Origin of the sequence: Natronococcus sp. A-GB7, from assembly GCF_029688865.1 — an archaeon.
GTDB lineage: Archaea > Halobacteriota > Halobacteria > Halobacteriales > Natrialbaceae > Natronococcus.
In genome coordinates, this window is sequence record NZ_JARUKV010000023.1 from 1 (window position 1) to 57,671 (window position 57,671).

At 55.9% G+C, this 57,671-nt stretch carries 46 protein-coding genes and 1 pseudogene; 19 read left to right on the forward strand and 28 right to left on the reverse strand.

Going from position 1 to position 57,671, the window contains the following annotated elements; translation table 11 throughout:
- Positions 1-40: 40 nt before the first annotated feature.
- The 5 genes from QA609_RS18240 to QA609_RS18260 all read right to left on the reverse strand — a co-directional run bounded on the left by QA609_RS18240 (position 41) and on the right by QA609_RS18260 (position 5,432).
- A complete protein-coding gene (locus QA609_RS18240) occupies positions 41-1,234 on the reverse strand; it encodes a PotD/PotF family extracellular solute-binding protein (protein WP_278304050.1) in 1,194 nt (397 codons plus the stop codon).
- Positions 1,235-1,357: 123 nt separating this feature from the next.
- Positions 1,358-2,185, reverse strand: coding sequence for an ABC transporter permease (locus QA609_RS18245; protein ID WP_278304051.1), 828 nt, complete (start codon positions 2,183-2,185; stop codon positions 1,358-1,360).
- Positions 2,185-3,105: an ABC transporter permease gene (locus tag QA609_RS18250; protein WP_278304052.1), complete on the reverse strand. Its 921-nt coding sequence runs from the start codon at positions 3,103-3,105 to the stop codon at positions 2,185-2,187. Before QA609_RS18250 ends, QA609_RS18245 begins: the two co-directional genes overlap by 1 nt.
- Position 3,106: 1 nt before the next feature.
- Complete coding sequence (locus tag QA609_RS18255; RefSeq protein WP_278304053.1) at positions 3,107-4,201, reverse strand: ABC transporter ATP-binding protein; 1,095 nt, start codon at positions 4,199-4,201, stop codon at positions 3,107-3,109.
- Positions 4,202-4,241: 40 nt separating this feature from the next.
- On the reverse strand, positions 4,242-5,432 hold the full coding sequence (locus QA609_RS18260) for an extracellular solute-binding protein (RefSeq protein ID WP_278304120.1): 1,191 nt from the start codon (positions 5,430-5,432) through the stop codon (positions 4,242-4,244).
- 223 nt (positions 5,433-5,655) lie between these two features.
- On the opposite strand from QA609_RS18260, the gene QA609_RS18265 reads away from it, so the two are divergent.
- On the forward strand, positions 5,656-6,444 hold the full coding sequence (locus QA609_RS18265) for an IclR family transcriptional regulator (protein ID WP_278304054.1): 789 nt from the start codon (positions 5,656-5,658) through the stop codon (positions 6,442-6,444).
- A gap of 387 nt (positions 6,445-6,831) precedes the next feature.
- Here QA609_RS18265 and QA609_RS18270 read toward each other — a convergent pair whose 3' ends face one another.
- The 4 genes from QA609_RS18270 to QA609_RS18285 all read right to left on the reverse strand — a co-directional run bounded on the left by QA609_RS18270 (position 6,832) and on the right by QA609_RS18285 (position 12,589).
- Positions 6,832-8,112, reverse strand: a complete 1,281-nt coding sequence (locus tag QA609_RS18270) for an amidohydrolase family protein (protein ID WP_278304055.1) — start codon at positions 8,110-8,112, stop codon at positions 6,832-6,834.
- Positions 8,113-8,433: 321 nt separating this feature from the next.
- Positions 8,434-9,747, reverse strand: a complete 1,314-nt coding sequence (locus QA609_RS18275; protein ID WP_278304056.1) for an ArgE/DapE family deacylase — start codon at positions 9,745-9,747, stop codon at positions 8,434-8,436.
- A gap of 118 nt (positions 9,748-9,865) precedes the next feature.
- A complete protein-coding gene (locus QA609_RS18280; RefSeq protein WP_278304057.1) occupies positions 9,866-11,128 on the reverse strand; it encodes a Zn-dependent hydrolase in 1,263 nt (420 codons plus the stop codon).
- Between the two features lie 54 nt (positions 11,129-11,182).
- Positions 11,183-12,589, reverse strand: coding sequence for an amidohydrolase family protein (locus QA609_RS18285; RefSeq protein WP_278304058.1), 1,407 nt, complete (start codon positions 12,587-12,589; stop codon positions 11,183-11,185).
- A 258-nt stretch (positions 12,590-12,847) separates the two neighbouring features.
- Here QA609_RS18285 and QA609_RS18290 point away from each other — a divergent pair, with 258 nt between their 5' ends.
- Complete coding sequence (locus tag QA609_RS18290) at positions 12,848-14,044, forward strand: PotD/PotF family extracellular solute-binding protein (protein ID WP_278304059.1); 1,197 nt, start codon at positions 12,848-12,850, stop codon at positions 14,042-14,044.
- A 97-nt stretch (positions 14,045-14,141) separates the two neighbouring features.
- Here the strand turns inward: QA609_RS18290 and QA609_RS18295 are convergent, their stop codons facing one another.
- Positions 14,142-15,440 (reverse strand): ArgE/DapE family deacylase, encoded by a 1,299-nt coding sequence (locus QA609_RS18295; protein ID WP_278304061.1) that lies wholly within the window; start codon positions 15,438-15,440, stop codon positions 14,142-14,144.
- Between the two features lie 175 nt (positions 15,441-15,615).
- Between QA609_RS18295 and QA609_RS18300 the strand changes: the two genes are divergently transcribed.
- Entirely contained in the window at positions 15,616-16,905 is a 1,290-nt protein-coding gene (locus QA609_RS18300; protein ID WP_278304121.1) for an ArgE/DapE family deacylase, read from the forward strand.
- A 183-nt stretch (positions 16,906-17,088) separates the two neighbouring features.
- Here the strand turns inward: QA609_RS18300 and QA609_RS18305 are convergent, their stop codons facing one another.
- Positions 17,089-18,252: a PLP-dependent aminotransferase family protein gene (locus QA609_RS18305; RefSeq protein ID WP_278304062.1), complete on the reverse strand. Its 1,164-nt coding sequence runs from the start codon at positions 18,250-18,252 to the stop codon at positions 17,089-17,091.
- Positions 18,253-18,516: 264 nt separating this feature from the next.
- On the opposite strand from QA609_RS18305, the gene QA609_RS18310 reads away from it, so the two are divergent.
- Positions 18,517-20,202, forward strand: a complete 1,686-nt coding sequence (locus tag QA609_RS18310; RefSeq protein ID WP_278304122.1) for a thiamine pyrophosphate-binding protein — start codon at positions 18,517-18,519, stop codon at positions 20,200-20,202.
- A 714-nt stretch (positions 20,203-20,916) separates the two neighbouring features.
- The gene (locus QA609_RS18315; RefSeq protein WP_278304063.1) at positions 20,917-22,239 is read left to right on the forward strand and encodes an aminotransferase class III-fold pyridoxal phosphate-dependent enzyme; all 1,323 of its coding nucleotides are present in this window, start codon (positions 20,917-20,919) and stop codon (positions 22,237-22,239) included.
- 222 nt (positions 22,240-22,461) lie between these two features.
- Here QA609_RS18315 and QA609_RS18320 read toward each other — a convergent pair whose 3' ends face one another.
- The 5 genes from QA609_RS18320 to QA609_RS18340 form a co-directional block, all read right to left on the reverse strand.
- Complete coding sequence (locus tag QA609_RS18320; RefSeq protein WP_278304064.1) at positions 22,462-22,839, reverse strand: M20/M25/M40 family metallo-hydrolase; 378 nt, start codon at positions 22,837-22,839, stop codon at positions 22,462-22,464.
- A gap of 419 nt (positions 22,840-23,258) precedes the next feature.
- Positions 23,259-24,668, reverse strand: a complete 1,410-nt coding sequence (locus tag QA609_RS18325) for an APC family permease (protein WP_278304124.1) — start codon at positions 24,666-24,668, stop codon at positions 23,259-23,261.
- Between the two features lie 569 nt (positions 24,669-25,237).
- A complete protein-coding gene (locus QA609_RS18330; protein ID WP_278304065.1) occupies positions 25,238-25,930 on the reverse strand; it encodes a carbon-nitrogen hydrolase family protein in 693 nt (230 codons plus the stop codon).
- A gap of 307 nt (positions 25,931-26,237) precedes the next feature.
- Positions 26,238-27,464, reverse strand: coding sequence for a CaiB/BaiF CoA-transferase family protein (locus tag QA609_RS18335; protein WP_278304066.1), 1,227 nt, complete (start codon positions 27,462-27,464; stop codon positions 26,238-26,240).
- Between the two features lie 2 nt (positions 27,465-27,466).
- Complete coding sequence (locus QA609_RS18340; protein WP_278304067.1) at positions 27,467-28,630, reverse strand: acyl-CoA dehydrogenase family protein; 1,164 nt, start codon at positions 28,628-28,630, stop codon at positions 27,467-27,469.
- A 173-nt stretch (positions 28,631-28,803) separates the two neighbouring features.
- On the opposite strand from QA609_RS18340, the gene QA609_RS18345 reads away from it, so the two are divergent.
- The 3 genes from QA609_RS18345 to QA609_RS18355 all read left to right on the forward strand — a co-directional run bounded on the left by QA609_RS18345 (position 28,804) and on the right by QA609_RS18355 (position 34,282).
- Complete coding sequence (locus tag QA609_RS18345; RefSeq protein WP_278304068.1) at positions 28,804-30,828, forward strand: hydantoinase/oxoprolinase family protein; 2,025 nt, start codon at positions 28,804-28,806, stop codon at positions 30,826-30,828.
- Positions 30,829-30,830: 2 nt separating this feature from the next.
- Complete coding sequence (locus QA609_RS18350; protein ID WP_278304069.1) at positions 30,831-32,801, forward strand: hydantoinase B/oxoprolinase family protein; 1,971 nt, start codon at positions 30,831-30,833, stop codon at positions 32,799-32,801.
- A gap of 122 nt (positions 32,802-32,923) precedes the next feature.
- Positions 32,924-34,282: an aspartate aminotransferase family protein gene (locus tag QA609_RS18355; protein ID WP_278304070.1), complete on the forward strand. Its 1,359-nt coding sequence runs from the start codon at positions 32,924-32,926 to the stop codon at positions 34,280-34,282.
- 43 nt (positions 34,283-34,325) lie between these two features.
- Here the strand turns inward: QA609_RS18355 and QA609_RS18360 are convergent, their stop codons facing one another.
- Entirely contained in the window at positions 34,326-34,823 is a 498-nt protein-coding gene (locus QA609_RS18360) for an Lrp/AsnC family transcriptional regulator (protein WP_278304071.1), read from the reverse strand.
- Between the two features lie 577 nt (positions 34,824-35,400).
- Between QA609_RS18360 and QA609_RS18365 the strand changes: the two genes are divergently transcribed.
- Positions 35,401-35,508 carry a hypothetical protein gene (locus tag QA609_RS18365; RefSeq protein WP_278304072.1) on the forward strand — a complete coding sequence of 36 codons (108 nt, stop codon included), beginning with the start codon at positions 35,401-35,403 and terminating at the stop codon, positions 35,506-35,508.
- A gap of 579 nt (positions 35,509-36,087) precedes the next feature.
- Entirely contained in the window at positions 36,088-37,110 is a 1,023-nt protein-coding gene (locus tag QA609_RS18370) for an agmatinase family protein (protein ID WP_278304073.1), read from the forward strand.
- Positions 37,111-37,128: 18 nt separating this feature from the next.
- On the opposite strand, the gene QA609_RS18375 is transcribed toward QA609_RS18370, so the two are convergent.
- Positions 37,129-38,502, reverse strand: a complete 1,374-nt coding sequence (locus tag QA609_RS18375; protein WP_278304074.1) for a sodium:solute symporter — start codon at positions 38,500-38,502, stop codon at positions 37,129-37,131.
- A 105-nt stretch (positions 38,503-38,607) separates the two neighbouring features.
- On the opposite strand from QA609_RS18375, the gene QA609_RS18380 reads away from it, so the two are divergent.
- The 4 genes from QA609_RS18380 to QA609_RS18395 all read left to right on the forward strand — a co-directional run bounded on the left by QA609_RS18380 (position 38,608) and on the right by QA609_RS18395 (position 42,000).
- A complete protein-coding gene (locus QA609_RS18380; protein ID WP_278304075.1) occupies positions 38,608-39,837 on the forward strand; it encodes a Zn-dependent hydrolase in 1,230 nt (409 codons plus the stop codon).
- Between the two features lie 211 nt (positions 39,838-40,048).
- A complete protein-coding gene (locus QA609_RS18385) occupies positions 40,049-40,516 on the forward strand; it encodes a hypothetical protein (protein WP_278304076.1) in 468 nt (155 codons plus the stop codon).
- A gap of 500 nt (positions 40,517-41,016) precedes the next feature.
- Positions 41,017-41,556 carry a hypothetical protein gene (locus QA609_RS18390; RefSeq protein WP_278304077.1) on the forward strand — a complete coding sequence of 180 codons (540 nt, stop codon included), beginning with the start codon at positions 41,017-41,019 and terminating at the stop codon, positions 41,554-41,556.
- A gap of 3 nt (positions 41,557-41,559) precedes the next feature.
- Complete coding sequence (locus QA609_RS18395) at positions 41,560-42,000, forward strand: hypothetical protein (protein ID WP_278304078.1); 441 nt, start codon at positions 41,560-41,562, stop codon at positions 41,998-42,000.
- Between the two features lie 139 nt (positions 42,001-42,139).
- Here QA609_RS18395 and QA609_RS18400 read toward each other — a convergent pair whose 3' ends face one another.
- On the reverse strand, positions 42,140-42,778 hold the full coding sequence (locus QA609_RS18400; RefSeq protein WP_278304079.1) for a hypothetical protein: 639 nt from the start codon (positions 42,776-42,778) through the stop codon (positions 42,140-42,142).
- Positions 42,779-42,893: 115 nt separating this feature from the next.
- On the opposite strand from QA609_RS18400, the gene QA609_RS18405 reads away from it, so the two are divergent.
- Complete coding sequence (locus QA609_RS18405) at positions 42,894-43,733, forward strand: hypothetical protein (protein WP_278304080.1); 840 nt, start codon at positions 42,894-42,896, stop codon at positions 43,731-43,733.
- A gap of 190 nt (positions 43,734-43,923) precedes the next feature.
- Here the strand turns inward: QA609_RS18405 and QA609_RS18410 are convergent, their stop codons facing one another.
- The 4 genes from QA609_RS18410 to QA609_RS18425 form a co-directional block, all read right to left on the reverse strand.
- A complete protein-coding gene (locus tag QA609_RS18410; RefSeq protein WP_278304081.1) occupies positions 43,924-45,042 on the reverse strand; it encodes a plastocyanin/azurin family copper-binding protein in 1,119 nt (372 codons plus the stop codon).
- 7 nt (positions 45,043-45,049) lie between these two features.
- Complete coding sequence (locus QA609_RS18415; RefSeq protein ID WP_278304082.1) at positions 45,050-46,753, reverse strand: PQQ-binding-like beta-propeller repeat protein; 1,704 nt, start codon at positions 46,751-46,753, stop codon at positions 45,050-45,052.
- A 6-nt stretch (positions 46,754-46,759) separates the two neighbouring features.
- Positions 46,760-47,662 (reverse strand): hypothetical protein, encoded by a 903-nt coding sequence (locus QA609_RS18420; RefSeq protein ID WP_278304083.1) that lies wholly within the window; start codon positions 47,660-47,662, stop codon positions 46,760-46,762.
- Positions 47,663-47,914: 252 nt separating this feature from the next.
- A complete protein-coding gene (locus QA609_RS18425) occupies positions 47,915-48,073 on the reverse strand; it encodes a hypothetical protein (RefSeq protein ID WP_278304084.1) in 159 nt (52 codons plus the stop codon).
- 108 nt (positions 48,074-48,181) lie between these two features.
- Here QA609_RS18425 and QA609_RS18430 point away from each other — a divergent pair, with 108 nt between their 5' ends.
- Positions 48,182-49,114: an AsnC family transcriptional regulator gene (locus QA609_RS18430; RefSeq protein WP_278304085.1), complete on the forward strand. Its 933-nt coding sequence runs from the start codon at positions 48,182-48,184 to the stop codon at positions 49,112-49,114.
- Positions 49,115-49,161: 47 nt separating this feature from the next.
- Here QA609_RS18430 and QA609_RS18435 read toward each other — a convergent pair whose 3' ends face one another.
- Positions 49,162-49,644 carry a hypothetical protein gene (locus tag QA609_RS18435; RefSeq protein ID WP_278304086.1) on the reverse strand — a complete coding sequence of 161 codons (483 nt, stop codon included), beginning with the start codon at positions 49,642-49,644 and terminating at the stop codon, positions 49,162-49,164.
- Complete coding sequence (locus tag QA609_RS18440; RefSeq protein WP_278304087.1) at positions 49,641-50,300, reverse strand: nucleotidyltransferase domain-containing protein; 660 nt, start codon at positions 50,298-50,300, stop codon at positions 49,641-49,643. Before QA609_RS18440 ends, QA609_RS18435 begins: the two co-directional genes overlap by 4 nt.
- A gap of 124 nt (positions 50,301-50,424) precedes the next feature.
- Between QA609_RS18440 and QA609_RS18445 the strand changes: the two genes are divergently transcribed.
- Positions 50,425-51,231 (forward strand): helix-turn-helix domain-containing protein, encoded by an 807-nt coding sequence (locus QA609_RS18445; RefSeq protein ID WP_278304088.1) that lies wholly within the window; start codon positions 50,425-50,427, stop codon positions 51,229-51,231.
- Positions 51,232-51,339: 108 nt separating this feature from the next.
- Here QA609_RS18445 and QA609_RS18450 read toward each other — a convergent pair whose 3' ends face one another.
- Entirely contained in the window at positions 51,340-51,846 is a 507-nt protein-coding gene (locus QA609_RS18450; protein ID WP_278304089.1) for a DNA-binding protein, read from the reverse strand.
- A complete protein-coding gene (locus QA609_RS18455) occupies positions 51,839-52,414 on the reverse strand; it encodes a nucleotidyltransferase domain-containing protein (RefSeq protein WP_278304090.1) in 576 nt (191 codons plus the stop codon). The genes QA609_RS18450 and QA609_RS18455 overlap by 8 nt, the downstream gene beginning before the upstream one ends.
- 85 nt (positions 52,415-52,499) lie before the next feature.
- On the opposite strand from QA609_RS18455, the gene QA609_RS24685 reads away from it, so the two are divergent.
- Positions 52,500-53,687, forward strand: coding sequence for a hypothetical protein (locus QA609_RS24685; RefSeq protein WP_343233810.1), 1,188 nt, complete (start codon positions 52,500-52,502; stop codon positions 53,685-53,687).
- A gap of 224 nt (positions 53,688-53,911) precedes the next feature.
- Here QA609_RS24685 and QA609_RS18465 read toward each other — a convergent pair.
- Positions 53,912-53,977 (reverse strand): annotated as a pseudogene (locus QA609_RS18465) (DUF5795 family protein); the annotation flags it as partial.
- 652 nt (positions 53,978-54,629) lie between these two features.
- Here QA609_RS18465 and QA609_RS18470 point away from each other — a divergent pair.
- Positions 54,630-57,575, forward strand: a complete 2,946-nt coding sequence (locus QA609_RS18470; protein WP_278304091.1) for a GAF domain-containing protein — start codon at positions 54,630-54,632, stop codon at positions 57,573-57,575.
- Positions 57,576-57,671: the final 96 nt, after the last annotated feature.

The following is a 57,671-nucleotide window of genomic DNA, read 5'->3' on the forward strand; positions in this document are numbered from 1 at the left end:
CATTCATTTATAGCAGACACAGGTATAATATAATACAGCGTTATCCTGCCGTGATATCTGTCCAGATCTCGTCATATCGCTCGATGACGTCGTCTGAACGCGGCCAGCTATGGTACGACCGGTCGAGTTCGTCTTCGGTGATGACGAGGTCGTCGATGAAATCCTCAGCATCGCCTTCTTTCTCCCACTCGTCGTCCCACTTTTCACGAATGGTGTCTCCAAACTCGCCGTCAGTAAACGCCTCATTCTCCATTGGCGGACGATACACGGTTGTTTCGACAAGTTTCTCCATTCCTTCGTCTGAAAACAGAAAGTCCGTGTACATCGTGCTTGTAACCGGATGCGGTCCGCCCGTCGGAATTGCGACTTCGTTTGGACTTACAAGCGTTCCTTCCTCCGGAATGAACCAGTCAACGTCCGCGCCGTGATTGTACATCGCTCTGAATGCCCGACCGTCCGTATGGGTTCCGAGAGCAGCATCGCCACTCATGAGCAACTGCATCTGTGTCTCGTGTTCGTCGGCGTAGTTGAAGACGAGGTCGCGCTGCTGTTCGAGCACTTCTCTAATTTCCTCGAAGTCGTCGGGGTCGTTCGGATCTTGTCCGGTGTAGAGCGCACCGACTTCACAGAGGAAGCCACTGAGGTGCGCCATCATCGAAATTTCGTCGGCGAACTCTTCATCCCAGAGGATGTCAATCGACTCCGGCGGATCTTCGATTTCGTTGGTGTTGTACAGGACAACCGGACCGAGTACAATGGCATGAGGAATGCCATATACACCTCCCACTCCATCGTCGCTCCAGAACAGATCCCGGTGCAGATCAATATACTGGTCAGCTACATCCACGTTCGGCAACTCGTCAACTGGAATCGGTTCAAGGGCATCTTCTTCGTTCGCCCGATGAATCCACTCGGTGTTCAGCCCGACGTGATCAATCCCGTGATTGTCCGGGTTCGATTGGACGTTCGTGAACCAGTCTGACGGTGTTGCGTATACCTCCGTTTCGTAACTGCTGATATCGTACTCTTCAGCGAAAGCTTCTGCTCCCCATTCGTTCCATTCCCCATACCAGTTCCAGGCGTGGAGTCCGTCTTCGTACTCCTCCGGAGGCCAGTCATCGAAATCGATTTCGACTGGTCTTGTGTACTCTTCCTCCTCCCCGCCCAGACATCCAGCCAAGCTTGCTAAACCGGCCGCTCCAGCACCTTTCAGTATGTTCCGTCGACTTGTCATTGTATAACTAACCACACGTTTGTCGCTTTCCCCCTTAAATTTTTGGGCGTAAAAAGGATTTCACGAGTGAGCCGATAGCAAACTAAGTAACCTCAGCCCCATCCATGAAAACCGATAACAATATTAGCGAATTGTGATCCGTTCAACGTCGGTAATTATCACTGCCAGTGCAACCATCAGCACTGCAACCGCTAAGAACACGATACTGATGACATTGATTTCAGGGGTCATCGTGTGTTCGATACGGCCCCAAAGGTACACTGGGAGTGTCTCCATGCCAGTGCCACGGACGAAATACGTGTAGACAAACTCATTGAACGAGATCGTAAATGCGAGTAGTCCCCCAGCGACGACACCCGGGAGAATATTGGGCAACGTCACCCGTCGAAACGTCGTAATTGAGTTTGCCCCGAGGTCCTTTGATGCTTCTTCTAGCGTCGTATCGAATGAGAGAAACGATGGAAGGATAATGAGCGCTGCAAACGGGAGAATACGAACAATATGTGCAATAACAACCTCCCAGTACGAACCGGACCCGCCGAGCATACCAAATAGCAGCGTCAATGCAATACCGACAACGATCAGTGGCACAATTAGTGGAAGCGCAATGAGAACGGTTATAACTCCCTTTCCCGGGAAGTCGTACTTGGCGAACGCATACGAGTACATTATCGCAAGAGCGACAGCGATCGGTGTCGCAACGGCACTCACTTGGAGCGAAGTGAAGATTGCGGATCTCGCTTGACTGTTCTCCACGAATATATGATAGAACTCTAGCGTGAGATTTTCGGGTGGGAAGGTAAGAACGCTATCGGAAAATGACATTAATGCGACGACGATAATCGGGAGCCACAGAAACAGGAAAAGAGGGATCAGCACGAGTAATCCAACCTGCTTCCCATGGTCCTCAAGGAACCGTTCGAGTGGACGGATAATGGTGTTGACGTTCATTAGTTTTCACCTCCGGTATCAGGACGTTTCAGAATCTTGTCTTCGACGCCGGCGAGCACGGCCAAGAGCAACGACGCGACCACGGCGAGCGTGAGGAATACGCCGAGTGCCGCTCCGAAGTTCCAGTTGAAAGCTTGGTTGAACTGATTATCGATCACCATGCCAATCATTACTGACCCCGTTCCACCCAATAGTGCTGGCGTAACGAACGCACCAAAGGCCGGGACGGCAACGAGAATCAGGCCAGCGTAGATTCCGTTCTTCGTCATTGGCAATGTGACAGTGAAGAACGTCTTCAGCGGGCCAGCACCGAGGTCCTTCGCCGCTTCGATGAGGTCTTCGTCCATCGTCTTTATCGACGCGTAAAACGGTAGGACGGCTAACGGAAGCCAGACATATATTAGCCCGACGAGGACCGCCTCATGTGAGAACATGAACCGTTGGGACCCCTCGACAACACCGCCGGTGTTTAGTAGCCAGTTGAGAACTCCATCCGCTTGCAGGATGTTGATCCAAGCGTACATCCGCACAATGTAGTTAGTCCAAAACGGCAGAATGACGAGCAACAGAAGTAGCGTCGTCTTTCTGGAGAACCGGACCATACTGTACGCGAGCGTGTAGCCAAGCGTCACGGTGAAGATGGTCGTTGCAACGGTGATTAGGAATGTATCCCCGATAATCCCTAAGTAGAGCGGATCAAAGATCCGGCTGAAGTTTTCCATCGTGTAGTCGGCCGGAGGCAGTCCGGTGAGAAACGCATACCAGACCATGATGAGTACTGGGACGATGAAGAACGCCACCAGGAGTCCAGCTGTCGGCCCTGCCAGCAACAGCACTTGCAGCCGCGGTCGATCACGAATGTAATCGAGAACTGACTGTGAGTACTCATTGAATTTGGACGTCTCCGTTTTCGTCGCCATTTTATGCTACCTCCTTGCTAGGGAACACAAGACAGTCATCCGTCTTCCACTGCACGTAGACGTCTTCACCGATCTCGAATTCAGTCCTCGTATCCTGTTGTTCGATTACCAAGAACTCCTCATCTTCCGTGTCGACTATGTACGCGATGTTGTCCCCACGGTACATCCGATTTATCACCGTTCCACCGATCTCGAATGCTGTTCCATCTCCATTCGAGGACGTTTGTTGGAGGGTAACGTTCTGCGGTCGGACGCCGATGTCGACCGCCTCAGCGTTGAGGGCTGGGGTTGTGGTTTCCATTACCGGTACCCGGACTAAAGTTCCGTTCGTTTGTACTTCAACTGTATCATCGTTCGCTTCGACGACCTTAGAGTACACCGAATTCAGGTCCCCAATAAATTGTGCGACGAACTGCGACTCTGGATCACGGTAGATCTCTTCTGGCGTGCCGATTTGCTCGATCTTCCCCTCGTTCAAGACAACCATACGGTCGGAAACAGACATCGCTACTTCCTGGTCATGAGTCACGTACAGAAACGTAATCCCGGTTTCCTCCTGTATCTGCTGAAGTTCGAACTGCATCCGCTGGCGGAGTTTACGGTCGAGAGAGGCGAGCGGCTCGTCAAACAGTACGACACTCGGTTCGTTAACCAGCGCTCTCGCCAGTGCAACACGTTGTTGTTCGCCGCCGCTCAGCTGATCGATGTCTCGATTGCCGTAGCCTGCGAGGTCGACTATTTCAAGCATCTCCGTGGCACGGCGTTGTTGTTCGTCTTTCGAAACCCCCTTTTGTTGGAGTCCGTACTTGATGTTCTCGGCGACGGTGAGGTGTGGGAACAACGCCAGATCCTGAAACACCATGTTAACTTCCCGCTCGAACGGCGCCATTCCGACCACCTCCTTGCCGAGAATTTCGATCGACCCACTTGTCGGTGATTCGAATCCGGCGATCATTCGCAGAATTGTCGACTTCCCGGACCCGCTCGGCCCTAGTACGGAAACGAACTCCCCCTCTTCGATGTCGAAATTTGCACCCTCAACGGCAGTAACGTTACCAAACTCCTTCCTCAAGTCTTGAATTGATACGATTGACATGGTATTTCTCCTTGCTATTTGCTGTCGTAGGTCTTAATGTTTATCCAGCGGTAACCGCGGTCCAGATTTCGTCGTAGCGTTCGATGACATCGCTCGATCGGGGCCAGTTATGGAACAGGTTGTCCAGTGTCTCTTCAGAGAGAACCAGATCGTTAATGAAGTCCTCCGCCTCGCCGTACTTCTCCCACTCGTCATCCCACTTCTCACGGATGATATCGCCGAGTTCACCATCAGTAAACTCTTCGTTGTCCACTGGCGGGCGATACAGAGATGTCTCGATCATTCGTTCCATCCCCTCGTCGCTGAAGAGGAAATTCAGGTACATAGTGCTCGTAACTGGGTTCGGGGCGTTCTTAGGAATAATAATCGTGTCAGTCCCCCACGTTGCACCTTCTTCAGGAATAAACCAGTCGACATCGCCACCCTGGTTGTACATCGCCCTGAACGCTCGTCCGTCCATATGTGTGCCGACTGTCGCATCACCGCTCATCAAGAGTTGCATCTGCGTCTGATGATCATCGGCGTAGGTGAAGACGAGGTCGCGCTGCTGTTCGAGCACTTCTCTGATTTCCTCGAAGTCGTCGGGATCGTTCGGATCCTGTCCCGTGTATAAGGCGCCCGCCTCACACAGGATCGCAGGCTGATGAGCGATCATCGATATCTCGTTAGCGAACTCTTCATCCCAGAGGATGTCGATCGATTCGGGTGGGTCTTGAAGTTCTTGCGTGTTGTACATCACGATCGGACTGATCACGACCGAGTGGGGAACACCGTAGAGACCGCCTACCCCCTCGTCGCTCCAGAACTGCTCTTGATGGGCATCAAGATATTGATCGGGAATCTCCACGTTGGGCATCATCTCGATCGGGATCGGCTCCAGCAAATCCTCTTCGACGGCCCGATACTGCCACTCTGTGAAGGCACCTATCTGATCGATACCATGGTTTTCCGGATTTGACTGAAGATTGGTGAACCAGTCACCTGGTGCTGCATACGTTTCGGTCGAGAAACTATCGAGATCGTGTTCTTCGGCGAACGTTTCGGTCCCCCACTCATTCCATTCAGCATACCAATTCCAGGTATTGAGCTCGTCGGTGTACGATTCCGGCGGCCAATCCTCAATTTCAACCGGCCGGACGTACTCACTGTTGCTGTCTCCTCCGAGACAGCCTGCGAGACTACCTATCCCGATCGCTCCGGCGGATTTAAGGACATTACGCCTGTTTATCATGGTGACATTCATCGGAACCATCTTCGACTACTCACTTAAAATTTTCCTGGACGAGTGTGCGCTCATACCATTTTCTCTCCCGAACATTTGATCTGAAACAGAACCTCATTCATTGGTCGGTCAGCCCCGGGATGCCACTTTTTTATTGTTTGTTCTCTCGGTCGACTATGGCTTTCGACTATCCGAAACAATAATGAGGTCCGGAATAGATATGAGATACGTAATGACGACTCACACTCGGGCGAAAAACCCAGTAAAAGGGGTTGAGAGGGCGTTCCACATACTCGAAACAGTAGAGGAGCACCATAACCTACGGTTGACAGACATCGCAGCCGAAGTCGGTTTGGCACGAAGCACCACCCACCGCTACCTGAAGACGCTCGAATCGATGGGCTACTTAGTCCGAGATGATAACCAATACACGCTCTCCCACCAGTTTCTTCGATTTGCAACACACGTACGTACACGTGACCCGAGATACAGCTTGATTGATGAGAAAGTACAACAGCTCGCACAGGAAACGGGTGAACTCGTCCAGTTCATAATTGAAGAACACGGACAGACAATCTACGTTCTTCAGAGCATTGGTGAGAACGGCGTCCAGATCAATACGAAACTGGGAAAGTCTGACCCAGTTCACACTACCGCCGCCGGGAAAGCAATTCTCTCGACGTGGTCAACGGCGGAGGTTGACAATCTTATTGACGAGTACGGACTTCCGGAACTGACGCCCCAATCAATTACCAGCCGAGATGAACTCTTTGAGGAGATAGACCGAATTCAAACCCGGGGATACAGCGTCAACAATCAGGAGAACGTTGACGGGTTGAAGGCCGTCTCCGTCCCCATTATGGACTCCAGGGACAGAGCACTCGGATCACTGAGCGTGTCTGGACCGACACACCGAATGAAAGGTGACTGGTTCACGGACGAGCTTCCTGATTTACTCCTCGGTATAAGTAATGAACTTGAGCTAAACTTCAGGTATTTACAACAGTCCAGTCCCAAATAAAGGAATTAATATTGTATGAGAGCTAAAACCCTCCGTTTTTAATTCACTTATCGATACACTACTTTTCACTGGTGAAAATTTATAAACATAAGCATCGCTTTACTGAAGTACTGATGTAAATATTCACTAGTTGCCGACCTGTATTCACCTCTCAGTAGTAATCTATTCTCATACATTTTTCCGTATATTCGAAATCCACTAACCGCTCAGGATATACGGATACCCGGCAGAATGAATCTCATAAGATAATCAGAGTTTCCTACCGAGGAAATTAGACCGCAATTCACCTAGAACACCGCTGCAGGCACGTCTATATCTTTCTTTGTTATCACCGAGTCCAGAACGCGGTATGGATCACAAGGGAGGTGGTCCCTTGATATGCTGGCGTCACTCGGTTACTTTGTGCTCTGGCAGGAGTTCGCCGTCCCGAGCGACGACTGTACCATCCTTGATGACGTATCGGCGAGTCGCTTGCGAAATGATGGCCCACTGGGGCGACGGCTCGTCAAATACCACGAGATTAGCGGGGTTCCCTTCTTTGAGGCCGTACTGTTTTTCGATATCGAGTGCCGTCGCTCCCTGTTCGGTAATCATACTCCAGAGCCAGCCGAGTCCCTCGTTTGTGTCGAACCACCGGTAGTCGTCGACGAACGTCCGATCGCCGTGGAGTTTGGTCGACTCGACAAGTGCACCCTCCAGCGAGTCGGCGTTACCGTGCGGGAAGACGAAATCCCGGTCGTTGTCAGTCCCGTGAGCGAGGGTAACACCGCTTTCCAGGAGTTCGCGGACTGGCATTGACGGCCTGGTACTCTGATAGCAGGAGACGACGCTCGTCTCTCGTGCATTGAACTCGTCGATCAATCCGTCTATCTGCCACTCCGGGAGGTGGGAGAGACAGAAGCAGTGACTCGCGGTCACCCTGCCGTCGTACCCGTTCTTCTCGGTGTACTCAAGGAGGCGTTCGAGGGTATAGCCGCCGAGCGTTCCGCCGTCTTGGATGTGCACGTCCAGTCCGACATCGTGCTCACTCGCGATGTCGAACCACGCTTCGATGGTTCCTTCGATGTTCTTGTTGCTTCCCGCCGGATCGCTCCCGCCGACGAGTACCGGCTCATTGATCGATCCGCTGTGCTTCCCGAGTTCGATCGCGTCGCTGAGGATCCGTTTTCCTGCCTCGTCAGGAACGTGTCTCGCCGCGGGGACGAGTTGGATGTCCGCGAGGTGACTCGCCTCGTCTCGTGCCGCAGTTACTGCCTCCATATTCTGTAGCCCGAACGTCTCGTGATTCACGGTGACGTGACTACGAATATAGGTGGTTCCCGCGGCGACTGCCATTTCGATGTTCTGTAACGCACGTTGCGTTATCTCTTCGACGGATGCGTCGGCGAAGTACTCCTCTTCGCGAGCCATGATCTCGGCGAAGTCGAACGATGATTCGTTCCCTTTCGGCCGCCGTTCGCCACACGCGGCGAACGACTTGTCGATGTGCATGTGGCTGTCGACGAATCCTGGTCCGACGAGGTTCTCTTCGGCATCGATTTCGGTGTCAGCACCCGCATCGATCTCCTTTTCGAGCGTAGCGATCGTTCCGTCTGCGATCCCGATGGCGAGTGTCCGGTCGTGTTCGTTACTGTACGCGTTGCGGATGATAATGTCGTATTCTGCCATCGTTTCTCCTCTAACGCTGTTGAGTGCGTTACGTCGTTACGTGGTTGAAATACTGTATAAGTGTTTGGGGAGAGAACACTGTTCACGGAATCGACGCGTAGTGAACGAGTTCATCAGCGTGGTGTCTCCACCGCTAGACACCACAAACCGTTGGGAGCGCTGTATACGAAGACGGTTCGCGAACCGAGTTTTCAGGAAAACACGGCCAATCGTTCTCGGCCGAAGAGGAAGGGTGGTCGGCGCCGATCCGATCAGCGGCCCGCTCGCGGAGTTCGCGTCGCTTGCGTGCACGTAAGCGTCCGAACCGGACCGGTGCGACAGTCAGTCTTCGCGAACACCACACCAGTCCATCGCCGTCAGCGCGAGGATCTGAGCCGTTTCGACGAGGGAGTCGATTTCGGCGAATTCGTCCGCAGCGTGGGCGTTCTCCCCGCGCGGCCCGACGCTCGGACACGGGATGTCGTAATACCGATTGTAGAACCGCTCGTCGTTCCCGGCGAGTCCGCCGCGGTAGTCGACGTCGCCGTCGGTCGTTTGCCTGGTTTTCTCGCAGACGAGTTCGAAGAAGTCGCTCTCGAAATCGACCTCATGTGGGTTCGTGTTCCAGCCGAACCACTCGATTTCGGGCGGGTTCTCCGCGAGCCACTCGTCTTCGTCGACGACCTCGGAGATTGCCGCTTCGACCTCCTCTCTGATGTCCTCGCGTGTCTGCTCTGCGCTCGGCGGCCAGCCGATCCGGTACTCCATCACCGCTTCCCCTGGGACGGTCGACGTCCACGATCCTGGGACTTCGATGTTTGTCAGGCTGAGGTTCGTCGTACTGCCTTCAGCGTCCGGATACTGGTTGATGGCGGGGCCGTAGTCCTCAATACGCTCGTTTCGCTCCTCGTACAGGTCCATCAGTCGCTGGTAGATCTTGAACGCCTTTCCGACGGCGTCGACGCCGCGGAATTGGAAAGCCGTGTGCGCTGCCGCCCCTGGGACCCGCACCCGGAAGTATCGAACACCGGCGCTCGCGACACCGAGCGTCGGGACGCCGGACGGCTCGGTGATGACCGCCGCATCGGGCTGGTAGCCGCGTTCGAGCGCGGAGAGTACGCCGCCGACGCCGCCGGCTTCCTCCTCGATCGTCGTCTGGAGCGTCAGATCGCCATCGAGCTCGACGCCTAGTTCTGTGAGGGCCTGGTAAGCCATTGCCATCGCGGCGACGCCGCCTTTCATATCGTACGTGCCGCGGCCGTAGATCCGCCCGTCCTCGACGGTTCCCTTCCACGGCTCGTACGACCAGTCGGAAAGTGGCTCGGGCGAGACGACGTCCACGTGCCCACTGAATGTCAGCGACGGTCCGTCACTGTTGCTGAAGTCGGTTGCTGCGATGTTCTCCCGCCCCTCGTACCCGTACTCGGTGTACGTGTTCGTCTCGAAGAACGCCGGATGCTCTCGCAACGTCTCGATATCCGGTTCCCAGGCGTCGATTTCGAGCCCTAGTTCTTCGAATTTCTCGCGCATCACCCGCTGCGCCGGTTGCTCCTCGCCGGGAAGCGATTGAGCAGCCACTAACTCCGAGAGAAAGTCGACCAGTTCGCTGCGATTCGACTCGATGTGTTCACATACTTCTGCTTGTGTAATTGACATCAGTCCCCGAAAACGAGGAACATCTATTTATATATTTCACAATAGGTGATATTTGCTGACCATTCACATAGGCAGGGCCATCACCGTTGCACTCCGGTCTGCAACGCGGCGATGTCGCTCACTCGATCGGCACCGCACCGGCGAGGTCGGCCAGCGCGCCAGTGAGAATTTGTGTCGCCCGGGTACACTCTTCCCACGCGGTCCACTCCTGCGGTGAGTGTGAGATTCCGTCCTTCGACGGGGCGAACAGCATTCCAACGTCGGTCACTGATGCGAGCTGCATGGTATCGTGACCGCCGCCGGACGGCAGCCGTCGCGTCTCGATACCGTTCCGGTTGCTCGCATCGGCGAGCGCTCGTTGACACCGCTTGCTCATCGGCACCGGCTCCACGGTCCGATACCGATCTAGTGCCGTATCGACACCTCGCTCCCGTTCCAGACGCGCCAAACTTTGATCGGTGAGTGCGACGATTTCATCCATCACATCCAAATCGACGTCGCGGATATCGACACTGAGCGTTACGCTCCCTGGAACGACATTGCGCGCGTTTGGGGTGACCGTTACCTCGCCGACCGTCGCGACCGCGAACTCGCTCTTTGTTGCGACGAGTTCAGTCGCGATCCGTTCAATGTCACGGATGAACTCACTCGCAGCGACGAGACAGTCGGTTCGACCGTCCATTCGGGTACTACCGGCGTGGTCGGCTTCGCCGCTGATTTCGACGCGGCAGTTCGTGATACCAGTGACCGATGTCACGATTCCGGAAGAGACGCCGGTGTCTTCAAGCATCGTCGATTGTTCGATGTGGAGTTCGAGCCACGAATCCCACTCGCCGGCATCGATTCGCTGTTCGCCACGAAAGCCGATGTCCTCGAGATACTCGGAAAGCGTCGTCCCGGTATCGTCCTCAAGGGTGAGCGCTTCCGACGCAGAGAGTTCCCCGGCCGCAACCGACGATCCGAGCAAGCCACGGTTGAACCGCTGTCCCTCCTCTTCGGTGAATGAGACGACTTCGATCGGCCTTTCGAGCGTGAGGTCGCTCTCTTGGAGCGTCCGAACCGCTTCGACGGCGGCGTAGACTCCCAGCGGCCCGTCGAATAGCCCGCCCTGCGGAACCGAATCGAGGTGGCTCCCGGCGGCGACCGGGTTCGCGTCCTCCGGACAACCGTCGGGTTCCCAGCGACCAGCGATGTTCCCAACCGGATCGACACGAACGTCGAGGTCCAGCGATCGCAGTTGCCCGACGAGATACTCACGGGCCTGTCCGTCGGCCATTGAACCGGTCAGCACCGTGCGTCCGTTCCCGCCCCTCCTCTCCGTGCTCCCGAGCGTTCCGTTGGTCAGGATATTCTCTCGGAGCCTGTCTTTGTCAACTTTCACACACGCTTTTCTCTCCCGATTTGTTATAATACTTCACATGGTCCCACCGGAAAGCTATCTCGTGGCGGTTTGCGTCGTCCGCTTCTCCCATTGCGGTCGGTCGCGATCGACGAACGAACCGGTGCCGGCACTGCCAACGAGTTCACCGTCGTCGACGATCACCCGTCCGCGAACGAGAGTGGTCGTCACCGTTCCGGTCACCTCACGTCCCTCGTAAATCGAGAACGTCGCGTTTGACGCGTTTCTGCTCGACGTGACCGTCTGGGACTCGTTCGGATCGAACAAGACGATGTCCGCGTCGGTACCGGGTTCGAGGGTTCCCTTCTGTGGCAGTCCGAAGGTTTCGGCCGGGTTGGTACACATCACACTAACCAGAAACGGATAGGAGTAGCCGCGTTCGACCACGGCCTCCTGATGGAAGAGGGGGAGGCTCCACTGGACACTGTTCGCACCGTAGGGGCTGTTCCACCAGTTCTCTACCTCTTTGAACGCTCGGTGGTAGACTACGTGGTCGGTGGACACCACGCTCAGGGTGCCTTTCTCGAGGTAATCGAACATCGCTTCCCGATCGTCGTCAGTGCGTATCGGTGGCGCGACTATAGGGAGCGTTCCCTGTTCCTCATACACCGAGTCGTCGAGCACCGTATAGTGGGTACACGTCTCTGCCCGAATACGGCTTCCGTCGCGGCGGAACCGTTCGATTTCTTCGGCGGCTTTCCGACACGAGGTGTGAACGCCGTAGTATTTGACACCAGTTTCGTCGGCTAGTCGGAGTGCAGCGGCCGCACCCATGGCCTCGGCGTAATCCGGTCGCGAGTCGGGGTAGTGAATGGCGTCACCTTTTCCCGCTTCCCGGAGGCGGTCGAGTTGCGCGGTACAGACCGCCGGCTCTTCCGTATGGACGATCGCCACGGCGTTTCGGTCAGCGATGTGGCGGAAGGCACGATCGAGGAACCCCGCGTTCACCCCGACGTCATAAGTCGACATGAACAGCTTGAACGACGTGACGCCAGCGTCGACCGCGGTATCGATCTGCGCTAGCGTCTCAGGATCATCGCGATGAAGGACACCGTGAAGCCCGTAATCGACGTACGCTTGGTCCGCTTTCGCCTTCTTGTGTTCGATGCCATCGTAGAGGTTGCTGTTTTCGTTCGCGATACTTCGGTCAGTCCCTTGCCAAGCGAAGTCGAGGACCGTCGTCACCCCGCCAAGCGCAGCAGCGGCGGTTTCGCTCTCGTAGGTGCCCGCGCGATTTCCCGGCACCTCGTCAATGTGAACATGTGGATCAACTACCCCGGGAATGATCAGTTGGCCCGTCGCATCTATCCGGCGGCGTGCGTCCGGAAGTACCTCTTCGTTCCCGATAGAGACGATGATCCCGTTATCGATCGCAATACTAGTTTGGCGGACGGTAGTGGCCGTCACGAGATGTCCGCCAGCGATCACAGTCTCAACGACCATGAGCCCAAATAATGCGTAACTGTTATTTAGTTGTTTAGTCATCTCGTGAAATCAGATCAACCCGTGAAAAGATTGTGTTCAGCTCAACCGATTGTGTCCACACCGGTCCGGGCGATGAAACGCCGGTTGCAGTCCGGTCTCGGCTGGTGACTATCGGCGTAGGTACTCTCAGCAGGCTTCTCTTCCTGTCGAAATTCATATTAATACTGACCGAATATTTAAATAAGGTGCCGTGATGAGTTGTGGTGTGATAACACGATGGTTAACCGACGCGACGTCATCAAAGGTGCGAGTGCAGCTAGCATAGCGGGTCTGGCCGGTTGTCTCGGTGGAGACGATGGCGGGACGGACGTCAGACCGGTTGAGATCGATTTCGATAACTGGCCGCCCGACGAGTACGGAGACGGCCTCAACGCGTGGAACTGGTACGTCGAGTGGAATGAGTGGGGAGCCGAGGATTTCGCCGAGGAGTACGATCTCAGCAACTACAGCACGGAGGCGTACTCGACGCCGACAGATTGGTTCAGCACCCTTCAGGCGAATCAAGAGAATCACGGCATCGATCACATCGGGGCCTTCACGGAGTGGGTTCACCGCGCTCGGGAAGAGGATATGATCGAACCGATTCCGATCGACGAGATGCCGAACGTCGATGTGGCTGATCAGTATCTCGACCCACATCGGGAAATGTTCTGGAGTGATGACGGCGTTGGAGGCGTCTACGGTCTGCCACACTCGGTTGTGATCAGTCCGATCGTGATGTACAACACCGATGAAGTCGAGGACCCGCCCGAGTCGCTTGACATCCTCTGGGACGAGGAGTACGCGGATCAGATTTCGATGATGGCACACCACGGCGGGATACTCTGCACTGCCGGCGCCCTGTACACGGGGCAGGATCCGAACGATCCGGACGACTTCGACGAGATACAAGAAGTGCTCGAACAGCAGCGCGACCTCGTCTTCAACTACGCCGACGAACACGAGACGCAGATGCAACTCGTAATGAGCGGTGACGCGGCGATCGGCACCCACACCGACGGACGAGCGTTCAGGGCGATGTACAACCATGGCGGCGACGTCGACTGGTTTATCCCTGAAGAAGGCGCGACCTGGGGAACGGACGTGATCCTGTTGCCGCGGAACGCCCCGAACCCGGTCACGGCGACGATGTACATCGACCACCTCTTCACTGACCTCGGCTGGGAGAAGTTCGTCGAAACGACCGTGTATCGCCCGCCGTTCGAAAACGACGAGTTCACCGACGGCGCGCTCGGAGACACCATCCGCGAAAAGTGGGACGACGAGTGGGAGAAGCATGGCGACGCTGAGGATTTCATCGACGACCTCGTCATCACCGACGAGGAGTTCGACCGGATGTATCACAACTGGCCCCGCTCTGACGACGTCATTGATCGGTACGACGAGATCTGGACTGAAGTTACCGCTGGATAGGACGTGTGTCGCTCTTTTCACCGGCAAATCGATCTCCGACAGCGCGAGTGCCGTTCAGCGAGGTATACACGGAGACGGAGGCCTGGTCGACCGTAACTCACTCCGTGGTGCCACACCAATCGATCGCCGTCAGCGCGAGCGTCTGTGCGGTCTCGACCAGCGAGTCGACCTCGACGAACTCGTCCGCGCCGTGGATGTTCTCTCCGCGGGGCCCGACGCTCGGACACGGGATGTTGTAGTAGTTGACGTAGAACCGTTCGTCCAATCCCGCCAATCCGCCGACCCACGTTCCTTCCTCGCCGATGACGGATTCTGCGTTGTCGCTGGCGAGTTGTGTAATCTCCGCGTCGCGGTCAACTTCGTGAGCCTCCGCGCTCCAGCCGAACCACTCGATTTCGGGCGGGTTCTCTGAGAGCCACTCGTCTTCCTCGACGACCCCCTGAATCGTCTCTTCGATCTCCGCACGCACTTCTTCGCGTGATTCACCGGGCGGCCATCCAAGCCGACACTCCATCGTCGCTTCGGAGGGAACCGTCGACGGCCAATCACCGGAATCAAAGATTCCGACGTTCAGGTTGGTCACGCTCCCTTCCGCCTCCGGTCGCTCGTTGACCGCAGGCTGGAAGGAGATGCGCTGTTTGCGCTCGGCCTCGAGTTCTCTGAGCGCTTCAAAGATCCGTGTCGCCTTCCAAGCCGCGTTGACTCCGTTGAACGCGTGTGCAGCGTGGGCCGCTCTGCCCGGGACGATCACTCTGAAGTAGAGCACGCCCGCACTGGCGACGCCGATGTCCGGAACGCCGTATGGCTCCGTGATGATCGCCGCATCGGGTTGATAGCCGCGCTCGAGTGCGGAGAGCGCACCACCGGTCCCACCGGCTTCCTCATCGATCGTCGACTCGAGGATCAGATCACCGGCGAGTTCGATCCCGAGTTCGTCGAGTACCTTTGCCGCGTGAATCCCGGCGGCGAGACCGCCCTTCATGTCACAGGACCCGCGGCCGTAGATGCGATTGTCTTCGACCGTCGCCACCCACGGATCATAGGTCCACTTGTCCTCGTCGACGGAGACGACGTCGATGTGACCCATGAACCCGAGCGAGCGTCCGTCCCCCGATCCTTCGATGGTGGCGGCGACATTCGGCCGACCTTCGTAGCCATACTCCTCGTAGATTTTTGTATCAAAGTAGCCGGGGTGGTCTTCCAGTTTCGAGACGTCCGGTTCCCAGACGTCCGTCTCGAGTCCGATCCTTTCCAGTTCGTCGATGATGACTTCCTGCCCGGCCGCTTCGTTCCCCTCGTGGGTCGGCTGTTCGACGAGCGATTCGACGAGCGCTATTAGTTCGTCACGCGTCTCTTCGACCCGGTCTATAACCTCACGGCGCTGTGCTTCGGACATAACGTTGATATCTGTTGACATCGACCTAAAGGTATCGGTGAAGAGGGATCAAAGCGCCACGGGCGCGATCGCTGACTGGTCTTCGGTCTATCTCGCGGATATCCGTTGCGTCTCAGTCAACTCCTGTCTCCCATGTAGGATAAAATATAAACCAGATACCGTGATTGATGGGAGCATGAAGTCTGAGGTGTGTGACCATATCGAACAAAAACGGGGTCGGATGCTGGACCTGCTCGAAGAACTTGTCGCGGCGCAATCCGTTTCGGGGCAGGAACAACCCGGCCAACAGCTCGTTTACGACCGTCTTCAGGAACACGATCTAGAGATCGACACCTGGGAACCGACGGTGGACAATCTCAAAGACCATTCCGGCTTCTTCGAGACGGTTACGTACGAAGAGTTCGGCTACGATGGCCGCCCGAACGTCGTTGGTAAACGGACAGGTACTGGAGATGGGCCGAGCCTCGTGTTCAGCGGCCATATTGACGTCGTAACCCCCGAACCGGTGTCTGACTGGACATACGATCCGTGGGATCCGACGATCGAAGACGGCAAGATGTACGGTCGCGGGACGATGGACATGAAAGGTGGCATCGCCGCGTTCATCCACGCGTACGAGGTCCTCGAAGAACTGGACATCGAGCTTCAGGGCGACCTGTTGCTCCAGACGACGATCGAGGAGGAAGCTGGCGGCGTCGGCGGCGTACTCTCCGCGCTCGAACGCGGCTACCAGCCCGATGCGGCGATTATACCGGAGCCGTTCGGCGTCCCGAACATCGGCATCGCGGGCGCAGGGGTATCGTATTTTCGGGTGACGGTCCCCGGAAAGGCCGCCCACACCGCCCGTAAGTATCGCGGAGTGAACGCGATTGGGAACGCGATGGACGTCTATCACGCGCTTGAAGAACTCGATCAGAAACGACGCGAACGGATCTCGTACGAACCCGCCGTCGAGCAGGATCCGAAGGCCGAAGGAAGCGAGACTAACCTGAGTGTCAGCGTCGCGGAGGCAGGCGACTGGGTATCGAAAGTGCCCGGTGAGGCGGTGTTGACCGGCCGCATCGGCTGGCCGCCGGGCGAGCGGAGCGAAGAGGTTCGCCAGGAAGTGATCGACGCCATCATGGGTGTTGCCGAGGATAATCCCTGGCTGGCCGAGCACGAACCGGAGATCGAGTGGTTCGGCTGGGACGCCGATCCGCACGAAGTCGATACCGATCAGCAGATCGTCCAACTCGCGACGGAGCACGCCGAACAGGTTACCGGCGGCGAAACCTCGTACGTCGGTGGACTCGGCGGTGTCGACGAACGATTCTACGAGCTTTACTATGACATTCCGGCAATTTCCGTCGGTCCGCGTGGTCAGGGCGGCCATGGTGCAGACGAGTTCGTCGAGGTCGACTCGCTGGTCGAGACCGCACAGACGCTCGCGCTGACGGCGATGGAGTGGTGCGGAACTGAGTCGTAGCGAAGGGATTCGGCGGTCTCCGTACCCGGAGCTGTACCCCTGTCGGCTCATGGTTACACGGAAAACAGAAAAATTCCACGACTTCGGTCATGCGGAGAACGTCAATTCGAGGTATGAGGACACAAGATGAGGCAGCTCGCGCCGAGAACGAGTCTGATTTCTGCGCTTATCGAACCGATCGTCTCATAGCCGTTCTCGAACCGTTCGACCGAGTGCCGCTATCCCGCGTTCGAGCTCGTCGAGCGGGACGTAGCTGAACGAGAGCCGCAAACTGTTGCTCCCCTCGTCCGTGGGGAAAAACATCGACCCAGGTAGATAGGTGACGCCGTTTTCAGCTGCGTCGTGCAGCATCTCCTCGGTGTCGATGTGTATCGGGAGCGTGACCCAGACGAAGAATCCGCCCTCGGGTTCGGTCCACTCGGCGGCCGGCGGCATGTGCGTTTCCAAGGCGTGGAGTATTCGATCGCGTCGCTCCTCGTACACGTCTCGTAACTCCTCGATGTGCTCGTCTAGCTTTCCCGTCGTACAGTAGTGAGCGACGAGACTCCGCGTGAACGTGTTCGTTCCGCCGGCGTTGAGTTTGCGAAGCGCTTCGACGATTTCGTTGTTCGCGATGATCCAACCGGTTCGGACGCCCGGAGCGATCGTCTTAGAGAAGGTACCGATGCGGACGACTCGTCCCGTGTCATCGAGGGCTTTGAGCGTCGGCAGTTCGTGCTCAGTGTATCGAAGATCACCGTACGCATCGTCTTCGATGAGTACGAAATCATATTCATCGGCCAATTCAAGCAGTCGGTTTCGGCGGTCCAATGAGAGCGTGACTCCGGTCGGGTTCTGGAAGTTCGGAATCGTGTACAGTAGTTTCGGGATCTCGCGACCTTCTCGTTCGCGCGTACGCAACTCCTCAGCGACGGCATCAACGTCGAGTCCGTCGGTATCGACGTCGAAGCTGTCGATCTCTACGCCGTGGTTTCTGAAGACGCTGATCGCTCCCATGAACGTCGGCCCCTCTACGATCAGTGAATCGCTTGGTTCGAGGAACGCCCGACAAACGACGTCGATGGCGCGAGTTCCCCCGTTGGTCAGCAATATGTTCGATGGATCGCAGTCGATGTCGCTGCTTTGGGCGCGTTCGACGAGAAAATCCGTGAGCTGCTCGGTGTAGCTGCCGCCGCCGTACTGAAGAACGTGCTCGCCTTCGTCTGCGAGCACGGCCTCAGTGACTGTAACGAGATCGTCCGACGGAAGCGAGGACGGGTAGGGGAATCCATACCCCAGCGACACTGCGTCAGAGGCTGATACCAGCCGCCAGTCACCGTACCCCGTGCTTCCGATCTGGTCTTGCACCGTCGCCGTAAAAAGGTGGTCGAACGCACCCGATCTGTCGGACTCTTTCATACACTTGCTCTGCGTACTTTCTATCGTGTCACTCATAATCAAGATACTCATTCGTTGACTATTTCTGATGAATACCGGACTCGTCCCGTGCGTCTCACTCGAAGACAGGAAGGAACTCCCGAAGATCGCGAGCAGTCACTTCCCGACCACCGGCCTGTCCGGACGTACGGACCGACCCAAACTTATTTAGCCACTTGTTTGGTGCTAACAGATATGACAACCGCCCGAACAGGGGCCGAGTACGTCGCCGAGGCGTTGGAACAGTATGGAGTGAAACACTTCTTCGGTAATCCTGGAACAACTGAACTCCCGGTCGTCCAGGCGCTGAGCGAGAGTTCAATCGAGTACGTCCTCGGTCTTCACGAAGACGTCGCCGTCGGAATGGCTTCAGGCTACGCCAGAACGCGGCGCTTTCACTCCCACCACGACGACCAGGTCAACCCGATAGGGATCGCCAACCTGCACGTTGCTCCAGGTCTCGCACACGGGATCGGCAACGTTATCGGCGCCTATTTCGCCGGGTCGCCGTTGCTCGTGACGGCCGGCAATCACAGCACCGACTTCCAGCATGAAGAGCCGATTCTCTCCGGCGATCTCGAGGCGATGGTACACCAGTACACGAAGTGGAGCGCCGAAGTCAAATCCGTCGATGCTCTTCCGACGATGTTACGCCGCGCGATCCGCTACGCACTCACCCCGCCGACCGGTCCTGTCTTCCTCGGCCTTCCACTGGACGTGATGCTGGACGAGACGGACCGTGAGGTCGAACGCCTCGGGCCGATTCCGAGTGCCGGACGCGGCGACGCCGAATCCATCGCGGCCGCCGCCTCCGAGATAGCCGATGCAACAGAGCCAGTGATCATCACCGGCGACGAAATCGCCCGATCCGGACCGGAGGCCGTCGATGCAGCCGTCTCGTTCGCTGAGGCGAGCGGTGCCCGAGTTCACGGTGAGTTCCTTCCCGGAGAAGTCAACTTCCCAATGGGACACCCTCAGTGGGGTCATCACGTCCCCGGGACGGAAAATCAGTTCGCCGAACTCGTTGATACCGACACGGTCGTTCTCGTCGGCTGTTCGTCGCTGACAACGTCGATCCGCCATGAGGAACCGCTCTTCGCGCCGGAGACAACGATTATTCAGATCGGACCGAATCCGCGCGAACTCGGCAAAAACCGCCCGGCCGATATCTCCGTGCTGGGTGATCCCGGCGCCGTCATGAGCGAACTGGCCGTAGAACTCGAATCGCGCATCTCGGCGGACGAACGGCAGACGCGAATCGAGACCGCTCGCGAGGCGATCAAGGCGTTCAGCGAACAGCAACGACCTGCTGGCACGAACGATGATGATCCTCGTGCGTCGAAAGATGAACTCGGACAGGCAATGTTCGAATCCGCGTCGGACGCCTTCCTCGTCAACGAAGGCGTTACGAGCGGACGAGCAGTTCGGTGGCACGTTCCATACGGCCCCGAAGGAAAGATCGCGAACAAAAGCGGTGGGCTTGGATACGGACTCCCGGCGGCGGTCGGCGCGGCGATTGCTGAACGCGAACGACCCGAGTCGCGGGATGTAGTCGCGTTCATCGGCGATGGATCGTATTTCTACTATCCACAGTCGATTTACTCCGCCGTTCGGTACGATGTCGATCTCACCGTCGTCGTCGCGGATAATCGGAACTACCGCATTCTTAAGGACAATACTCTTCGGGTACTCGGTGGCAGCGAGGACGAGCACGATTTCGTTGGGATGGATTTCGAACCGGCCCTGAATATCTCCAAAAACGCAGAGAGCTACGGTGCAAACGGCCGGATAGTCAAATCTGCGAGTGAAATCACCTCAGCAATCACCGATGGCCGGCAACAAGACGGCACGACGGTATTAGACGTACTGGTTCACGATTAGTTTATAATTGTTCCGTCACACCTTTGTTCTTCACCGTTTACTCCAAGGATGGCTCAACGTCGTTAGCAACGACAAACGAACCCACCAGCTCGAGGACCAAGTAAATAACAACTCTACTCCGTACTAGGCCAACCACCAGCCCGTCCGATAATGAGGTCACCACCGCCTCAGACGAGGGTTCCAGTACAGGTTGTGCGACCTCACACAGTCCAGTAACCACCAACCCAGGGCGACTGAGCCGACTACTTTTGTTTTGAACGGCGCTCTGATTGCCACCCAGTACTCATCACGGCGACGGTGTCCTGGCCATCTCTGAGGGATTGTAGAGACATACTTTTTGTGAACGTCTATAACGATTACAGCACCTGGAATCTGGGGTACCATTCACAGACGGATAGTCTCGAAGTAGTCAATGCCAATGGCAGCGAGAGGTGTGTGGTTAGCGTTCCGACTCTGCTGAATATCGGCAATCGGGATTCGAGAACTCGTTTTTGCTGGTTGATCCGGCTGTCCCCATGTACGAACTACGCCTACAGCGCCGATTGGCCCGATCACTTCGGCTACACGCTTGGCCTTTCGAGGTAGAGTAACGGTGGCCAGTGAGTGGATTGATAAAATGATCGGACCGCTCGAAACCGTGCTCAAGAATGCTTGTGATGTACGCGTCGAGTTCTGGCCGGTGTATTTATACAATAGTATGATGTGTGTGATGGTATGGCATCCGAACGACCGAAGCCGGTAGAGGAGCGCTCCTCAATGCCGGTTCCGCACTGGTACACCGCGGACGAAGAGGTGGCGACGCTCATTGACGGGAATGGTGTCACCGTCTCCGACGCCGACGGTACGGACTATCTAGACTTCCAGTCACAGTTGTACTGCGTCAACGCTGGCCACAGCAACCAGCAGATTATCGACGCAATCGCCGAACAACTCTCCCGAATTCCGTATGTTTCCTCCGGCAAGCACAACAACACGCGAAGCGAGTTAGCGGCGCGCCTGCTTGAAATCGCCCCAGATCCGATGGCAAGAACCGTCTTCTCAGTCTCCGGCAGCGAGGCAAATGAGACCGCAGTGATGATCGCCCGGGAGTACACCGGTTCGCCGACAGTGCTCACCCGCTGGCGGTCATATCACGGAGCAACCTACGGGGTGGCTAGCTTGACCGGCGATACGGATACCCGAACCGCTATTGAAGCCCACGCGGCGACCACAGGGAACGCTAAGTTCTTGCCGCCGATCCCATCTGCGTTTGGTGGCGCGACAGGTGAAGAACTCGCCGAAAGGGCTGCGAACCACCTCGAATTCGTTATTCGTAATGAAGGACCAGACTCGATCGCTGCGCTCCTGACTGAGATCGTCGCTGGCTCTAGTGGGGGGTTTACCGCTCCACCAGGGTATTATGAACGGGTCCGGGAACTCTGTGATGAGTACGATATTATTTTGATTGCCGACGAAGTGATCACCGGTTTCGGTCGTTGTGGCGAATGGTTCGGCGTTGACACCGAGGATATCAACCCGGATATGATGACATTCGCGAAGGGCGTCACAAGTTCATACGTTCCCCTCGCAGGCGTCATGGTGAGAGAAGAGTTCGCAACCCATCTTGAGGATGATGGCTTCGACGTTGGGCAAACTTTCGCCGGCCATCCGGTCGGGTGCGCGGCTGGATTGGCCGCGATCGATGCGTACGAGGATAATCTCCTCGAAAATGCACGGGCAATAGAACCGCGACTGAAAGCCGGCCTTGAGACTATCGATGAGCGGTTCGATGTCGTCAGCTCTGTCCATGGTCGGGGGCTTCTCTGGGGTGTCGAGTTCGCCGACCCCGGCACCGGCGAGCCGTTGGTTGATCCGCGGGTGTGCGGCGCGGACAATCCTGTCAAACAGGTTCTGAAGCATGCTAGTAACCAAGGTGTGTTGTTCGGACTTGGCCGTCCGGGAATTCAACTGCTCGTCGCCCCGCCGCTGTGTGTTGATGAGACCGAGATCGACAAGGCGATCGCCGCGCTCGAATCCAGCATCAAAGCAGTGTTCTGAGTTAGCGGTTCGGCTCGTTTCAGTGGCGGTTCCGTAGCTCAGTGACTCCTCAGCACGATTCGTTCGAGTGGGATAAGCCTCTTTATCGCCATCACTGAGATCGTCATCGCGACAGCGGACCTCGCAATTCAATTGTAGTGAAGTCGGATGTGCTCCCCGCTGTATAGTCTACAGGAAGTCTACTATGACTAATGAAGGGATGTTAAGAGATTAGTTCGAGAGCTATCTAGTCATTTCAGCGTACACTTCTGAATCCGTGATGGCGTCGTCCCAGTCGGTGTACTCGGCTTCATCGTGAGTTTTCTTATTGATGCTCGGGACGAAAAGCATCGCCGTTTTCGTAGAGTCGTTTAAATAACTTGCCTCGTGCCCCGTACCGCTGATTATAGTGGGGTGTGACGTGTCTACTTTACGTGCTGCTTTGATCGCGGCCTTAATAACCATCGGCGAAAACTCGGTATGTGTGATTTGCCAGATCTCCTTGAGATCGTAGTCGGTTCCCTCACGTTCGCAGGAGTTCTCCACGACGGCATCGTTATAATTTCCGACGCCAGCCGTGAAGCGGACCTCCGAAGGGATGATCTTAATTGGACGGAGCAAACATCAAGTTTGCCGACAGTTATAGCCATATCCGTTGCCAACTGATTCGGGAACCGGCGAACAGCTCTAACAGTATCTGAAGCGGTGAAGAGCGCGTCCTTGCGCGAATGCATCGAAGAGGGGCCTGCGTGGTCGGAGTCACCAGAGATTGTCGACTCGAGCCCAGCCATCCCGTAGACGCCTTCAACGACTTCGACGGTGATTTCCTTTCCTTCCAGCTTTGGACCCTGTTCGATATGCAGTTCGAGGAACGCGTGATACTCCTCATGCGGTTCGCACGGTTTGTTCACGTAATAGCCGATTTCCTCCGGTGCCTCCTCCACAGTAACGCTGTCACTGTTGGTCTGAGCAAGCATGTCCTCAATATCGAATTTGCCGGCGAATCCGTCAAAACGGGTTTAAACCTTCCAGAGCCCGGCTTAGTCGTCTTTCAAAGCGCTCACCTTTTCAGCTACTTCCTCAGCTGTCTCCACTTCAGAATCTCCAGAGAGTAGATAGAGTACGATTCCCAGGACGCACCATCCGAGGACGATCAGCCATTCGTACGGCCAGAGTAGTGCAGATTGACCACCAGGGAGATAGAGAAAAATGAAAATTGCCGTCGTAATGAACGCAACTACTCCCACAAACAGCCCAGCCGGAACCTTATAGGGACGTTCCATTTCTGGCTCGCGATATCGAAGAACTAGGAACGAGACAACAACTAAAAACCAAGCAACGACAATGCCGAGTCCTCCAGCGTTAACAATCCATGTCAGCATCTGTTCACCGAAAAACGGTGCCAGTACGGACAGCCCACCGACTAACAGGATGGCATTGCTGGGGGTGTTGTACTCTGGGTGTACTTTTGAGAGAAACTCTGGAAGCATACCAGATTCCGAAAGAGCGAACAGTGCTCGGCTGCCACCAATAATGAAAGCATTCCAGCTTGTAAGGATTCCTGCCACACCTGCAAGTGCCATAATTTGGCCGATAGTCTGGCTATCATAGAGGACAGCCATTGCCTCTGCAGCTGGGAGGGGGCTTTCGACGAGCTCTGCACCTGGAAGCGCGCGGCTGGATCCCCAAATAACTGCTATATAGAACAGTGCTGCCATTCCAACAGAAAGGAGAATCAAAAGACCAAGCGTTCGTGGCGGTATGTCCGCTTCTTCTGCAGACTGCGGAATAACGTCAAATCCGACGAACATGAACGGCGTCATCAGAACAACAGCAAGAATACCAGCAGTTCCTGCACCAAATGAACTGTCAGGAGATGGTTGACCACTAGTAACTGCGCCAGCAATGAGTACGACACCTGCAAACGCAATAACGAGGGTCATGATTATCTGAAATTGCGCTGCTATTTTAATTCCGATATAATTCAGATACGTGACTCCTACCGTTCCAAGTACTCCCACGAGAATCCAGGTCGCATAGACGGGTTCACCAGCTACACTCCAGAGTGGAAATGTGTTGAATCCGGGGACAATAAACGCCATCGCAGACGGTAACGCAACTGCTTCAAAAGCAGCCACTGTAACATAGCCAAATATGATCGCCCAAGTACAGACAAACGATCCTATCGGACCAAGTGCGCGTAGGCTGTAAACGTGCTCTCCACCGACTAGTGGCATTGATGAGGCTAATTCGCTGTATATGACTGCAACTATACAGACGACGAACCCACCGATGAGGAACGCCGTAACGGCACCTATTGGACCACCATCTTGGACCCAATCACCAGTGAGGATAATCCATCCCCACCCAATCATAGCACCGAACGACAAGATTAGCATCTCTTTTTTTCCAAGTGTTTTTTCTAAGCCACTTTGTGATTTTCCTGACATATTTAACCTATAGCCTATTGGTAAATGAGGTATGAGGACGACCATCAATATACTTTTCGAATATTGTGAATTCTATCCTAACGGACCCTCTGCGAATGTACCAGATCCAATTTCAAGATGTATAATTGAATACTGTTTACAGTCATCTACAATGTGGCATATAATTAAAAAGCAACTATGGAGAAATCCAATAAAGGGTCAGCGATAGCATCTGTACAGGTGTAACTGTAAGACTACCCGAGAGGAATTGCAACAAAGCCAGTCGAAGTGATAGAGGGACTCAATAGATACATCTGTACTTCCACGAGAAACAGAAATGAGACTACTTCATCACATTGTCCACAAAATTATGATTTTCCAGTTCAACTGTGATACCGCACAGTACCTGCTGAAATGCTATTCCCGCACAGAAGTGTTCAATTAGACAGCACTACACTACCCGAGGAATCACTAAGCTGGACAGCTCTAAAATTCTCATTCTCTGTGATTGCTATCATAGATTTCTGGTCGTCGATCATCAATATATCGGAGGGTTTCAGCGCCTTCCGCTTGTAGCTCAACGGCCGCAGTCAACTCGGTGGTGATATCTTCGCCGCCTGAGACAAGAGCCTGCCCCGCTCATTGAAAATCGCGCTTTTGCCAAAGAATTCAATACCCCGTTCTTCGCCGACTCGATTACAAATGATATGCGGTCGAATATTTTCGAGCGCTCGGACTGCCCCAAAGATTGGCTGGTCAGATTGGAACGGCCGCATGTTTGCGAGTGGCGTAATCAGAATTTCAGCACCAGCTAACGTCAACTGTCGTGCAACTTCTGGAAATTCAACATCATAGCAAATTTGAATACCAAGAGAACCCGCACTGGTTTCAAAAACCGGAAATGATGAGCCGGCATCAAAGACCGTTCCTTCCTTCCCATAAAGGTGTGTCTCATGATATGTTCCGATGTGTTCCCCTTGATCGATGATAGCCGCAGAGTTATACTGCTCCTCGCTGTTTTTAGTCACGGTACCAATGACTACAGTTGTCTCCGTTGCAGCAGCAGTAAGCTTGTTGATAGCCTCCTCTGCTTCTTCAACTACGGCCGCTTCTAGCTTTCCTACGTGGTATCCTGTGAGGAACAACTCAGGGAAGACAAGCAAATCGATTTTGTCAGCTGTCGCTTTCTTTATCGCTTCCTCGGCGATGCGAGTATTGTACTCGATATCTCCAAGAGTAGGTTGAGTCTGGACAGCTCGAACGTCAATAGTGCGTGTCTCCATAGTCTCTCCAATGTTTTCTTTTGACTTTATATTATCACAAAACCGGAGCCTCGGCTGTTATGGTGGTTTATCTATACCTGAGCCGGAGATATACAACCAATAGCGAAGCTAAACACGGCTAACATCGGTTACCTCATCTAATACAGCCAGATATCACCCAACTACTACCGTTCCCGAAGTATACGATTCGGCTAGCGAGGAGACTATCAGTTACGGATTCTTTGCACTGGTGACTGACTTGGCTTCCAGACAACATATGTGAACATTCGATCCATCTGGCCGGCCAATTCATAGCCTTCGCAATTGATCAGATGATTCCCTGATTGGTGAGTTGGGTAATCTCTTCCATCTCGAAGCCTAGCTCCTGAAGAATATCTTCCGTGTGTTCACCAAGTAGTGGTGGGTGAGTCTCAATACTAGCTGGAGTCTCTGAGAAATGCATTGGACATCCGGCCATCTCAAGAGAATCAATAGTCGGATGCGATATTGTTTGACGCATATTTCGTGCTTGCACCTGTGGGTGGTCAAACACCTCCTCTAAATCACGGACGCGGCTTGCTGGAACGCCTACTTCCTCCATACGAGCAACAATCTCAGCAGTTGTATACTGAACAAACTCCGCTTCGAGGATTTCGTCAAGCTCTGCCCGGTGTTCGACTCGCTTTGAATTCGTTTCGAACCGCTCAATATCGAGTAGGTCTTCTCTGTCGATAGCACGACAAAACCTTGGCCAGATCTGCTCAGATGCAGAAGCAACTACAGCATACCCATCGCTGGTTTCAAAGGCCTGATATGGTGTGATCGTCGGGTGTTTACTTCCCATCCGTTGTGGTGGGTCGTTCGTTGCGAAATAGTTTGAAGCCATATAACTCATCCACGCGACCTGCCCATCGAGAAGACTTACGTCGATCTTCTGGCCACCCCCATCGCCGAGCTCGCGGTGTAAAAGTGCGGCAAGGATAGCCTGAGTAGCATACATTCCGGCTCCGATATCAGCAATCGCGACGCCAACCCTAACTGGTGGACCGCCTTCCTCACCAGTAATACTCATCATACCACCCTCTGCTTGCATCATGATATCATAGGCAGGACGGTCCTTGTATGGTCCCCATTCTCCATATCCAGAGAGTGAACAGTAGATAAGCGAGGGGTTCTCTTCGCGCAGTGTCCCGTAGTCTAATCCCCATTTCTCCATCGTTCCGACCTGAAAATTCTCTACCAGAACATCTGCTTCGGTTGCAAGCTCACGAAAGATTGCTTGTCCCTCTTCACTCGCAAGATTGAGCGTCAGCGAGCGTTTATTCCGGTTGACACTCACATAATAGGCACTCTCCTCGCTGTCACCAACGGTTGGAGGATGCCAGCCACGCGTTTGGTCACCACCATCTGGCCGCTCGATCTTGATAACATCTGCTCCAAGATCACCAAGTTGCATCGTACAGAAGGGGCCAACAAGGACCCGTGACGCATCTAAAACAGTAATTCCTTCCAGCGGTCCTTCCTCACCAGCTGCGTCGCGTGCTTCGCCGACCATACTTATTCGTAGGCAGCGAACCCAGTTAGGTCCTCTCCGAGGATGAGCGTATGAATATCGTGTGTTCCCTCGTAGGTATAGACTGTCTCTAAGTTAGCCATATGTCGCATTGGCGAATAATCGGCCGTGATTCCATTTCCGCCGAGTACTTCTCGAGCAATACGCGACTGATCACGAGCCATTCGGACGTTATTGCGTTTAGCTAGCGAAACATGTTGTGGTCGAAGTTCACCCCGTTCTTTCAGGTCAGCAAGTCTGTGGGCCAGCAACTGAGCTAGTGTAATTTGTGTTGCCATCTCCGCTAGCTTGTCCTGTTGGAGTTGAAACCGAGCAATTGGGCCACCAAACTGCTCGCGGTCGGTCGCATACTGACGGGCAGTCTCAAAGCAGTCTCGCGCTGCTCCAACTGCACCCCATGCAATGCCGTAGCGAGCCTGTGTAAGACAGGAGAGCGGCCCCTTCATCCCCTTCACGTCTGGCAGCAGATTTTCCTTCGGAACCCGAACGTTCTGAAGGGAAATTTCGCCAGTGATTGACGCCCGCAGAGATAGCTTTTCATCGATTTTGTTTGTCGTCACACCATCCCGATCCGTTTCGACCAAGAAACCCCGCACCGGTGTATCTGGATCAGACCGGTCTCGAGCCCAGACGATGGCAACATCGGCGATTGGGGAGTTCGTAATCCACGTCTTTGATCCGGATAGGATGTATTCATCTCCGTCTTGTTTGGCATACGTCTCCATTGCTGACGGATTCGATCCATGCTCCGGCTCAGTCAATCCGAAACAACCGACGGCCTCACCTTGGCCGAGTTTGGGAAGCCACTGTTCTTTCTGCTCTTCAGAGCCGAACGCGTGAATTGGATACATAACGAGTGCACCCTGCACCGAGGCCATCGACCGAAGTCCAGAATCACAGGCCTCGAGCTCCTGCATTAGCAACCCGTATGCAGTCTCACTAACATTGGGTGACCCATATCCGTCTAAGTTTGGTGCATAAAATCCCAGCTCGCCCATTTCTTCAATAAGATCGGTTGGGAACGTTCCATCGATCCAGTGCTCACCAATGGCCGGTTGCACCGACTCTTCAACGAATTTCTGTGCTGTGTTTTGTATGAGCTGCTCTTCTCCCGAAAGGTCTTTTTCCAGCTGAAGATAGTCGAGCATCGACTATCTGTTTTATTTATAGTGAATTAAGCTTATCGAACGCCTTTCAACTACACCCCTATCTGAGGACAGTGGTTCAATAGCGAGTTAGTATATTAGACTATATACGAAATCACCTACAAAATAATAAAAATTTATATAGGTCTTCAGCTACTAGTCATTGTGATCGTGATATGATACGGTCTGGCGTGGATATTGGTGGCACCTTTACAGACGTGATCGTGTTTAACGAAGAGACCGGTCAAATAGATATTGAAAAAACGCCGTCAACCCCAGCAAACCCAGCAGAGGGAGTGATAAACGGACTGCTAAAGGCAGATACTGAGATCGATGATTTAGACTTTTTCTCCCATGGATCGACTGTCGGCACGAACGCACTCATTGAACGGGAGCTTCCCAAAGTAGGTCTCATAACGACTGAAGGTTTTCGAGACGTCCACGAGATTCGTGATGGAACGAAAGACAACCTCTGGGATGCATACGAAGACGTTGCAGAGCCATACGTGCAACGTCGTGACCGACTTGAGGTCCCTGAGCGCGTTAATGCTGCTGGAGATATTGTTGGTGAATTAGACGAAGACGCTGCTCGTGAAGCGGCCCAAATTTTCAAGAAGCGAGGGATTTCAACTATCGCGATCTCGCTGATTAACGCCTATCTCAATGGAGATCACGAACAGCGAGTAGCTGAGATCGGAGCTGAAGAGCACCCTGATGCGTTCGTCTGTACATCTCATGAGATCTTGCCGGAGATGTTCGAGCATGAACGGACGAGCACGACTGTTATCAATGCCGCGTTAGTACCAGTCGTTCGAGATTACCTGACTGATCTCTCATCCCAACTTAGTAACCGTGGATACAACGGCGACGTCCTAGCGATGCATTCTGGTGGCGGTGTCATGACGACAGAGGCCATAGCGTACTACGCTGCTCGTATCGCTAACTCTGGTCCTACTGCGGGCGCAATCGCAAGCCAATATGTAGCCAGCCAGTGTGGTTTCGAGAACGCGATCGGGTTCGATATGGGCGGAACCAGCGCAGACGTCTCGCTCACCTATCAGGGTGATATCGAGATGACTGATGAATGGGCCGTCGAATACGGCTATCCGATTATGTTCCCATCTACTGACATCGAAACAATCGGTGCTGGCGGTGGTTCGATCGCCTGGATCGACGGAGGAGGGTCGCTTCGGGTCGGACCAAAGAGCCAAGGTGCAGATCCAGGTCCTGCCTGTTATCTTCGTGGCGGAGATAAGCCGACTACGACGGATGCAAACGTTATCCTAGGGTGGGTTGATCCTGACAAGTTCCTTGGCGGCGATATGGATGCCACAGCAGAACCCGCAAAAAGGGTCATCGAACGTGATATCGCAGAGCCACTGGGATTAGATCTCACTGAGGCAGCCTCCGCTATCGAGCGTATCGCTGTTGCGAACATGTGTAACGCGGTTCGGCTCGTGTCGACCAGCAAAGGCTACGATCCACGTGATTTCGCACTCGTCGCCTTTGGGGGTGCAGGACCGCTACACGCAGCCCATGTCGCCCGGGAAATGAACGTCCCACAGGTTATCATTCCGTTGTATCCAGGTATCAACTCGGCACTCGGTTGCCTATTAGTCGATGTCGAACACGACCTATCACAGACGCTTATCGAAGACGCAACTGAGGACTCTATCGATGGTATTGAACACGCCTTTGCTGAAATGGAGAGTGAGATCCGTGAACGGCTCGCTGAAGAGGGCGTGGATGATGAAGAGATGCGTATGGATCATGAGATCAAAATGCGCTATACCGGCCAATGGCGTTCGCTCGAAATCTCCTGTGCACGGCCGATCGATAGTATAGAGGAAATTCGAGAGCGGTTCCATCGTCAACACGAGCAAACGTATGCTTATTCAGACGAGGAACAGCCCATCGAAATCTATGGACTCCATGTCACTGGTCGTGGTCTCGTTGAGAAACCCTCGTTCCCAACAATAGACACTGAAGAGAGCGCAGAGGCTCATCGTGGTACTCGAGAAGCGTACTTTGAATCGGCTGGAAGCTACGTTGAGACCGATATTTATAATCGCGATGAACTCGGTGCCGGTGTCTCACTGAAAGGACCTGTGATTGTAGAGCAGATGGACTCCACAGTCGTTATTCCCCCAAATTCGACAGCTGAAGTCGACGAAGTTGGAAATATAATCATTACGGTGTAATAATGTCACAGACTGACCCACAATCCGATATCGACCTCGATCCGGTCACCTTCGAGGTTCTGCGCAGCTCGTTCAAAAACCTCGTCGATCGAATGGCCGAACAGATCCAACGAACCTGCTATTCGTTCGTTATCTACAATCGTGACTTCAGCAACTGTCTGAACGACGCGAATGGAAACACTGTGATGCAAGGGTCCCAAGACATTGCAGTTCACGTTGGGACGCTCCATTACACCTGTCAAGAAACCCTAGAGTATTTCGAAGGGAGGATCGAACCTGGTGATGTCTACATCATCAATGATCCGTACCTGGGAGGAACACATATTAACGACGTTCGGATCTTACGCCCTGTCTTTCACGAGGGTGAACTCATCGCAGTAACTCAGTCGAACGGCCACTGGGCTGACGTCGGTGGTCCAGCACCTGGCTCTTTCAATATTGGAGCCAACGACCACTTCGCAGAGGGACTTCGTATTCCTCCGATGAAAATCTGGGATGCTGGTGAGTTTCGCGATGATGTTGCAAATTTCATGACGACAAATATGCGGCTTTCAGAGGACCGTATGGGTGATTTACGGGCTCAGGCTGAAGCAACCCGCATTGCTGAGGAACGGCTGCTCGAGCTTGTCGACAAATACGGCGTCGATACGGTTCTGACTGCCTTCGACGAATCGAAGAACTATGCAGAACGCATTATGCGTGAGCAGATTCGTGATTTACCAAACGGAACATGGCATACTCAGGACTACATTGACGCAGATGCTGACCAAAGCGACGGATACGTTACCGTTGATGTCGAAATGACCATCGACGACGACGAGGTCCATTATGATCTGTCCGGCTCCGATCAATACATCGGGAACTTCCTGAATGCGACCTTTGGAACATCGTTTTCGGGAGTTGTGGCTGGGACAAAGATGTTCTTCCCGGAAGTGCCGCTGAATTCCGGAATGTACCGGGTTGTCAGTGCTGAGCTGCCTGAAGGAACGGTGGTCAATGCTCCCGAACCGATCCCTGTTACTGGCTCAGTCGCTGGAGCGTACGAAAAGGTAATGAACGCCATTTTCGAGCTTTGGTCGGAAGTACTACCAGAGCGGGCGATGGCCTGTGCGTTTAACCTCGAGTACCTGCTTGCTGGTGGTACCGACAAGCGTCCTAATCACGAAGACAGCGAATTCGCCTGGTACGATTGGATGGCCGGGGGATGGGGTGGTCGGAATGGAAAGGACGGCGCGAACGCGACTGCACCGGTATTCGGTGCTGGGCTCGCAGTGCAATCTCTTGAAGGCCAAGAACGTGATGCACCTCTTCTTACAAGCCAACATTCGATTGTAACTGATTCGGCAGGCCCAGGAGAGTATCGTGGCGGTTGCGGGCTTCGAAAAGGTGGACAAATGCGTGAGTGCGAAAACAGCGTGATCTCCTACTGTTCCGATCGGGCTCGATCGATCACGTGGGGGATCAACGGTGGACTCCCAGGTGTCCCTCACGGCGTAACGCTCACACGAAACGGTAATGCCGAAGAGATGGGGACGGTATTCTCAAGCGAACCCATTAACGAAGGCGACAAGTTCGTTCGACCATCCTCAGGCGGTGGCGGATTCGGTGACCCTCTCGACCGTGATCCAAAGGCTGTATTAGAAGACGTCAAAGACGACTACGTGTCTCTCGAGCGAGCAGCGACAGACTACGGTGTCGTGATCGAAGAGATTGACGCCGACCTCTGTGAATACGAAATTGACTCTGATGCGACTGACGAGCAACGAGACTATATCCGAAAAAACCGAGAAGCGTGGTTACGCGAGGACCCTCAGGCCGTCGTTGATCAGTATCACGATGATGAATTAGACCGCCTCGATCTCATCCGTCGGTACGGAGTCATCCTTGATTGGGCAGAGGGGACACTACTTGAGGAGACAACTATGGAGTTCCGTGAGATGCTTCGACAACGAGCAGTCAGTGACTGGACCTAGATTCCATTCCTCTTTTCACAGAAGACAAGCCACAGACAGTAAGTGGTCGAACCCCATCCGGAATTTTAGTCTGGAATAGAACCAAAGGCAAAAACTATGTGAGTTGATGTCTACAGTCCAATATGGCTACTGGACCGCCAATTGAAGAACTTCACTTCGACAACGCACCGTCAGTTAATACTATTCCAGGACCTGATTCGAAGCGATTACTCGAGCGACAACAGGAAATCGACAGTAGTGCTGTCGCCTATCCTGAACGCATTCCAATTGCCCTCGATGAAGCCCGTGGAGCTACAGTTCGTGACGTAGACGGGAATACGTTCCTCGATTTCTTTGCAGGGATTGGGGTTCTGAACGTTGGTCACTCGAACCCCTACGTAGTAGAAGGCGTCAAAGAACAGCTGGAAACATACACTCATACGATCGACTTTCCGACGGAGGCACGGCTTGATCTTATCGACCGGCTTCGGGAAATTGCTCCCGGGAATCTCCAAAATGCCAGTAAGGTCGTATTCGGAGGACCCACTGGAAGCGATGCAATTGAAGGATCGATCAAACTCGCGAAACATAATACTGGTCGGCATGGTTTGTTAGCATTCGAAGGATCGTATCATGGGACAACCGCTGGCGCTCTCACACTTACTGCTGGAAAACAGTACAAGGAGGGGTATGGTCCCCTGCTTCCGGATGCAGTTCATATGCCATATCCATCGGCGAGTGAGAACGGAGATGTCGACTGTGACCAAGCGCTTGAGGCTACCAAACGAAAGTTCGAGAATCCATATGGTGGCCACGAAACTCCGGCTGGAATTTGGGTCGAACCGATTCAGGGTGAAGGTGGAGTAGTCGTTCCACCAGCAGAATTCCTCCAGGGGTTACGGGATATCGCTGATGACAACGACGCCCTCCTGATCGTCGATGAGATCCAGACTGGTATTGGACGAACAGGAGAGTGGTTTGCCTCAGATCACTTTGACGTAACCCCCGACGCGATTACGATGGCAAAAGCGCTTGGCGGTACCGGGCTTCCGATTGGAGCAACTCTCTACCACGAAAAGTTTGATACTTGGGGATCTGGCGGTCACGTAGGAACGTTCCGAGGAAATGTTCCTGCGATGGTCGGAGGGCTTCGAGCGATTGAGTATATCGAATCACACGGCTTGTTGGCACACGCAACCGAGCTTGGTGCTTATCTTCGAAACCGGTTCGAAGAGATTGCTGCAACAACATCTGAGATTGTAGACGTACGGGGCAAGGGACTCTTCATCGGTGTTGAGTTTGTCGACGAGGCTGGAAACCCCGACAAAGGACTCGTCACAGCCGTTCAGGAACAATGCTATGAGAATGGAGTGCTGGTTTGGAATGCTGGTCGATACAAAAGCGTTCTTCGCCTGATTCCGCCACTTGTTTTGACTGAAAAGCAAGCCGAGATTGGTGCAGACATCATCTGTGAGGCTATCGAAGACGTCACTGGAACTTAGAAACTTTCCCAGTATCTACTCCGTCTTATTTTCTCATCAAGTGTTATAGTATAGAGAGTAGCATGTCTTTGTCATAGTCACGAATCATTCCGATGCTAGTATCTTCTTTGATTGTTGTGATCGCAAACTTTGAACTTGTCCGGCTGATTTCGTCGATTGATTCATACTCTTCTACGAGGCCCTCAACCATATCACGCGACGTAAGCCGTGAAATGACCACAAAGTCTGTATCACCCATTGTAAAATAGACTTGGTTCACGCCATTGATTTCGGCAAGCTTTTGGCCGATTTGTTCGTGATATCCTTTACCGAATTCTGCCCATACTTCCGAAATGATCGTTATCTCGAGTCCGAGCTTCTCCCGATCAATCTCAAATAAATCGTTTTTGATAATACCACTCTCTTTCATATTTTTAATCCGATAATGGACTGTTGACTTGGGGATCCCTGTAACTGCGTGGAGTTCCTCAGTACTGGAGGACTCGTGCTCTGCAATGGCGCACAAAATATCGATATCTCGCTCATCTAGTTCTTCACTCATCAATTTCCAGTGTGTGATGTAACCACTTGATTGTAGGGTGATGATAATCAATCTAATTTACACAAGTTATTGTCATTTGTTCAACTTCTCTCTATTAGCTGGTATTCAGGTGCGTCGAATAGATAATCTTGAGAGCGTTACAGTACCGGAATCGGTGTGAGCACCAGCGTGACGAATACGTTGGCACTGCCGGTGGTTACTACGGTACGTATCGACATTGAATCCGTCTCCATCTCGAACGGCCTGGCTGCGGGAACGTCAATCTTCCACGGGATCGCGGTCATGGCGGCGCCGCCACGGTCGGCTTTGCTGGCTACCTCGTCTGGACCGGGTCTCTGCAGCGGATTCTCCCGTGAACCCCCAGCCACCGCATGGTACGTGGCTGGCAGACTCCTGTATCTACGGCGATAACCCAACCCCATAGAGGCTCGACGCCGATCGCCTTCCTTGCGTACTTCGCCGCGCTCGAGGTCGCCCCCGTCGTACTCGTTATGCCGCTACGCCGAGGGGGGGCGGCGTCGCCCCGATCCCGAACCACGAGCGGTCGATCACGGACCGTCTTGTCGACGACGGAAAGGTGATCGACGTTCCTGCCGAGAGCATCTGTATCCACGGCGACAACCCCAACTCCATAGAGGCACTCGAACGATCCACAACCGCTTCGGCGCAGAGGGGATCGAATTGAAGCGACTCGACGCCCTATGACACCTTTCATGGCGCTCACGGCGGAGTAATCGGCCGGCGATCGCGACTGACCGACGATCAATTCTTGAAACCAGTTCACGGACGCTGGCTCGCCGCCGGCGATCAGAGATCAAATCGACGGGGATCGGGCTACTCACGCGGGAACGGACGCGTCTAGATGGTCCAAGCAGGTTAAAACCAAACACTCATTATATTTGATACGGAGGGGCAAGAAGTATGTCACTCACCACCGCGGTGCGGCGGTGATTGTCCAGTCCCGACGAGATTCTCTACGAGTGTCGACACTGTGGAACGACGGTTGAACCGACCGATCGGCGATGCACGACCTGCGGATCGGATGAGATCGCGGAGTTTGATCCCTCAGAGTACGACGCGCCGTAAGGCACTCGGCCTGATCGAGAGACGGGGAGCAGGCATCGCTTCGAAGATGTTCCGGGAACGTGCCGAGAATGTGCCTGTTCCCCGTCGTCTGGTCCCCGGTCCGCCGCACCTACGTGGTTGTTCGAGAGCAAATGTTCTGCAGTGGCGTTAATAATCCCCAAGACATCCTTCTATGTAGATGACCGACGGAGCACAATCAGGTGGTTCGCGTATCGAATCGTTCGAGCAACGCCATCCGGACGCGAACGTCGAACTGGCCTACGCCGGGATCAAGACGTTTCTGAAAGGCGACACGCGACCCGTCGAGGATCTTGAAGGGGTGGACGTGGGTGTGCTCGGAGCGCCGTACGACGGGGCGGTGAGCAACCGGCCCGGAAGCCGGTACGGACCCGAGTCGATCCGCCGCGCCAGCGGCTGGTGGGCGTACCTCTCGGGATACAAAGGTGGGCTCACCAACATGTATACCGGGGCGCAGGTTGACTACGACGACCTCGAGGTCGCCGACTGCGGCGACGTCCCGGTGTTCCCGATGGATCGAGAGGCGACCGCCGAGAGCATCACCGCACACGTCGCCACCGTCGCCGAGCAGGCGTTTCCCGTCCTGCTCGGCGGCGATCACTACTGTACGTTCCCCGCGTTTCGCGGCTTCGCCGAGGGGAGCGACGCCGACGCCGTGGGGCTCGTCCAGATCGACGCCCACACCGACACCGTCTCGGAGAGCGCGGTCTTCGGCGAGCACTTCCACGGCTCAAGCACGAACCTGATCGCCGAGAGCGAGCACACCGCGTACGAACACGTCAGCCAGGTCGGCATCCGCGGCTACGAGAGCCCCGAGTTCTTCGAGTTCGCCGACGAGACCGGCCTGAATCTCTACACGATGGCAGATATTCACGATCGCGGGATCCAGGCGGTGATCAAGGACGCGGTCGCGGCCGCCGCAGTCGACACCGACGCCGTCTACGTCACGTTCGATATCGACGGGGTCGATCCGAGCGTCGCGCCGGGCACAGGAACGCCCGTGCCCGGCGGGTTGAGCGCGACGGACGCGCTGGCGGTGATGCAGGTCCTCGGCGCGCACGACGCCGTCGGCGCGGTCGACATGATGGAGGTCGCTCCGCGCTACGACCCAACCGAGGGCACTCACCGGTTGGCGGCTTATCTGCTCATTACGCTGCTCGAGCGCCGGTTTGCGGAACAGTAGGTACTGCGGCGGTGAACGCTAGGGGTTGCCGTCACTGGTGAGGAGAGTCACGCCAACGAGCACGAGCAGATTCGTGCTAATCCCGTACAAGATAGGGACGGTCGAGTCGAGACCGTAGACGTTGAGGCTGAGCAGGATTACGGCAATGCTCGTCCCCATCGCCGCGATGACGCCGGTCGAGGTAGCCCGACGCCAGAAGAACGCGGCCAGCACCGGGACGAACAGCCCGCCGGTAAGCAGCGCGTAAGCGATGTTGAGTGCGTTGATCACGTCCTGGATCAGTACGGCGATCGCGATCGCGACCACGCCGAATCCGAGGATCAACACTCGCGTCCACCGGATGAGTGATTCCTCCCCATCGTAGTCCAGCACCGGATCGAGGATGTCGTTGACCAGCACCGTCGAAGAGGCGAGGAGATTGCTGTCGGCAGTCGACATCGTCGCGCTGATCGCTGCCGAGAGCAACAGCCCGGCGAGCCCTGCCGGCAGCAACGAGAGTGTCAACGCCGGAAACGCTCCGCCGCCGTTCTGGAGGTCAAGTGTCACGAGTGCAATCATGCCGAGAACGGCTGCGACGATACCGTAAGCGACCGAGTAAAAGCCGGCCAGGAGCGTACCGGTGCGGGCGGTCGCGTCGTCTTGGGCGGTGAACACGCGCTGCCAGATGTCCTGGCCGACGATCATCCCGAAGAAGTAGAGGACGAATAGCGTGAAGATCTCTCGCGTACCGACCCCGACCGGTGACGTGTGCCCGGCGTCGAGTTGGTTCTCGAGTCCCTGCCAGCCGCCGACTTCGAACAGGCCGAGCGGTAACAGCAGGAAGAACACGCCGACGGTCATGATGACAAACTGGAGGAAGTCAGTGATAGTGACCGACCACATACCTCCAGCGGTGGTGTAGGCGATGATCACGCCGCCACCGAGGACGATCGCGAGCGGCAAACTCACGTCGAAGATGATGCGGAGGATTTCACCGATTGCCGTCATTTGTGTGACGACGAGCAACAGGCAGTTGACGATGACGATCACGGCACTGACGTACCGTGCCCCCTCGCCGAACCGGTCGTGGAGTGCCTCGGAGAGGCTGACCGCGCTGAGTTCCGAGAGCCGAGTCGAGAGCAGGATGCCGAGTGCGGTGATCCCCAGCCCGATCCAGATGACCAGCCACGCCCCCGAGAGCCCGTCCTCGTAGCCGAGTTCGGTCCCGCCGATCGTCGAGGCGCCGCCGAGGATCACGGCCGCCATCGTCGGGCCGTACATCCACAGCGGCAGTCGCCGCCCGGCGACCCAGAAGTCCTCTTCTGTCTTAGTCATTCGGGCGCCGTAGTAGCCGACGCCAAGTAGTACAACAAGATACGCTCCGATCGCGAGATAGTCAAGTGATTCTGGCATTCGCTCGTATTCGCCATGGAAACAACACCGAAAAATAATTTGGCATAGCGGATGGTCTGGCCACCGTACGAGGAGCTACTATCCCGCCACGGGGAAACCGAGGGTGTGACGCTCGACATTAACGCCGACAGGTATCGAGAGTCGTTCGAGGCGTACTCGGAGATCGGCGCGACTGCGAACGATGGGTTGCATCGGCTCGCGCTCTCGGAGGCCGATCGGACGGTGCGCGACCGGTTCGTCGACGATCTCGAGGCGCTCGGGCTCGACGTCCGAGTCGACGAGGTTGGCAACGTGTTCGGTCGACGCGACGGAACCGATCCCGACGCCGAGCCGGTCCTGATCGGATCTCACCTCGACTCGCAACCGTACGGCGGCCGGTTCGACGGACAACTCGGCGTGCTCACGGCGCTCGAAACGATGCGAACGCTCGTCGATTCGGACGTCGATCACCGGCGACCGATCGAGATAGTGAACTGGACGAACGAGGAAGGATCGCGGTTCAAACCTGCGCTGATGGGGAGCGGGACGTTCGTCGGCGAGTTCGACGTCGAGGAAACGCTGGCCGCCACGGATGCCGACGGAACGACCGTCGAAGAGGCACTCGAGGAAATCGGCTACCGGGGAACCGAGCCGTGCGAACCTCGCGAGGGAATCCACGCCTATCTCGAACTTCACGTTGAACAGGGTCCCAAGCTAGAGGAACGCGACCGCTCCATCGGAATCGTCGAAGGGATTTTCGGGATGGCGTGGCTCGAGGCCACGATCCGCGGCGAATCCGACCATGCGGGTCCGTCGCCGATGCACGCCCGACAGGACGCACTGGTCGCGGCTACTGACGTCGTCTCGGGAGTACGTCGACTCTCGAATCGCCTCGCCAACGACGTCGTCACGACGGTCGGAGAGTTCGAGGTCTCGCCGGGCTCGATCAACGTGATCCCGGATAAGGTCGAGTTCACCATCGACGTCCGCAGTTACGACGACGACGTGGTAGCCGAACTCGTCGACCGCGTTGACGCGGAGCTTGACGCTGCCTGCGCCCGTGAAGGGACCACGTACGAGCTCGAGGAGCTCTGGCGGATTCCGCATACCGAGTTCGCGGAGTCGGTCCGCGAGGCCGTCCTCAAGAGCGCTCAGGCGAGAGACGCGTCCCACGTCGAGATGGTCGGCGGCGCGGGGCATGACGCCTCGTACCTGAACGACATCACCGATGCGGGGATGATGTTCGTTCCCAGCGTCGACGGAAAAACCCACAACGAGGCCGAGTTCACGGAGTGGGACGACGCGATCGCGGGTGCGCGAGTGTTCGCGGACACGACGCGGCGACTCGCCCGATAGCACGTGAACGATGAAAGCCTCGATCCCTTGTGTCTATTGTAGGTCAAAGTCCGAAGAGACTTCTTCGAGACCTTGGAGCAGTATCTGTATGACATCTAGTGAGCCATCAATCTCTTCGATTGTGGTTCATCCTCTCGGTCAAGCACCAGCTGCTCGAGCCACTGAAGTTGAGCTTGGAATCATAATTCGCTCGAGCAGTTCGGACTGGGGGATGATCTTCAAGGACGGCTGGTGGCGACATACGGACGAGCTAGAGGGGATGATTTACGAGCGGCCGGATGACCGCAACGACGTTCGGATTGAATTTCGTCACCGATTGGGTCGGAATCGTGATCTCGCGGTTGGTAAGCAAACGCTGAGGGTGTACTTCCGAAATATGGGCGCGAACGATCAGGCGTTTATCGATGCGTTCGCGGATTCGTTTGACGAGAACGAGCCTGTGATCGATGATCTGCTTCCCTTGTCTGCGGAGGTTACGGGCAACAAGCGGAATATGATCGAGGCAACGTACGATATCGATGTTGACGCTCACGAGGACTTCTTCGATGCGTACGTTGCTGCGTTGCAGGAAGCGTTCGTTGACCTAGTGGTCGAGAACGAGGAGCTGATTGCGACTATTGACGAACTCTATGATGAGTCGATAGAGCAGGTGTATGGCGTGTCAGCCGGTTCTCGATGAGATGCGACTCGAGGGGTTTTGAGAATCGATACGGCAGTTGGTTGTGCTTAGTTTGTGGAATACTATATTTAATATAGCACTCAGGTCGGAGGGGTGTTTTCACAGACGGTACATAGCTCCTTTTTCCACTCGGAGCAACTTTCGAGCCACAATCTTCGCTTGAGGACCTGTGCTATAGTAACAACTGAAACGAGTTCCACATGCTCACAGACAGCGTCTAGAGACCGGGCCGTTCCGTCCGGCAACCGGGCGTACTCTCGTGAGCGGGTGTGCGACCGCTTTCAGTGGCTACTATAGTTGGTTCTCGAGTTCGGCTACAGAATCTTGATCTCGCTCTCGGCTTGCTCCACAGGTGATGCCGTTTCCCCTGGATAGCCGCAAACACCGAACTCTGGGTTTCTCAGAATCGCTTCAGCTGAAGTCGAAAGTAGCATGGGAATGAGTTCGATATAGAACGAATTGCCTCAACCTATATTAAGACAGGGCACGAAACGTATTGTATGACTCGAGACGAATCGAATTCAGGGAGCCTGATGGAACGCCAGACAACAGGCGAAGACCGGGTTCGGATGGTTGTCCGGCAACTTTCGGAGCCACGGACAGCAAATTGGATCGCTTCCGAAGCGGGCTGGTCACATGAGCCGACTAAACGCGTCCTCGAACGGCTCGTCGACGATAGTATCCTCCACCGTGACGACAGCGGCACCCATACCACGTACTACCCCGATTACCGCCGCCAAGCAATGCAGGAAGCGATGCGGCTGCGAGACAGCGGACACACTGTTGAAGAGCTCACAGATCGTCTCGGCGAAATGAAGGCACAAATTCGGGACTGGAAAGACGAGTTCGACATTGACTCACCGAATCAACTTCGCGGGACGCTTGCCGACGACGCCTTAGATCTCGACGAAGAAGACCGTCGCCGCGAGATCGCACGCGAGTGGGAACATCTCCAGCGACGAATCCAAATCGTGGGATTCGCTATTCGCGAATGGGATTTCCTCGAACCAACGACGGTACCTGCTGAGGCCAGCAGCTAACGGATGTCGGTCCCCCACCCTGGCGGTGACCCGAACGCGAATCTCTACGCGCAGCTGAAACGGGATGTCCTTGACCGTGTCCCACAGATCATGGGAGTTGAGTATGTTCCGGATGATATCGAGGCTAAGCAGTTGCGAGCAATTTTCGATCCGGACCGTCTTCACCCACCAACGGGGCCGGAGTCGCCGGAACTGACCATTAAATGGTATCGACAGGACCCACACGATTGGTTCCGTATCAACTACATTGACCCAAACACGGATTTTCATGCTGGCTGGCACCAAGATGAGGACCATCCCGATCTCGGACGGGCGCATTTCCAGTACTCAATTGCTGATGAAGCGGATCGATGGGGAATTACATTTGACCTCGAGACTCCGTCGTTGATTCTCTGGAAAATCGTCGAAGAACTCCTCGAGGATATTCGTCCAAACTACCAGTAGGCTAAGAATTTCCGTTTGAGGACTTGTGCTAGCTGGTTCTCGAGTTCGGCGGCCTGCAGAATCTTGATCTCATTCTCTGCCTGTTCCTCGAGTAACACTGTCTCGCGTTGCAGGTCGTAGACGACGGGCAGCCAGAAGATTAGAAGAGTTCGTCGAGAGGTCGGTCTGCACCAGCTTCGGTCTCGACGTTTTCGTCCGGTTCAATAGGGGGCGCATCGAAGAGCTGGTCGCCACCGCGTTCTCGGACAGCGAGCGCGTCATCAATAATGGCCTCTGTTTCGTCGTCTATTTCTGGGATTTTGAGGGCTTCACTAACGTCTTCTGGCAGTTCTGGTCGCGGTGCATCCTGATGCCGTTCAATTTTCTCAGTCAGATAGAGATTTTCCTGTAGGGCACGCAGAACCGGGACGTACCGGAGGTAGCTGTACTCATCTAAGAGGTTAATCCCGTAACTGGTGAACCCCCAGAACTCCCGTGGCTCGTTACGCTCGGTCTCATCTCCACGGTATTTGTACTTCGCCATCACCTGCTTCTCTGCAAGCCGGTCAAGATGCTCTCGGATAGTGGAGCGATTCTTGGGCACGAGGTATTCGAGCTCGTCGAGTGTCGCTAGGTACGTTGGATGTCCAAGCACGGCTTGGATGATGTGGTAGCGGGTTTCCTGCGTGAGGAATTGGTGTGCCCGTCGCTGTTTCTCGATCGGCATGATGTTATCACCTCCAAATGGGTCTGTCTTGCCGCCGATCGGATTTCCTGAACCCCCCGTACTATTACTCATACGTGTCTATTCCGTCTCCATTCACGTAACTGTTCGGGACGACCAGGTTGGCAAAAGTGGTACTTTCCCAACTCGCACATGAACGCTTAAGACGAACACTTCTGTAGACAGTAGTATGAGTGGACCACGCGTTCCACGCAATTCATACGCCATCTATCGGGCTGTCAACCGTATTTTTGAAGGAATTAGCTCCCCACCGCAGGGGGACTACCACGAAGTCGTCCGCTATATGAACGAAGAACTCCCCCGGTTCGAGCAAGCCAATAGTAGCTACCTGGTTCTTGGAAGCTACCGCGGCGCGTACGGACGACGCCTTCGAGAGTTCGCTAACTGCCTCAACATGCCAACGAACGCCGAATCGATCGTTCTCGGGGATACGATCAACTTGGACACCGCGGTTGTCCCCGAATTCGACATTAAGATCAACCTCCTTGGTGAGGCAGCAGATTACATTGCTGGTGTCTATGAGAAGGAAAGCGGTGGTGAGAGCCCGGAACTCGGGGTTGTTAGAGCACTCTTCGTGAATAAGACATTCGTGTTCCCGCGCGACTATACTGGCCTTACCCGTGATAGTCTGGAGACACGAGAAGACGTCATCCAGGCTGCTCTGGCGGTATACTACGCTGACTTCGATCATATTGATAATGAGCAGAGAGTTGCCGAGAAAAAGAAAAAGGAAATCGCATCACTGCTGGCAGCCGCGCAAGAGGAAGGCATCGACATCAACGAGCGAGAACTCACCGATCTCATCAAAGAGCGTCAAAACGACATTGATGAGCCGCCCGCCGAATATAGCTGGGTTCATCTGAGCTTCTTCAAACGGTTTGAAGCGATGACTCAGTGCCATCCCTGGACGACGATGACCGAACTGCGAGGTCATGCTGATGAGATGCCGGGGCCAGAACGCCCGCGATGGGAAACTGAATTTGATGTAGGGATGTTCTGCGACGAGTAGCCGCATTCACGGACTACGTACCTTTCTGATCGTGGGAGCGAATGATCAGGCGTTTATCGATATGCTCGCAGATTCGTTCTACAGGCGGAGCAGGCCGAGTGCCTCGGGGCTTGACCCCGAGGCGGTTCACTGGACTCTGAATTACATGTGACGACTCCGCCCGCGAGACGGGAAGCGACGGCGCGACCTATCAGGAGCCGTCGCCGGAGACCGTTATCTCGCCGACAGCCTCGAGCTGAGACTGATCGAGGTAGACCGACATCTCCTCTTTCGCGACGAACTCGACGGTCTGGCTCTCGCCGTCCTCGTCGAGAAACGGCGATCGAACGTGGGTGTTCCACTCGTCGCTGTCGTCGCCCTCCGCGACCACGAAGTTATGGCCTGGAAGCTGTTCCCCCGGTTCCATCTCGCCCTCGTCGAGTCGCCGTCCGATCGCGTTCTCCCACTCGACCGCGTAGGTCTCATCGGCCTCGAGTTCGAGGGTGGGGTTGGTCTCGTCGGCGATCTCCTCGGGTTCGACGCCCCGCCAGGCGTCCTCCTCAAGGACGAGCTCGAACGTTTCGACGGGATCCTCGGTCTCGAGCTGGGACATCGCGACCGTCAGCTCCTCGTCGTCGCCGTCGATCGTTACCTCCTCAGTGACCCGCTCGTGGCCGTACGTCCAGACCTCGAGGGAGTACTCGCCGTCCTCGAGCAGGTCGAACCGGGCGATTCCGATGTCCTCGTCTGGCCCCGGACGGGAGGCGATGTTCGAGAACGTGTGTCGATCGTCGAGGTACACCTCAGCCTCGAACGGGTCGCCGTCCTCGTCCTCGACGAGCACCTCGAGCTCGTGGGTCTCCTCGGGATCGATTAGCTCGACCGGCCCCCGCATCTGTGCCGGGTGCGGATCGCAGTAGTACTCCTCCATTTCCGGCTCCGCGGTGAAGGTGAGCTCCTCGAACTCGCCGGCTTCGTCGGTGAACTCCGTCGCCTCGAGGATGTCACCGTCCTCGTCCTCGATCATGAAGTTGTGGTTCGCGCCGTCACCGTTAATCCAGACGACAGTGTTCTCGACGCCCTCGACCAGCCGCAGGGGCGGTCCGGTCGCCCCGTCGATCTCGTCGGGTTCGAGGCCGATCCAGCCGCTGACGATCCCCTCGAGTATGAAGGTTCGACCCTCGACATCGTTCTGGATCGCCGGGCGCGGTTCGTCGAGCTGTTCGAGGTAACCGGGCGTCGAGCCGGCGACGGCGGCGGTTCCGGCCGCGGCCGTCCCCTTGAGGACGCCCCGTCGCGAAAGTTCGTCGGTAGTGCGTTCCTGTGACATGATGTAATCACTCCTCCATCGAGAACACGGCGAGGGTATCGCCGCGGGGGCCCTGTCGGAGCCAGCCGCTGCCGCCGACCTGTACGGCGACGTACTGCCGCTCCTCGTCGGGGTCGTACCAGCTCATCGGCGATGCGCTGATCGGCACGTCGAACTCGTACTCCCAGAGGCGGTCGCCGCTTTCGCCGTCGTAGGCGACGAACTCGCCGTTCTGGGTGCCATTGAAGACGAGCCCCGTCGAGGTCGACATCGAGCCGCCCCACATGTAGTGGTCGCTCTCGATCTGATCCTGCCAGACAACCTCGCCCGTCGAGGGATCGACCGCGCTGAAGTGGGTGATGTAGCCGTTCCAGTCGTCGGGCATCTCGTCCGCGGGGTCCTCGAGGCCGCCGCCCCAATAGGGCTCGCCCTCGTCGTAGGTCTCATAGCGCCAGTACAGGTCCTGCGGGAAGTTCTGAGCCACGAAGTACGCCAGACCCGTCTCGGGACTGTATGAGGGCGGCTGCCAGTCGTTTCCGCCCGGCGCGCCAGGTACGAACGGCACGTACTCGTCCTCGCTAATGTGGGAGATCATTCCCCACATATTGATGTGTTGGCAGATCTCCTCGCTTCGCTCGTAGAGATATCCCTCGTCAGGATCGAGCATGTACGTCCAGCCGGTCTTGCCCGCTCCGATCACGACGTCGGTTTCTTCGCCGTCGATCTCGATGTCGCGGACGAGGACTCGCGGCGCGGCCGAATCGTAGTCCCAGACGTCGTGGGGGCTCTCCTGGAATCCCCACTGAATCTCGCCGCTCTCGAGATCCATCGTGAGCGTCCCGCAGGTCGGGAAGTTCGGCCCCGGTCTGACAGTGCCGTCGAAGTCGGGACCGGGGTTGCCGATCGGGGTGTAGAGCTGGCCCCGTTCCTCGTCAATCGTCGGCGTCATCCAGCTTGTCCCGCAGCCGTTGTCGCGGCTCGCGCCGATCCACTCGTCCTCGGGGAGCGTGTCGGAGTGCCACACTTCGTCGCCGTTCTCGGCGTCCAGTGCCGCGAGAAAGCCCAGCACGCCGTACTCGCCGCCCGCGCTGCCCGTGTAGACGGTCCCTTCGTAGACCACGGGCGCCCACGTCGCGGAGTAGCCGACCTCGTGGTCCGCGGTCTGGGTGTACCACTCTTCTTCGCCGGTGTACCGATCGAGCGCGACGACGCCCGCGTCGAGCGTCGTCACGTACACCCTGTCGCCGTAGACGGCGGCGCCGCGGTTGTTGTCGTCACAACAGAGGATGACGTCGATCGGCGGGGCGTAGGTGTAGCTCCAGAGAACCTCCCCCTCGCGGGCGTCGATCGCCTTCACGTGGTTGGGGCCGTTGGTCTGGTACATGATCGGCGGATCGCCAGGGACGACGATCGGGGTCCCCTCCATGCTCGACCCGGTGCCGACTGAGAGCTCGTACTCGAGCTCAAGCTCGTCAACGTTGTCGGGGGTGATGACGTCGGCGGTGGTGTTTCGCTGCTGCTCGTAGCCACCACCGTACATCAGCCAGGATTCGGGATTCTCGCTCGTTTCGCTCAGCATCTCCTGGTCGACGTCGAGTTCGGGGATTCGGTCCGTGTCGTGCTGTTCGGTCACTGACTCGTCGGGCAGATTCGTCAGCGTGTAGCCGTCCTCGATCTCGGTGAGTTCGATCTCCCGTGCGGCCTCGACGGCCCTGTCGTTGCGTAGTGCCATTCGTGTTCACCTCAGTTCGCTGGGCGCGCGCATCTCGTCGGTGATGTAGAAGACGTCCCGCATCAGGTCCTCTTGACAGATGATCTGGATCGCGGCGGTACCCATAAATGCCCCCGTCACCGTTTCATCGGCGAACGAACGACTCGTCGCGAGGTCGGCGACGGCGGTCGCCGCCGCGTAGATCGAACCCAGCAGTGCCTTTACGTACCAGACTGCGTCGTCGAGGATTGGCTCCGTGACGAGCGGTTCGTACTGCCAGAGGTGGCGATCGAGGCCGCGGATCCACAGCAACGCCCCTCCCATCGTGCGCTGGTACAGCGGCGGAACGATACTCGTGTCGAACTCGACACCGTCTGGGATCTGGTTGGCCGGCACCCAGCGGGCGAGCCGGTTGTTGTTGGTCGCGACCGCGGCGAGCAGTGCCGTCCGCTCGGTTTCGTCGAAACCGACATCCGCGAGGACATCAGAGAGTTCCTCGGTGCCGACCAGTGCTCGCGTCATCCCCTCGATAGTGTCCGACTCAAACCGCGGCAGCGTCTCGTCGAGGCGCTCGAAAAGGCCGACCTCGAGGAGATGCTCGTAGAGGCGCCATCCGGGTTTGGCGACGGCCGTATAGGGTCCTTCCGGTCCCTTGGGAACTCCACCGTCGCGAACCGTCGGGAGGCGGTCGATCGCGTCCTCGAGGTTCGCGAGGACGTCCGCGACGAGCGCCCCGTCGAGTTCCTCCTCGAGCCCGTCCCGGATCGCCTCCCCCGTCGAGGCGAGGGTCGGATCGGGCTCCGTCTCGATGCGGCCAGCGAGACGATCCCACGTTACCACCTCCGCCCGCTCGACGTCGACCTCGAGCGCGGCAGCCAGGTCGCGTCGCTGTCCGACCGTTACGTACTCATCGATGGGTTGCATTGTCATGGTAACGACCAGCAATATCTGCCACCAATCGAGTAAATAATACTTATCGATGATTTCCGCCACCACAGTCGCTGCCTAAGTTCACAGTTGGGTAGCAAAAAGAAAATTCAGGGCAGGTTACCAGGGTCGGCCACGGGCCGCGGTAGGCGACGGCTACTGCCGGTCGTGAGCCGCGATCCCGACCCCGGCCGTCGGGAGCGAAGCCGTGGCCGCCGGTAGGGTCGGCTCCGCGAGGGGTCGCCCGAGCCGTCCTCACAACAGGAGCGCGATCACCGCGAGGATGATGAAGATCAGCACGATCCACATTGAGACGCCCGCGACGCCGCCGGCACCGACTGCGGTGGCGACGAGACCGTTCGAACTCGAGGTTTCAGACAATTCAGTACCGAATGTAGGTCGGATACGAGCCATACACCGGTTTGTCCGTAAGGAGGAGTGAATGGGTGGACATTAGGCTACGGCTGCATAAGGCGATATTCAGCATCGTCTAGTTTAGCGTATCCAGTGTTAGATTGCTTGATGAGAGTGTCTACGAGTGTCTTTCCGCATTCAAAGTTACTGGTCTACCTCTCGAGGATCTTCGATCAGTCGGTATTCACCGATTGGCTGGTATCGGATTTCGGAGACGATGTCAATCGACTCCGCCCGAAACTCGAGCGATCGCTCGAGACGCCAGCAGCGCTCGCTGAGGACGCTCCCGAATTTGCAGTCCGTGTTTCACTTTCAACAGTCGACCGGACAGCCTATGCAGCAGCTGCGACGCGAATCCTCCAGGCCAAGAACCTGCGACTGACTCGAGAGACTGTTTCGTTGCTTCACGCATTGACCAGTTCGCCGTACGCCGCTGCTCAAGCACCCCAACAATTCGCCGGCAAAGACGATCGCCGAGAGCTTCGACCGGATGAACTCCGCTATGCACTGGGAACGCTCGAGCCTGAGCAGTTGCTCTCTGATCTTCCGCCAGCAGTTGGTCGAATCGTTCGGACACTCCTCACAGCCGAAAGCCGGCTCTCACAACGTGAGCCTGCTGACCGAGCGGACGTCTTAGCACGAACGATCCGAAACTATCGCGATCGTCTCGAGGCGCTCGATCTCATCCGTGTCGGCGAAAACGGGTATCGGCTGGCATTGTCGTTCCAGACTGCCACCGAACGCCGCGATCCCGTTGTTCCGGCTGTCCTTGGGGAGATCGAAACGTTCCTCAATGCAGCTGACGCACTCCTCGAGACGCTGCTCTCACCAGATCGTTACGGTGATCCTGATGATCCGCTTGGGAGTGTACTGTTTTGGCCACCGAACCCGTTACGATTACTCAAGCATTCGACGGCCGGCCTATGGATGCGACTAGCCGCTGTACTCTCAGCGACAAATTGTCCCGAAGACAAGCAAGCAATCAGGATAGGGGTGCTGATCAAACAGCGATCGCTCTCCAACACCGTTCGTTGTCTGTAGTTTGTCCACGACCGATTCGAAAGCGATGCAAAGAGTCCCCTCAAAAATCACTCGCAGATACAGTCTTGTGTCCGAGTCAGTTGAACGATCTCGTTATGGAGCTGTCTGCCAAGTCTGTAGATCATTCGAGCACGGTATTCACCAGCAACACCGGTTCGATAATACGACTCCGACCGATTCTCGAGCCAGAGTGCCTCAAGTCGATCAGCGATATCTTGCGAGAAGAGTCCTGCTTGGACACCCAAGTCGTAGACCTCAGTATGGCGCTGCCCGGCTACGTCGTATCCCTTTTCTTCAACATAGAATTGAATCGAACGCTCGATGGAGACGAAGCAGGCCTCGATGATGACCGTGAAATGGCCGTTTCGATCGAGCAAGAAGCCTGCAGCATCGAGGAGGCGACATGCTTTTCGCAACTGGAGAACCGCTGCATCGGAGACGTGCTCGAGTCCGACCTCAGGATTGGTGGGCTTTCTCTGGAAAGCGTCCTCTGCATCAGCAAGCGCCGTTTCCAGTTCCTTTGAAGTCATTCGTTTTCCCCTCCAAAGAGATCCCGTTTCACCTCATGCAGTATCGCACTCTCTTCGAGGATGATTCCCTTTTGAAAGATCGGCTGGAGATCTTCGCCTCGCCTGCGAGCGCTCTCGGGAGATTCAACGAACACCTCAAATTCGTACCGCTGTCCTTCGATCGGTTCCGACTCGAGTTCTCTCATAATATCAGAAATCGTTCGTCGAGCAGTCACTAGCTCAGTATCATCGTCAACGAGTACAAAAAGATCAATATCACTCACACGATCGGCCTCTCCGCGCGCTACGCTCCCAAAGCAAACAATCCCAGCGACAGATGCGATCGTCTCGTTAGTTCTGTCTATAAATCTCCGAAGCGGTTCTCGGAATTCTTTCTGCGGGATTTCGAGAAACGGGTCATCAACTGCTTGGAGGCGCTGTTCGTTGATTCGATAGAAGGTTTTGTTGCCACTATCGCGTCTAATCACTAGATCCATTGATTCAAGTAACGAAAGAGCCTTCGAAACACTAGGACCGCCGAATCCAGTCATCTCTTGGAGGTCACGGTTTCCAAACTCAGTAGATGGATTCTGAGCGGTGAGCTCAAGGATATCATCCATTGCTTTGTATCTGAAAATCTGTTCCTCTGGTAGCGGTAGCCGCAGTTTGATATCCATTATTATGCCTCATGTAACGCGTTATACTACATATAACGCTTTCCGATCTCAGCAGTAGGAGAGATCTGATCGTAGCCGGAACTCTAGTCATTGGTTCTCTGGCCGTTCGCGTGGAAGACGTGCATTGTGCCCCCGGCTCAAGCACTCGCTTGAGACGCCAACAGCACTCGCTGAGGACGCTCCTGAGTTCGCGGTCCACGTTTCCCTTTCGACGGTCGGCCGGACGGCCTACGCGACGACTGCGGCACGAATTCTCCAAGCCAAGAACCTCCGACCGACTCGAGATATCGTTTCGTTGCTTCACGCATTGACCAGTTCGCCGTACGCCGCTGCTCAAGCACTGCAACAACTCGCCGACGAAGACGAATGCCGAGAGCTTCGACCGGACGAACTCCGCTATGCGCTGGGAACACTCAAGCCTGAGCAGCTACTCTCCGATCTCCCGGCGACAGTTGGCCGAATCGTTCAAACACTTCTCACCGCTGAGAGTCGACTCTCACAACGAGAGCTTGCTGATCGAGCAGACGTCTCGACACGGACGGTCCGGAACTATCGCAACCGACTCGAGGCACTCGATCTCATCCGTGTCGACGAGAGCGGATATCAACTAGCGTTGTCGTTCCAGAGTGCCACTGAGCGACACGATCCCGTTGTTCCGACCGTTCTCGAGGAGAGTCAGACGCTCCTCGACGCAGCTGATGCACTGCTCGGGACGATTCTTCCGCCTGACCGCTACGGTGATCCCGACGACCTGCTTGGAGGTGCGCTGTTTTGGCCACCGAGTCCATCGCGATTACTCGACCATCCAACGGTCGGCTCCTGGATGCGACTAGCAGCTACACTCACAGCGACAAAATTCACCGAGGACAACCGGGCCGTTCAGATGGGCTCTTCGCTCGAGCAGCAGCCACTTTCTCACACGACTCCGTAACAACGAGTCTCGTTCGATCCCCAATCTACTACCGGCGTAGTCGCTCTTGAAAGAAGCCGCGGAGAGGCAGTCTCCACAGTTCCGGAAGTCAGTGTTCCGCTCGCTCGATCACCGGCCGCAGTCACAGACGCCGCCTTCACGGATCTGGTCGGTGACGTGTCGGTGGATTTCGCCAGCCAATCGACGCATCGCTTCGGCCTGCCGTTTCGTTGGATGGCGGCCGCCGTAGTAGCTGTCCGTCCGATTGTTGCCGTACAGGTCCTTGAGTTCACGCGTCAACTCCCGCGTGAAGAGACCGAATCGCGCCGCCTGATCGTAGCAGCGGCCGTGTGAGTCCGTCTGGAAGTCACGCAGCTCGTCACTACCCTCTGCAATGGCGAATGCCTCCAACGACCGCTCGATAATGCCGAAGCACAACTCGACGACGGCAGTGTAGTAGCCATCGCCCTCGATTTCGTCGACGACGGCGACGAGACGGCACCCTTTGGTAAGCTGTGTCTTCCAGTCAGCGTCCGTATCGATTTCCGGTTCTCGTATCGGGACGCCATGGCCCTCTTCGTTGAAGGCATCGACGGCCACGTCGAGCGCCTCCCTGACGGCGTTCGGATCACTCATCGGCATCACCGTGCAGAACCATCTTTCGGACGGTGTCGAACTCGTTAGTTCGATGGATGGCGATGCCGTCACGGAGGATTTCTCGAAGTTCGTCTGCGTAGTTTGGAATGGCTTGCAGGCCCTCGACGTCGATCTCGAAGGCGTAGCGTTCACCGTCGAACGCGTCCTCTTCAAGGGATTGTCTTACGCGGTTCGCCCGCCGCTGGTTGCCCATCCTGTCCTCGCGCACCAACACCCAGAGGTCAATGTCGCTGCGACGGTCAGCCTCACCGCGAGCGACGCTCCCATATAGGACGACGGCGAGGACGCCGTCGAGTTCGTTCAGTAACGCCTCCATCGCCGCCTTCACCGGCGCGTGGAACTCCGACTGCGGGATTTCGAGGTAGGGGTCATCCGGTAGGGTCAGCCGGTCGCGGTTGATTTGCACCATGCGACGCGAACCGTCGCGTTCTTCGACGACGAGGTCGTTGTTGGAGAGGACGTCGACGGTCTTGGTGATTGTCGGCCGCGTGTAGTCGACCGCCTCAGAGATGTTCGTCATCGAGAACGATTCGTCGCGGTGGCGCATTAAAAAGACGAGGATATCGTCTGTGGCACCCCCCTTGAATAATCGATCGTCTTGAAGGGGTAAATCGACCGATATCCGCGACCTATTGATCAGGTTATCGTTCGATCTTGTTTGCATCGTAAAGGGATCCTTTGCACAAATACTTAATCTTTATTATGGTATGGGAGGGGAGTTATTCCACGAGGGCCTCGAGACTGAGACACTCAAACGTCGTGTTGGATCACAGTCCGAATGGATCGACAACCTCGAGGATTTCGTCGAGAAGAACGAGCAGACCCGGACGGATCTCGCAAAGAATGCCAACAAGGCGAAGTCGAAGATCCTCCAAGCCAAGAACTTGCGACCGACTCGAGACATCATCTCACTGCTTCAGGCGTTAACCGGCTCACCGTACACCGCTGCTCGAGCACTACAGCAACTCGCTACCAAAGACGAACGCCGAGAGTTTCGGCCGGACGGGCTCCGCTATGCGCTGGGAACGCTCGAACCCAAGCAGTTGCTCACTGATCACCCACCGACGGTCGGCCGAATCGTTCACACCCTGCTCACCGCTGAGAGCCGGCTCTCACAACGTAAGCTCGCCGACGCGACGGCGATCAATTTCGACAGGATGTACACCCGCGACCTCATCGACCGCGCCGAGATGACCGGCGAGCTCCCGAAAGACGCGGTGAAGCGCACTGACGACGGGAGCAAGCAGGCAAATGGCCAGGACACGTTGGCCGACATCACGCAGGTCCAAAGCGTCGGACAGGAGAACATCAGCCTGCAGCACGCGGCGATCGCCCTCGCGACGAAAAAGAGCGACGCGACGGCCCGCCAGGTGAGCTACCAAGGCAATTTCAACGCGCAGGTCGCCTCCGCTGAGGCGCTGAACGTCTCGGACGGCCACTGCAGTGGGTCCGCGGTGCTCCATGGCACCGACGCGAACGGCGACAAATCCTGGGCGCTGGCCTACGAGAACGGCGATACCGACGAGCAGACGGCCGCCGCCGAGATCGATCAGCTCCAGTTCGTCAGCCAGCTGAACGTCAACGAGCAGTTCACCGCGATCGCCTTCGCCGCCGACTGCGGCAAAGCGACGGCCGAACAGTTGAACTACCAGGCCAATGAGAACGTCCAACGGACCGAGGCGCGCGCGGTCGGCGAGGGCGATGGCGAAGAGAAAGACGGAAAGAAGGAGAAGAAGAACGGCAAAGACAAGAAGAACGAAAAGAAGGACCGAAAAGACGGAAAGGAGAAGAAAGACGAGAAGGAAAAGACAAAGCACTAAGACGTAGACGACCGATCATCGTTCGAACATTTTGAACTCTCCGGGCAGACCGTAATCGTCAATCCGTTTCCTTTCGAACCCTTCTCGAGCGGGAGCTGTGGCGTCCAGCGTTCGCCGTCGCTTGCCGAAATCAACCGCGACAGACCCGGGTAGCTACGTTTGGTACCCCGCTACGTTGAAAAGCAGCCGATTCAGTCCCGATCGGTCTCGTTCCAGTCGCAGCCCTAACATTTCTGCCTCGTGACGAACTCCGTGACCGAGGGTATGTAGCCGACCTCGAGGATTTCACCGCAAAACTCTCCACCAGCGAGTTCGATGGCCACAATCAATTCCGTGGATTTCACTTCTCGGAACGATTCTTTCACCCAATCGCTACGGCAATCCTAATGATCCGCTTGAGAGTGTACTGTTCTGGCCACCAGATCCGGAACGATTACTCGAGCATCCAATGGTCGGCCCATGGATGCGATTAGCAGCTGCACTCACAGCGACAGAATTCACCAAAGGCAACCGGGCCGTACAGATGGGGTCATCACTCGAGCAGCAGCCACTTTCTCACACAACTCCGTAGTATCTGGATCGTCGTTCTATCTCCGACCTACCACCACGTGCAGTTAACCAACGGAGACCCTCTATTGTACCCGACGTTGGTTAAGCGGGCAATCCTGTGATCGAAACTAATCAGCTATGTACAGGTCAAGCAGGTAATAGAGAAGCAATCGACCTCACTGATAGCCGTCAAAACTCGCGTGAGGAATATAGAGGATGAGTTCAGCACGACTGCATCGTTTGTTTCACGGCTGTAGTAGTGATTCGAGGGGCAGTGAATTCATATACTGGCAGACACAGTGGCGCTTGTTAGAAACATCCATTATTTTATCTAGCCATACCATGAAAGAATGGCGGACCCTTTTCCCTTCCTCCTGCCTTACAAACTCCAGCATGGATTCGCCTGTCGGACAGAATACCGAATTGCAAAACAGAGTCCGGCAGCAGGAAGTTGCCGCCGAACTCGGCCAGCAAGCGCTCGAAACCAACGATCTCGAACGGTTGATGCACGAAGCTACGGTTGCTATCGCCGAGACACTTGATAGTGACTACGCCAAGTTGCTGGAATTACTCCTTGGCGGGGATGAAATGTTCCTTCGACAGGGTGTCGGCTGGCGCGATAGTCTCGTTGGTGACACAACGGTGCCGACGGGTGTAGACTCTCAGGCGGGTTACACGCTGCTCTCTGAGAAACCGGTCATCGTAGACGACCTTCGGACCGATGAACGGTTTTCCGGGCCTGAGTTGCTCACCAGCCACGATGTCGTCAGTGGCATCAGCGTTATCATTGGCTCTGTCGAGGAACCATGGGGTGTCCTCGGAGCACACACAACCGAGCGCCGCGAGTTCACCGACCACGACGTGAACTTCGTTCAGAGCATCGCTAACGTACTGGCAGCGGCAATTACGAAAGTAAACGCGAAGCAACAGCTCTACGAAAGGGAGAAGAAACTCAAAGAGACGTTCGACCGCATCACGGACGGCTTCATCGGAATAGATGCTGATTGGACCATCACATACATCAACGACCGCGGGAAGGAACTGATTGGCTTCGACGGCGAGGGACTGGTCAGCAGGAACTTCTGGGACGTGTTCGAGCCGGCGCTCGGAACGACGTTCGAGGAGCGATACCGTGAGGTGGTTTCGGCCCAGGAGCCCACCTCTTTTGAGGAGTACTACCCGCCACTCGACGGCTGGTTCGAGGTTCACGTCTATCCGTCCGCCTCGGGTCTATCAATCTACTTCCGCGACATAACTGAGGACCGGAAGCGCGAACGTGATCACGCACTGTTCCGCACGTTATTTGACTATTCCACCGATGCCGTCTTCGTCGAAGACCCCAGGACCGGAGAAATCCTCGACGTCAACGATACCGCCACCCGACAGCTCGGCTACCCTCGTGAGGAACTACTGGATCTCACGGTAGCCGACATCGACACCGAACTTCCCACGATGGAGGACTACCAGGCATTCGTGACGAACCTCAAAGACGATGGGCACACGACCTTTGACGGGACGCACCGGCGGAAAGACGGCTCCACGTTCCCGGTTGAAGTCAACGTGTCGTCCATCGAACTGGATCAGCTAGAACGGGGGTACGTCCTCGCGCTCTCGCGCGACGTCACCGAGCGCAAGCGCGCCGAAGAACGCTTTCGTGAGAACGAGGCGGCGCTCGAACGGCTCAACGTCGCAACCCAGGAACTGATCGACGCTGATCCCGAAGAAATAAAGCTCCGAACCGTCGACATCGCCCAGTCGGTCCTCAACGTCGAGTACTCCGGGCTTTGGCATTACGACGAGACGATCGGCGAGCTTAACGAATACGCCAGTCAAACGAGCCCCAACATCGACCCTGATACAGTTCACCTACCCGCTCATCTTTCCGAGCGGGTCTGGCAGACGTTCGTCAGTGATGATGTGGACATCGAAAACGACGTCGAGAGTAGTGAGAGCGAGGCGGGGGCGTCACCACTGCAGAGTCATGTGCTCGCCCCATTGGGGAGACATGGCGTCATTTGTGTCGGCTCAACGCAGTCCGACACGTTCGACGATAGGTTAGTTGACCTCGTAGAGACGGTCGCCACCACGGTCGAGACCGCCTGGGACCGTGCCGATGGCGAAGCGAAGTTAAAACAGCAGAACGCGGAGTTAGCCCGGGTTGATCGGCTCAACATGTTGATCAGGGAGATTGATCAAGCACTCGTCCGAGCGGAGACGGTCGAATCTATCGATGAGGCCGTTTGCGAGCGCCTGGCCGAGTCCGCCCTGTTCGAGTTCGCCTGGATCGGCGAGTTCGACCCCGGCGACACGGTTGCCGCTCGGGAGTGGGCGGGGATTGATGGAACCGCTCTGGAACAACTCACTACGAGCGAGGAGTCTGTATGGTGTGAGAGCCAGGTCACCGCCGCAGTTCGGACAGGCGAGGTTCAAGTCGTCGCTGACACCGCAACAGATCCACGGGCGTCGCCGTGGCGCGAAGCCGCGCTGGAAGCTGGCGCGCGGTCGTGTATTTGCATTCCACTCGTGTATGACGAGTCTATCTACGGTGTCTTGGTTGTGTACGGCAGGACGCCACAACCCGACGAACGGAACGTGGACGTCCTCTCGGAACTCGGGGAGACGATCGCCCACGCGATTCATGCGGTCGAAACCAGAGTGACTCAGCAAACCGACAGCGTCGTCGAACTCACACTCCAAACGATGGCAGAAATGCCACTCGTTCGGCTCTCCCTGGAGACCGACTGTGTGATCGAGTTTGAGGGAGCGGTTCCGAGAGACGACGGGGACATGACTGTGTTCTTCACTGCGAATGACGTGTCTCCCGACGAGGTCATGGCTGCCAGTGAGCAATCACTCGTCATCAAGGAAGTATTTCCTTTACCTCAACAGGATACCGGTTCCCAATTCAAAGCACGGTTGGCTAACTCGACGCTAGCCAGCAAATTCCTCGAACAGGGTGCGACGATCCGCTCGCTAACCATCGATGCGGGGACGGCTACTGCCGTCGTAGAGTTGCAGGAGGCAGCCGACGTCCGTGAGTTCATCGAGGGTGTGAAGCGTCACGTTCCCGATCTCGATCTGCTCGCTCGCAAGTCTCGAGCCAGGCTACCCGACACGGAACAGCAGCTCCAAACCACATTCGAGCAGCACCTCACCCCCCGTCAACAAGAGATACTCCAACTGGCCTACCGGAGTGGATACTTCGAATCACCTCGCGTCCAAACGGGCAAGAGACTCTCAGACGAGCTGGACCTCTCGCAATCGACGTTCAACTATCACCTCAGAGGGGGCGAACGCAAACTCCTGGCGATGGTGTTCGATCCCGACCCAGACGCGTAGTTGAATACAAGTCGCTATTCATCCCATTATTGCCTTCTGTACTCTCTTTTTTATTCACGTATCATCTCGACGTGTTCCTTGTATATTGGTGATTGG

Excerpts from the sequence above, each read along its gene's own strand:
- QA609_RS18355 (WP_278304070.1), top strand. The coding sequence starts at position 32,924 with ATGGCTACTGGACCGCCAATTGAAGAACTTCACTTCGACAACGCACCG.
- QA609_RS18345 (WP_278304068.1), top strand. The coding sequence starts at position 28,804 with ATGATACGGTCTGGCGTGGATATTGGTGGCACCTTTACAGACGTGATC.
- QA609_RS18390 (WP_278304077.1), top strand. The coding sequence starts at position 41,017 with ATGACTCGAGACGAATCGAATTCAGGGAGCCTGATGGAACGCCAGACA.
- QA609_RS18340 (WP_278304067.1), bottom strand. The coding sequence starts at position 28,630 with ATGCTCGACTATCTTCAGCTGGAAAAAGACCTTTCGGGAGAAGAGCAG.
- QA609_RS18325 (WP_278304124.1), bottom strand. The coding sequence starts at position 24,668 with ATGTCAGGAAAATCACAAAGTGGCTTAGAAAAAACACTTGGAAAAAAA.
- QA609_RS18245 (WP_278304051.1), bottom strand. The coding sequence starts at position 2,185 with ATGAACGTCAACACCATTATCCGTCCACTCGAACGGTTCCTTGAGGAC.
- QA609_RS18360 (WP_278304071.1), bottom strand. The coding sequence starts at position 34,823 with ATGAGTGAAGAACTAGATGAGCGAGATATCGATATTTTGTGCGCCATT.
- QA609_RS18350 (WP_278304069.1), top strand. The coding sequence starts at position 30,831 with ATGTCACAGACTGACCCACAATCCGATATCGACCTCGATCCGGTCACC.
- QA609_RS18405 (WP_278304080.1), top strand. The coding sequence starts at position 42,894 with ATGAGTGGACCACGCGTTCCACGCAATTCATACGCCATCTATCGGGCT.
- QA609_RS18440 (WP_278304087.1), bottom strand. The coding sequence starts at position 50,300 with ATGGATATCAAACTGCGGCTACCGCTACCAGAGGAACAGATTTTCAGA.
- QA609_RS18285 (WP_278304058.1), bottom strand. The coding sequence starts at position 12,589 with ATGGTCGTTGAGACTGTGATCGCTGGCGGACATCTCGTGACGGCCACT.
- QA609_RS18370 (WP_278304073.1), top strand. The coding sequence starts at position 36,088 with ATGACCGACGGAGCACAATCAGGTGGTTCGCGTATCGAATCGTTCGAG.
- QA609_RS18415 (WP_278304082.1), bottom strand. The coding sequence starts at position 46,753 with ATGGCACTACGCAACGACAGGGCCGTCGAGGCCGCACGGGAGATCGAA.
- QA609_RS18455 (WP_278304090.1), bottom strand. The coding sequence starts at position 52,414 with ATGCGCCACCGCGACGAATCGTTCTCGATGACGAACATCTCTGAGGCG.
- QA609_RS18335 (WP_278304066.1), bottom strand. The coding sequence starts at position 27,464 with ATGGTCGGCGAAGCACGCGACGCAGCTGGTGAGGAAGGACCGCTGGAA.
- QA609_RS18375 (WP_278304074.1), bottom strand. The coding sequence starts at position 38,502 with ATGCCAGAATCACTTGACTATCTCGCGATCGGAGCGTATCTTGTTGTA.
- QA609_RS18450 (WP_278304089.1), bottom strand. The coding sequence starts at position 51,846 with ATGAGTGATCCGAACGCCGTCAGGGAGGCGCTCGACGTGGCCGTCGAT.
- QA609_RS18255 (WP_278304053.1), bottom strand. The coding sequence starts at position 4,201 with ATGTCAATCGTATCAATTCAAGACTTGAGGAAGGAGTTTGGTAACGTT.
- QA609_RS18385 (WP_278304076.1), top strand. The coding sequence starts at position 40,049 with ATGATCTTCAAGGACGGCTGGTGGCGACATACGGACGAGCTAGAGGGG.
- QA609_RS18240 (WP_278304050.1), bottom strand. The coding sequence starts at position 1,234 with ATGACAAGTCGACGGAACATACTGAAAGGTGCTGGAGCGGCCGGTTTA.
- QA609_RS18425 (WP_278304084.1), bottom strand. The coding sequence starts at position 48,073 with ATGGCTCGTATCCGACCTACATTCGGTACTGAATTGTCTGAAACCTCG.
- QA609_RS18250 (WP_278304052.1), bottom strand. The coding sequence starts at position 3,105 with ATGGCGACGAAAACGGAGACGTCCAAATTCAATGAGTACTCACAGTCA.
- QA609_RS18420 (WP_278304083.1), bottom strand. The coding sequence starts at position 47,662 with ATGACAATGCAACCCATCGATGAGTACGTAACGGTCGGACAGCGACGC.
- QA609_RS18290 (WP_278304059.1), top strand. The coding sequence starts at position 12,848 with ATGGTTAACCGACGCGACGTCATCAAAGGTGCGAGTGCAGCTAGCATA.
- QA609_RS18260 (WP_278304120.1), bottom strand. The coding sequence starts at position 5,432 with ATGATAAACAGGCGTAATGTCCTTAAATCCGCCGGAGCGATCGGGATA.
- QA609_RS18315 (WP_278304063.1), top strand. The coding sequence starts at position 20,917 with ATGGCATCCGAACGACCGAAGCCGGTAGAGGAGCGCTCCTCAATGCCG.
- QA609_RS18430 (WP_278304085.1), top strand. The coding sequence starts at position 48,182 with ATGAGAGTGTCTACGAGTGTCTTTCCGCATTCAAAGTTACTGGTCTAC.
- QA609_RS18300 (WP_278304121.1), top strand. The coding sequence starts at position 15,616 with ATGAAGTCTGAGGTGTGTGACCATATCGAACAAAAACGGGGTCGGATG.
- QA609_RS18400 (WP_278304079.1), bottom strand. The coding sequence starts at position 42,778 with ATGAGTAATAGTACGGGGGGTTCAGGAAATCCGATCGGCGGCAAGACA.
- QA609_RS18435 (WP_278304086.1), bottom strand. The coding sequence starts at position 49,644 with ATGACTTCAAAGGAACTGGAAACGGCGCTTGCTGATGCAGAGGACGCT.
- QA609_RS18275 (WP_278304056.1), bottom strand. The coding sequence starts at position 9,747 with ATGTCAATTACACAAGCAGAAGTATGTGAACACATCGAGTCGAATCGC.
- QA609_RS18395 (WP_278304078.1), top strand. The coding sequence starts at position 41,560 with ATGTCGGTCCCCCACCCTGGCGGTGACCCGAACGCGAATCTCTACGCG.
- QA609_RS18470 (WP_278304091.1), top strand. The coding sequence starts at position 54,630 with ATGGATTCGCCTGTCGGACAGAATACCGAATTGCAAAACAGAGTCCGG.
- QA609_RS18310 (WP_278304122.1), top strand. The coding sequence starts at position 18,517 with ATGACAACCGCCCGAACAGGGGCCGAGTACGTCGCCGAGGCGTTGGAA.
- QA609_RS18330 (WP_278304065.1), bottom strand. The coding sequence starts at position 25,930 with ATGGAGACACGCACTATTGACGTTCGAGCTGTCCAGACTCAACCTACT.
- QA609_RS18295 (WP_278304061.1), bottom strand. The coding sequence starts at position 15,440 with ATGTCCGAAGCACAGCGCCGTGAGGTTATAGACCGGGTCGAAGAGACG.
- QA609_RS18265 (WP_278304054.1), top strand. The coding sequence starts at position 5,656 with ATGACGACTCACACTCGGGCGAAAAACCCAGTAAAAGGGGTTGAGAGG.
- QA609_RS18270 (WP_278304055.1), bottom strand. The coding sequence starts at position 8,112 with ATGGCAGAATACGACATTATCATCCGCAACGCGTACAGTAACGAACAC.
- QA609_RS18410 (WP_278304081.1), bottom strand. The coding sequence starts at position 45,042 with ATGTCACAGGAACGCACTACCGACGAACTTTCGCGACGGGGCGTCCTC.